The organism is Pseudomonas sediminis (assembly GCF_002741105.1).
Taxonomy (GTDB): Bacteria; Pseudomonadota; Gammaproteobacteria; order Pseudomonadales; family Pseudomonadaceae; genus Aquipseudomonas; species Aquipseudomonas sediminis.
The window spans coordinates 1-57,671 of record NZ_NIQU01000007.1; the positions used below are offsets into that span (position 1 = coordinate 1).

Genomic DNA, 57,671 nt, shown 5'->3' on the forward strand with positions numbered 1-57,671 from the left:
ACCCTGTCGACCGGCGCGCATTCTACACGCCAGATCCAGTTTTGCAAGCCCTTCATTCAACTTAACTTATTGATTAACAAGAAGTTTTTGAAGCGCTTCATCGCTGAAGTGGCGCGCATTCTACATCCAGCAGAATGCGCGTCAAGCTTATTTTGCAGTTTTATTACTCAGCCTTGAGGGTGATACGAGCAAAGGCCTTCTTGCCGGCCTGACAGACATGAGCAGAACCCAGCTTGAACAGGAAGGTGCGATCAACCACTTCACCATCGACGCGGACGCCCCCCGAGCCCAACAGGTCGCGGGCAACCGCAGCATTTTTCACCAGGCCTGCCTTATTAAGGACGGACGAGATCGGCATATCTTCAGCCGATACCAGTTCGACCTCGGGCAGATCTTCCGGCAGCTCGCCATCCTTCATACGGTTGCCAGCGGAACGGTGAGCATTGGCCGCAGCCTCTTCACCATGAAAGCGCGCCACAAGTTCTTCGGCCAGCTTGATCTTGATATCACGCGGGTTCGCGCCCTGCTCGACATCACGCTTGAACTGCTCGATCTCCTCCATGGAGCGGAAGCTGAGCAGCTCGAAGTATCGCCACATCAGCGCATCAGGCATGGACACGAGTTTGTTGTACATCACACCCGGCGCTTCCTGGATGCCCACGTAGTTGCCCAGAGACTTGGACATCTTCTTCACGCCATCGAGACCTTCCAGCAACGGCATGGTGACGATGCACTGCGACGCTTGCCCATAGGCTCTCTGCAACTCGCGCCCCATCAGCAGATTGAACTTCTGATCGGTGCCGCCCAGTTCGACATCGGCCTTCAGCGCTACGGAGTCATAGCCCTGCACCAGCGGATAGAGAAACTCGTGAATAGCGATCGGCTGGTTGCTGCTATAGCGCTTGTCGAAGTCATCACGCTCCAGCATGCGCGCCACGGTGTACTGCGACGTCAGACGAATGAAATCAGCAGGCCCCATCTGATCCATCCAAGTGGAGTTGAAGGCCACCTCGGTCTTGGCCGGGTCGAGAATCTTGAAGACCTGCTGCTTATAGGTCTCGGCATTATCCAGAACCTGCTCACGGGTCAACGGCGGACGAGTAGTGCTCTTACCGCTAGGGTCGCCGATCATTCCGGTGAAATCCCCAATCAGGAAGATCACCTGGTGGCCGAACTCCTGGAACTGACGCAGCTTATTAATAAGGACGGTATGGCCGAGATGCAGATCTGGAGCAGTAGGGTCGAAACCCGCCTTGATCCGCAGCGGCTGACCACGCTTGAGCTTTTCGACCAGCTCAGCCTCAACCAGAACCTCTTCCGCACCGCGCTTGATCAGCGCCAGCTGCTCTTCAACCGACTTCATAAAATGACTCACAATGACCTTGTTCAAAAGGGAACCAACCATACAAGAACGCCGACAAATCACAAGTTTTGCTCAGCGTAAGGCAGACCATGCGCCGATCATCATCTGCAGGGTTGCCTCCCGGCGGTTTTGGTTATATTTTATACAGTTAGTGCATATTCATCATGCTCTTCTTTTAATCTTCATCTTTTCACTTCAAAAGCAGCCCTATGACCTCTACATCTAAAGCGCCGCCACTCTATCCAAAGACCCATATTCTTGCAGCGAGCGGCGTGGCCGCGCTGCTCAGCCTTGCCCTCCTGGTTTTTCCTTCGCGTGAAGTCGAGGCACAGAAAACCTTCATAGACCTGGATCTGGGCAACGATGCCGAGATGGTGCTGCAGGAAAAGGATGACCTCCGAGCGGGACTACCAGTACCAGGCGCCGCCTCGCCATTCGCCGAGATCGAGCAAGGCACCGACACCGCCGAAAACAGCGCACAAGATGCTGACGAAGACCTCCTAGAAACAGCTGACTCCTCTCCTCCCTCCGATCCCAACCACCACAACATCACGGTCAGTAATGGCGATACGCTTTCTACCGTGTTCGCCAAGGTCGGTCTGAGCGCCAACGATCTGCATGAGGCCCTGAACAGTAATAAAGAGGCCAAACAATTCAGCCGCCTTAAAGTGGGCCAGGTGCTGGACTTCGAACTTAACGAAGACGGCAAGCTGAAAAGCCTGCAGAGCAAACTCAGCGACCTGGAAACCATTCGCCTGAGCCGCACCGATAAAGGCTTCGATTTCCAGCGCGATCAGGTCAAGCCTGAGGTGGTCACCGCTTACAGCCGTGGCGTGATCAACAGTTCGCTGTTCCTCTCCGCCAAACGTGCAGGCCTGTCGCATAGCCTGACCATGGACCTGGCCAACGTATTTGGTTACGACATCGACTTCGCCATGGATATTCGCGAAGGGGACGAGTTCGAAGTGATCTACGAAGAGAAGGTGGTCAACGGCAAACGTGTTGGCACCGGCAATATTCTCTCGGCGCGCTTCACCAACCGCGGCAAGACTTACACCGCCGTGCGCTATACCAGCAAGCAAGGCATCACCAGCTACTACAACGCCGATGGCGAGAGCATGCGCAAGGCGTTCATCCGTACGCCGGTGGACTTCGCTCGCATCAGCTCGCGCTTCTCCACTGGGCGAAAGCACCCGATCCTGAACAAGATTCGCGCGCACAAGGGTGTCGACTATGCCGCGCCACGTGGCACGCCGATCAAGGCTGCCGGTGACGGTCGCGTAACACTGGCAGGTCGCAACGGCGGCTACGGCAACACCGTGATCATCCAGCACGGCCAGCGCTACCGCACTCTTTACGCACACATGCAGGGTTTTGCCAAAGGTGTTCGCAACGGTTCGAACGTCAAGCAAGGCCAGATCATCGGTTACATCGGCACCACCGGGCTCTCCACCGGCCCTCACCTGCACTATGAATTCCAGGTCAACGGCGTACACGTAGATCCACTCAGCCAGAAGCTGCCGATGGCCGACCCGATTGCAGCGAGCGAGAAGCAACGCTTCATGCAACTGAGCAAGCCGCTGATGGCGCGCATGGACCAGGAAAAGACCACCATGCTAGCCGCTAACCAGCAGTAAGCCGTGCCCCTCTATATTGGTGTGATGTCCGGCACCAGCCTGGACGGGCTGGACATCGCGCTGATCGATCAGGATCAGCGCCCCAAACTCCTCGCAACGCTCTACCGCCCCATGCCAGAACAACTGCGTAGCGACCTGCTGGCGCTGTGCACCTCGGGCGATGATGAGCTGGCGCGCGCAGCTATCGCAGAACAGCGCTGGGTCGAATTGGCCGCTGCCGCCATCAACGAACTCCTGCAGCAACAGAACCTGACCGCGCAACAGATTCGCGCCATCGGCAGCCATGGCCAGACCGTGCGCCATGAGCCTGCCCGCGGCTTCACCATACAGATCGGCAACCCGGCACTGCTGGCCGAGCTCACCGGGATTTGCGTGGTCGGCGATTTTCGTCGCCGCGATGTGGCAGCAGGCGGACAAGGGGCTCCCTTGGTCCCTGCTTTTCACCACGACCTGTTCGGCAACAGTCAACGTCATGTCGCCGTGCTCAATGTCGGCGGCTTCAGCAACCTCAGCCTGCTTTCACCCGGCCAGGAGGTTCTGGGATTCGACAGCGGCCCTGGTAACGTTCTACTCGATGCCTGGATTCAGTATTGCCAGGGCCTGACCTATGACCGTGACGGCGCCTGGGCATCCAGCGGCAAGGCAGACGCCGAGCTACTGTCGCGCCTATTGAGCGATCCCTTCTTCGCCACCCAGGGGCCGAAGAGTACCGGCCGCGAGCTATTCAACCTCGACTGGCTGCTTGCCCATTTGCATGGATCACCGCGCCTGGCCAACGAAGATGTACAGGCGACCCTGGTAGAACTCACCGCACACAGCATCGTCAGCGCCTTGCGCAACGCGCAAGCTCACACCGATGTCCTGCTGGTGTGTGGCGGCGGCGCTCACAACGCTTGTCTGATGAAGCGCCTGAGCGAGATGCTGCCTGGAACCGAAGTCAGCAGCACCGCAGCTGCAGGTGTTGACCCGGACTGGGTCGAAGCCATGGCCTTCGCCTGGCTGGCGCATTGCGCCCTTGAAGGCATTGCTGGCAATCGCCCGAGCGTGACCGGAGCCAGAGGCCTGCGCGTGCTCGGCGCCATCTACCCCGCCTGAAAACGAAAACGCCGCGCATAGAGCGCGGCGTCTGTCATCAGGCGAAGCATTCAGATCGAGAAGGACGACCCGCAACCACAGGTGGTGGTGGCGTTGGGGTTCTTGATCACGAAGCGCGAACCTTCCAGCCCCTCCTGATAGTCCACCTCGGAGCCCGCCAGATACTGGAAGCTCATGGCATCGACCACCAGGCTTACACCTTCACGCTCGACGATGGTGTCATCCTCGGCTACTTCCTCATCGAAAGTGAAACCGTACTGAAAGCCTGAGCAGCCGCCGCCCGTGACGAACACGCGCAACTTCAGGCGCGGATTGCCCTCTTCATCGACCAGGTTCTTCACCTTGCCGGCCGCGCCCTGGGTGAAGTGCAAGGGGGCAGGGGTGAAGGTTTCGACGCTCATTCTGGACTCCCGGCGCTATGCGCCATACTGCTTTGGGCGTGCATTATCCGCTTGCCCGACGAAATTGGTCAACTATTGCTCGATTTCCAGCGTCGCCGGAAGCTCGAGTGGCCGCTCACCATCCTTGAGGTGACAGAGGCGCCCTTCGATCTGCGCCCCCATGGCCATCTCCATCAGGCCGTAATGCAGGTTACCGCGAACCCGGGAGCGCGAGCCTAGTTCCAGATGGCCGCTGGCGAACACATCACCATTCACCTCGCCATCGATCACTATATGGGGTGCACGTATCTCACCTTCAACCAGGCCGCCCGCGCTCACGCGCACCAGACCTTCGGTAGCCAGCAGATTACCTGTGACCCGACCATCCACTTGCACCGCGCCCTGAAAGCGCATGTCGCCCACCAGCTCAGCGCCAGCGGCAATCAGGCTGGTCTTACCGCTGAAACGCTGCAAGTCGGGTTTGGTCTTGTCTTTACTCCACATGAGTGGCTATCGCTCCTGATTTTATCCATTCGAATGTACGGCTCAGCGGTTTGTCACCCTCGACCTCCGCCTGAACCTTGACCTGACGCGGCTCGAAGCCCTCAGGTAGTTGTAGTTCGCCAAAACGACCCGCCTCGGGAAAGGACTGGAAGTGCTTGAAAGAGAACGCAATGCTGCTCTCGCTGACCTCATCAGACAGCGCCGACAGCTCCAGTGCAGCCGGCTTACCGTTCTGCTGCCCTTCGATCGTAATGCGCAAACGCCCCTGCAATGCCTCATCACTGGCGCCGACTCGGCTCATCAGCAATTTGTAGCGGAATCGTAGCGGCACGTCCGTGGCTTGCAACTCAAAGGCCCGAATGCGAATGCCTTCACGACGGCTGGCAGGTGCCAGCACACCTTTGTAGAAGGCCAGGTCCTGCTGTTGCTTGAAGATCTGCTCCTCCAGCAACTTGATGGTGCGACGATTCTGCTCCATGGCTTGCTGAGTGACTTTGTCGCTACTGCCGACCACAGCCAGGCGCTGGCGCAACAGTTCCAGCTCCTGCTCCTGTTCGGCAACGCGAGTCAACAACGCATGAGGCTCCTCGGCCGTCTGCGGAGGCTGCACTTGCGACCAGTACCAACCCAGGGCAAAGGCCGCTGGCACAGCGAGCACCAGCAGCAGTTGCAGCCAGCGACGCCTGCGCTCACGGCGCGGATCGCTGAGGCGGACCTCCCAGCCCGGTATCACGGCAATAGGGCCGCGTGCGACAGGCCGAGGCGCTCGTCGAGACCGAAAAGAATGTTCATGTTCTGCACCGCCTGACCGGATGCGCCCTTGACCAGGTTGTCGATCACCGAAAGCACCACCACCAGATCGCCGCCTTGCGGACGGTGCACGGCGATGCGGCAAACATTGCCTCCGCGCACGCTACGGGTTTCCGGGTGGCTGCCCGCCGGCATGACATCGACGAACGGCTCGCCGGCGTAACGCTTCTCGAACAGCGCCTGAAGATCGACCGAGGTATCGGCCACGCGTGCATAAAGGGTCGAGTGAATGCCGCGAATCATCGGCGTCAGGTGTGGAACGAAGGTCAGACCAACGTCGCTGCCTGCTGCCTGGCGCAGTCCCTGACGAATTTCCGGGAGGTGACGATGGCCCTTCACCGAGTAGGCCTTCATGCTTTCGCCAGCCTCACAGAACAACGAACCAACGCTGGCTCCGCGGCCCGCACCGCTGACGCCGCTCTTGCAGTCGGCGATCAGGCTGCCGACATCGGCCAAGCCGGCTTCCAGCAGCGGAATCAGGCCGAGCTGAGTAGCAGTCGGGTAGCAGCCGGGTACGGCGATCAGGCGCGCGGTCTTGATCGCCTCGCGGTTGACCTCGGGCAGACCGTATACCGCCTCACTCAGCAGCTCGGGCGCGCCATGAGGCTGGCCATACCACTTGGCCCACTCCTCGGCGTCCTGCAAACGAAAATCGGCGGACAGATCGATCACTCGCGTGCCTGCGGCCAGCAGTTCACCCGCCAGCGCGTGAGCCACGCCGTGGGGGGTGGCGAAGAACACCACGTCACAGGCGCCCAACGTGGCAACGTCCGGCACGCTGAAAGCCAGATTCGGGTAGTGACCGCGCAGGTTGGGGTACATCTCATCAACGCGCAGGCCGGCCTCGGAACGGGAAGTGATCACGGCCACCTCTGCCTGCGGGTGTTGCGCCAGCAGACGCAGCAGTTCGACACCGGTGTAGCCCGTGCCGCCGACGATACCGACCTTGATCATCACATGCCCCTTTGCAAAAGCCATTGGAAAGCTGCCGATGATAAAGCCGCATCGGCCAAGCTCCAACCACGGAGGTGACGCAGGGCGTCAGCTGCCTCTACTATCGAGGCTATTTTTCAGCGCGGGAAGCGAAAATGCTCTATCTCTGGCTCAAGGCTCTGCACATCATCGCCATGGTCTGCTGGTTCGCCGGCCTGTTCTATCTACCGCGTCTGTTCGTCTATCACGCCATGAGCAGCGACGCCGCCAGCCACGAACGATTCTGCATCATGGAGCGCAAGCTGTATCGCGGCATCATGATTCCCTCGATGATCGCCACGCTGGGACTGGGCATCTGGTTACTCAGCCTCAACTCGGCGTACTACTTCACGCAAGGCTGGATGCACGCCAAGCTTACGCTGGTAGTGGCGTTGGTGATCTATCACCACCTGTGCGGAGCTCAGCTCAAGCGCTTTGCTCGCGGCGAGAACAGCCGCAGTCACGTGTTCTATCGTTGGTTCAATGAAGCCCCGGTACTGGCACTGCTGGGCATCGTCATCCTGGTCGTTGTCCGCCCCTTCTAAGGAACTCGCCATGTCTCTGCCTGCCCTGCTCGAAGAACGCCTGCGCCTGCCTTTGGTAGCTGCACCGATGTTTCTGGTGTCCAACCCGGCGCTGGTCAGCGCCTGCTGCAACAGCGGTATTGTCGGCAGCTTTCCGGCGCTGAACCAGCGCGAGAGCGCCGGTTTCGCCGCCTGGCTCGACGAGATCGAAGCCAGCCTGGCGAGCAATGCTGCACCCTACGCCGTCAACTTGATCGTGCATGACAGCAACCCACGCCTACAGGCGGATCTGGCCATCTGCGTCGAACGCCGCGTGCCGATCGTCATCACCAGCCTGGGCGCGGTGAAGGAAGTGGTCGATGCCGTGCACAGCTACGGCGGCCTGGTGTTCCATGACGTGACCACCCGCCGCCATGCCGAAAAAGCTGCAGAGGCTGGCGTGGACGGCCTGATCGCCGTGGCAGCTGGCGCGGGCGGCCACGCCGGCACCTGGAGCCCCTTCGCCCTGCTGGCCGAGATTCGTCAGTTCTTCGACAAGACCGTGCTGCTGTCAGGCTGCCTCAACCACGGCCACGAGATCCTCGCTGCACAACTGCTCGGCGCCGACCTGGCCTATATGGGCACCCGCTTTATCGCCACCCAGCAAAACAATGCCTCCGAAGACTACAAGCACATGATTCTCGGCGCCCGGGCCGCCGATATCATCCATACGCCGGCTGTGTCCGGTGTACCGGCAAGCTTCATGCGCCAGAGCCTGGAACAGGCCGGCTACGACTTGAAGCAGCTGCAGAACAAGGCCGATATCAACTACGGCGAGAAGCTCAAGCCGATGGATGAAGAAGCCAAGGCCTGGAAGACCGTCTGGTCGGCCGGCCAGGGGGTCGGTGGCATTGACGACCTGCCATCGGTGGAGGAGCTGATAGCGCGTCTCGACCGCGAATATCGCGCCGCACTCTCGCTCAGTCAGCAGTTGGGGCAATACTGGCCGCGATGAAACGCCGCCACCTGCTCGGTCTGAGCGCGCTAGGCCTACTCGGCGGTTGGGCGCTGCGTCCAACTGATCACGGTCGTGAGCATGACGCCTACTTCGCCGAGCTCAACCGGCAGTTGCAGCGCGATAGCGAGGGAATCCCGACCCTGCTGCTCGACCTTGATCGCCTAGACGCCAACGCCGACCTGCTGGCCGCAAGACTGGGCGACCGCCTCCAGCTGCGCCTGGTCGCCAAGTCGCTGTCCAGCACCGGCCTGCTGGAATACCTGGCCAAGCGCCTGCAGACCCAGCGCTTCATGGTCTTTCATCAGCCGCAACTGAATCGCCTGGCCAGGAGCTTTCCCCAGGCCGACCTGCTGCTTGGCAAACCCATGCCGGTTGCCGCTGCGCTGAATTTCTATCGCCAGCTTGCGCACCATCTGGATTTCGATCCCGACCGCCAGGTGACCTGGCTGATCGACAGCCAGCAGCGCCTGATGCAATACGGTGAATTGGCCAAGGCGCTGGGGCGACCGCTGCGCATTGCGCTGGAAATCGACGTCGGCCTGGAGCGCGGCGGTTTCGCCACCCCGCAGGCGCTGGCTCAGGCGCTGCTGCAACTTCGTCAACTGCCGGCACTGCGTCTGCAGGGGCTGATGGGATATGACGCGCATGTCGCACACAGCCCGCCCTGGCAGAATCAGTTACGCGCATTCAGCGAGACCGATGAGCGCTATCGACTATTGATCAGCAGCGCTCAGGGGTTCAGCGATCTTTGGCCAACAAAGCCACTGCTCAACGGTGCCGGCAGCCTGACCTACCTGCTGCACAGCCAGCAGGAGACTTCGCTCAATGAAGTCGCTGTCGGCTCAGCCCTGCTCAAGCCCGCGGAGTTCGACACGCCACTGCTCAAGGAGCATCAGCCCGCCCTGTGGATCGCCAGCCCCGTGCTCAAGGCGGTCGACGGCGCCCTGCCCTATCTGCAACCGCTGCAACCTTTGATCAGTGCCTGGAACCCCAACCGAGAGCATGCGTACTACCTCTATGGCGGTCGCTGGCCGGCGCAGCCTGTTTCACCTGCGGGGCTCGACTACGACGACCTGTATGGCCGTAGCGCCAATCAAGAGCGCCTGATCGGTGGTAACGGTACACAACTGACGAGCAACGACTGGGTATTTCTGCGCCCAGCGATCAGCGAAGGCGTGTTGGGTGATTTCAGCGAAATACGTCTACTACGCCGCGGCCAACTGGTCGGCCGCTGGAGCACAATAGGCAATGCCTGAAAAATGCCTGCCCATGGCGCTTCAGGCCGCTTGTATATTGGCCTCGCGGCACTCTAGGCTTATGCCTCGCCCGCATTGACCGGGCACTTTGCTCCCCCCACCCTTCCCGCCGACAAGGAAGCTCGCATGAACCCACCGCGTTACAAGATCGTGTTCGACGGCCAACTGATGCCCGAGGCGTCGTTGGAACTGGTCAAGACAAACCTGGCCCGCCTGTTCAAGAGCGACCTTGCTCGTATCGACAGTCTGTTCAGCGGAACGCCGGTGGCGCTCAAGCGTGATCTGAGCGAAAGCGAAGCAGAGCAGTACCTCAGCGCCCTGCAGAAGGCGGGGGCCAAGGTGCGCAGGGAGCTGGATCAGGCTGCGAGCCTGAGCTTGGTGCCGACCGAGGCTGAAACCGAGCAGGCTGCGGACGCGGCCACACCGCACATGACCTGTCCCAAATGTGGTCATCAGCAGGCCAAGGCGAGCGAGTGCTCCGCCTGCGGCATCATCATCGAGAAATACCTCGCGCGTCAGGCTCAACTGGCCGAAGCTGCTCCAGCCACAGCCACAGCGCCTGCCACAGCGACTGCATCGCCCTATGCGCCGCCACAGGCGAATGTCGCCGAACAATTGCCGCAGTACTCCGAGCTCAAGGTCCTCGGCGTCAGCGGCCGGATCGGCCGCGTGCGTTACCTCGGCTGGCTGATGGCGATGACATTGTGCTTCATCCCGATCATGTTGATCGGTACCGGCATTGCAGCGATGTCCTCGACCCTGGCCATGCTGGCGCTGGGCATCGTCAGTATTGCCGCGGTGGTGATCGGTATCTTCATCGGCGTGCAGCGTCTGCATGATATCGGTTGGTCCGGCTGGTTGCTGCTGGTGCACCTGATCCCGGTAGTCGGCAGCGTGTTCGCCCTGCTGATGCTGATCATCCCGGGCACTCAAGGCGTCAACCGCTACGGCCCGCCACCGCCCCCCAACAGCACCGCAGTCAAGGTACTGGCCTGGTTGTTCCTGCTCATCCCCATCAGCGGCATCGTCGCTGCCATCGCCATTCCCCAGTATCAGGGCTATGTCGAGCGCGCCGCCGAGTATCAGGAGCAGTAATTCCCGACCATGCGCAGCTATGCATTGATCACCGGCGCGTCCAGCGGCATTGGCCTGGCCTTGGCCGAAGCCCTGGCACGCCGGGGGCGCAACCTCATCCTGGTGGCGCGCCGGCGTGATGCGCTGGAAAGCATCGCCTGCGAGCTGGCCCAGCGCTTCGGGGTAGAGGTGCTGTTTCGACTCTGCGACCTGAGCGAGCCGCTGCAACTGTCCGGTCTGTTGCTGGAGCTGGAAGAGGGCCAATGGCACGTCGACCTGCTGGTGAACAACGCCGGCCTTGGCTGCGCTGGCTCGTTCCTGGAGCAGGACTGGAGTCGCGAGCTGGAGCAACTGGAAGTCAACGTGCTGGCATTGACCCGCCTGTGTCACGCACTCGGTCAGCGCATGGCCGAGCACGGCAGCGGGCAGATTCTCAACGTCGCCTCGGTCGCTGCCTTTCAGCCCGGCCCCTGGATGAGCAGCTACTACGCCAGCAAGGCCTATGTACTGAACTTTTCCGAGGGTTTGCGCGAGGAGCTGAGAGCCCGCGGCGTGCGTGTATCAGTACTCTGCCCTGGCCCGACCCACAGCGCCTTCTTCCGCGCGGCGCAGATGGACGTCGCGCGGATCGCCGGCAGCAAGCTGACGATGAGCGCCGAGGAGGTCGCGCTGATCACGGTTCGCGCACTGGAAAAGAACCGCGCCATCATCATCCCTGGCTGGCGCAACCGCCTGCTGGCCCTGAGTCCACGTCTCGGACCGCGCTGGCTGGTGCGCAAGCTCAGTGGTCGTCTGACCCGCCCCTTCACCAGCGCCTGATCGGCTGTTCAGCCGGCATTGACCGTCCGCCCATCGGCCCACTCCCGCAGCGCCATCAATCGCTCGGCCATTACCACCGACAGCGGCGCCGTGCTTTGTAGTGCGCGTAGCAGCAACCCCTGATCGACCGCCTGCTGCTGCGCCTGACCTGCGTAGAGCGCGCTGACCACCGCCTGCTCGATCTCGGCGCCGGAGTAGCCCTCGCTGGCAGCAGCCAGTTGTGCGAGATCGAAACTGCCTGGCTCCAGTTCACGGCGCTGCAGGTGGATACGGAAGATGTCAGCCCGCACCTCGGCACTGGGAAGGTCGACGAAGAACAGTTCGTCGAAGCGCCCCTTGCGTACCAGCTCGGGCGGCAGACGGTCAATGGCATTGGCCGTGGCCACCACGAACACTGGCGCCTTACGCTCGGCCATCCAGGTCAGCAGGGTGCCGAGTACCCGCTGGCTCACACCGCCATCGTGGTCGCCACTGGCAAGCCCTTTTTCCACCTCGTCCATCCACAGCACGCAGGGTGCCATCTGTTCGGCCAGACGCAGCGCCTCGCGCAGGTTGCGCTCGGTCTCGCCGAAGAACTTGTTGTACAGGCAGGCGAAATCCAGACGCAGTAGCGGCAAGCCCCAGAGTCCGGCCACTGCCTTGGCCGCCAGGCTCTTGCCGCCGCCCTGTACCCCGACCAGCATCACGCCTTTCGGCGCATCGAGGAGCTTGCCTTCGAGAAAGCCAGCCTGGCGCTCAGCCAGCCAGCGCTTGAGATTGACCAACCCGCCGACTTCGGCGAAGCGTGCGGTGTCGTATTCGAAGCTGAGCACGCCCTCCAGATCCAGCAACTGGAACTTGGTCTTGTTCAGTTCGGGGATGTCTTCCTGAGTGATCGCGCCGTCGTCGCAGATCACGTTGCGCGCCAGCGCGCGTGCCTCGGCATGGCTGAGGCCACGCAGGTTCTTCACTACCTGCTGCAATGTACGGTTGTCGGTGCGCACGCGGGCGCCGCGATTGCCTTCGCTCCAACGCGTCGCTTCATCACGCACGATGCCCAGCAGTTCGTCTTCCGACGGCAGCGCGAGACTAAAACGGGCGGCGAAACGCTGCACTTCAGCAGGCAGCTTGAGCGCATGCGACACCAGCACCAGCGTCGGCTTGTGCGCTGCCTCGCTCATGGCGATTTCCTTGAGCAAGCGCACCAACCTGGGGTTGTCATCAAGGAAGGGATGCAGATCACACATCACGTAGAGATTCGGCTGCAGATCGGCCTTGATCATGCGCAGCGCCGCTTCCGGCTCAAGGGTCGGAGACTCGTCCACCGACGCGCCACCGAAGCCCAGGCGCTGCAGGCCCTCGGTCACTGACCAGGTATGCAGACCGAGACCGCGCTTGATCGCCAAACCGGTCAGGGTTTCCAGCACGCGCAGCTCGTCCCAGGACTCGATCACCACCAGCTTGACCTTGGAGTCCAGCACCAGCCCAAGATCATGAATATCGTTCTTCAACACCGACTCCTTGTGAGATTTGGCCAGCCAGGCACGCAGGGTTACCATCCGCGGTTTCACAGAATCGAGAACTTACAGCATGGGCCGCCTGAACACGCAGATCGTCGCCGGAGGCATCACGCCGTGCAAGTGCTGAACGCGCGTCACGTCACAGTATCCATGGCCATCGCAGCCGGCCTGCTGGTCAACCTGCCGGCCGTCGCCATCGAAACCATCAGCGACCCGTTGCCCGGCGGTGCCCTAGGCCCCGAGATGGTGGTGATTCCGGCTGGAGAGTTTCGTATGGGCGATGCCAGCGGTCGCGGCAATGACAACGAGCGCCCGCCACGGGCGATTGCGTTCGATCAACCGTTCGCCATCGGCCGCTACGAGGTCACCTTCGCCGACTGGCAGAAGTACGCCGACGCCAACGAATTGCCCATGCCTGACAACGAGGGCTGGGGCCTTTCGGCGCAGCGCCCGGTGATTCATGTGTCCTGGCGCGACGCTCACGCCTACACCCAGTGGTTGTCACGCGAGACAGGCGCGCGCTATCGCCTGCCGACCGAAGCCGAGTGGGAGTATGCGGCACGTGGCGGCAGCCAGAGCTACTACTGGTGGGGCGACCAGCTCGACAGTAGCGAGCAGGCGCCACGCGCTCACTGCCGCGGCTGCGCCAGCTCGCGCCTGTTACGCAACAAGACGGCAGCTGTCGGCCAGTTCCCGGCCAACGGCTTCGGCTTGCATGACACCGCGGGCAATGTCTGGGAATGGACGGCCTCGAACTTCACCCAGCGCTTCGATGGTAGCGAAACGCAGAGTGCCAGCTTGCTCGACAACAGCCCGCGCGTGGTGCGAGGCGGCGCCTGGAACAGCGGTCCGGTCTATCTGCGCAGCAGCATGCGCGACCTCAAGCAACCGCATCACCGCGACTATGCGCTGGGGTTTCGCGTGCTGCGCGAGCTGCCCTGAGCGCGGACGATCTGGCGACTTTGCAGTAAACTAGTCAGGTTGTTTCTTCTGGAGGTGCCTCATGGCTAGCGAACGCCAGTATTCCCCCGTCGACCGCCTGCTGCTGCAAGCCGATGCTGCGCTGCGCACGCTGCTGCCATTCAGCGGTGCCTCGGGCCGCCCCTCGCCCGCCATCGTGCAGAACGATAGCGAGCTGAGCAGCGAGGAGTCGCGCCACGTAGCCGGCCTGATGCGCATCAACCACACCGGCGAGGTCTGCGCCCAGGCGCTCTATCAGGGTCAGGCGCTGACCGCCAAGCTGCCGGAAGTACGCAGTGCCATGGAGCATGCGGCCGACGAGGAAATCGACCACCTGGCCTGGTGCGAGCAGCGCATCCGCGAACTGGGTAGCCACCCGAGCGTGCTGAACCCGCTGTTCTATGGCCTGTCCTTCGGTGTGGGCGCCGTCGCCGGCCTGGTCAGTGATCGCGTCAGCCTGGGCTTCGTCGCCGCCACTGAAGATCAGGTGTGCAAACACCTGGATGAGCATCTGGAACAACTACCCGAGCACGACACCAAGTCGCGCGCGATTCTCGAGCAGATGCGCGTCGACGAACAGCAACATGCCAACAGTGCCATGGCAGCCGGCGGCGTGCGTTTCCCGGCACCAGTCAAGTTCGGCATGACCTTGCTGTCGAAGGTCATGACCAAGAGCACCTACCGCATCTGAAACGAACGAGGGCGCCAATCGGCGCCCTCGTCATTTCCAGCGGACCTCAGCCCAGCTCAACGATTTCGTAGTCGTGACTGATGTCCACACCGGCACGGCCCAGCATGATCGAGGCCGAGCAGTACTTCTCCGCCGACAGTTCCACCGCCCGCTTCACCTGAGCCTCTTTCAACCCACGGCCCTTGACCACGAAGTGCAGGTGGATCTTGGTGAATACCTTGGGCTCCTCGCCTGCACGCTCGGCATCGAGGAACACTTCGCAGCTTTCGACCGGCTGGCGGCCCTTGCGCAGAATGCTGACCACATCGAAGTTGCTGCAGCCACCGAGGCCAATCAACAGCATCTCCATTGGCCGAACACCAAGGTTACGCCCACCGGCATCGGGCGGGCCGTCCATCACCACGGCATGGCCACTACCGGACTCGCCGAGGAACAGAGCTTCACCGGCCCATTGCACACGCGCTTTCATCGTTCTTGGCTCCCAGAGTGGAAAAGTCCGGCAGATTAGCACAGCCGGGCGGCAGTCCGATGTGCGTCAATTACGCTAAAGTTCCGCCGGGTTATGTTACCCAGGTCGCAAAAAAGACCCCACTCATAGCGTGTCTGTTAAGCTGACGTCGGATTGCTGGCACACTTGCTGGATAACAAATAAGAAATTGCCGTTGGACAAAGGCCTTCATTTTTCATATTCGGGACTCGGGCATGGTTGCTATTACCCTTACACCTAAAATCAAGAACCTCGACAAGCTTCTTGCACATTGTCATCGCCGTCGTTACACAGCCAAAAGCACCATCATCTATGCAGGTGATCGCTGCGAAACCCTGTTTTTCATCGTCAAGGGCTCGGTCACCATCCTCATCGAGGATGACGACGGGCGTGAAATGATCATCGCCTATCTCAACTCTGGCGATTTTTTCGGCGAGATGGGGCTGTTCGAGAAGGATGGTTCAGAGAAAGAACGCAGCGCCTGGGTGCGCGCCAAGACCGAATGCGAAGTAGCGGAAATCAGCTACGCCAAGTTCCGCGAACTGACTCAGCAAGACCCTGAAATCCTGTTCGCCCTCGGTAGCCAGATGGCCGAGCGCCTGCGCAATACCACGCGCAAGGTCGGCGACCTGGCCTTCCTCGATGTAACCGGTCGCGTCGCGCGCACTCTGCTCGACCTGTGCAAGCAGCCAGACGCCATGACCCATCCGGATGGCATGCAGATCAAGATCACCCGCCAGGAAATCGGTCGCATCGTCGGCTGCTCACGCGAGATGGTCGGCCGTGTACTCAAGTCGCTTGAGGAACAGGGACTGGTGCACGTCAAAGGCAAGACCATGGTGGTCTTCGGCACCCGCTGAAACCAGCCCAATAAAAAGCCGGCTTGATCGCCGGCTTTTTCATGCGTGCTATTCGGGATCGGTGCCGATCACGGCTGGCCGTCCGCGCTCGGGAAAGAACAGGCGCTGCAATTCACTGCCGGGACTTTCCGCGCGCATGAAGGCTTCGCCGACGAGGAAGGCGTAGACCTCGTTGATCTCCATCAGCTCAACATCGGCGCGATTGAGAATGCCACTCTCGGTGACCACCAGGCGGTCACGCGGAATGCGTGGCAGCAGGTCGAGGGTGGTTTCCAGGCTGACATCGAAGGTATGCAGGTTGCGGTTGTTGATCCCCACCAGTGGTGTGTCCAACGTATTCAGCACCCGCTCCAGTTCGGCGCCGTCATGCACCTCGACCAGCACGTCGAGGCCGACATCCTTGGCAACAGAGGCCAGCTCGGCCATGCGCACGTCATCCAGGCAGGACACGATCAGCAGCACGCAGTCGGCGCCCAGTGCGCGAGCTTCGACGATCTGGTACGGATCGACCATGAAATCCTTGCGGATCACCGGCAGCGCACAGGCCGCGCGGGCCTGTTGCAGGTACTGGTCGGCGCCCTGAAAGAAATCGATATCGGTCAGCACCGACAGGCAGGTGGCGCCACCTGCCTCGTAGCTGCGGGCGATATCTGCCGGGACGAAGTCGGCGCGCAGCACACCCTTGCTCGGCGAAGCCTTCTTGATCTCGGCGATCACCGCCGGCTGCTTGCGCGCCGCCTGCTCCAGCAGCGCGCGGGCGAAGCCTCGCGGAGCGTCGGCACCGCGTGCAGCAGCCTCGACCTCGGCCAGGCTGACCTGGGCACGGCGCGCGGCCACTTCCTCGAACTTACGGGCGACGATCTTCTCCAGTACGGTTGGTACGCTCACCCTTCGTTCTCCTGTTTGAATACCGCGGTAAAGGACACCAGCTCCTCCAGTTTCTCGCGCGCCAAGCCGGTGTGCAGGGCGTCGTGCGCCAGTTGCATGCCTTCACGCAGGCTGCTGGCATGGTCAGCCGCGTAGAGTGCAGCGCCAGCATTGAGCACGATCATGTCGGCAGCCTTCTGGCCATTATCTGTCTTGCGCCGGCCGAGGGCGTCGCGAATCAGTTCCAGCGACTGTTCGGCATTGTCGACGGTCAGCCCGATCAGGCTCTGGCTCTTGATGCCGAAATCTTCGGGCTGGATACGGTACTCGCTGACCACGCCATTCTTCAGCTCGGCGACGAAGGTCGGCGCGGCCAGGCTGATTTCGTCCAGACCGTCCTGCGCGTGCACCACCAGCACGTGCTCGCTGCCCAGACGCTGCAGCACTTCGGCCATCGGCCGGCACAGCGCCTGGCTGAACACACCGATGACCTGATGCTTGGCGCCCGCCGGGTTGGTCATCGGGCCGAGCATGTTGAAAATGGTGCGCAGGCCCAGCTCGCGACGCGGGCCAATGGCATGCTTCATCGCGCCGTGATGCGACGGGGCGAACATGAAGCCGACCCCGACACTTTCGACGCAGCGCGCCACCTGCTCGGGCTTCAACCCCAGGTAGACGCCAGCCGCCTCCAGCAGATCGGCGCTGCCGCTCTTGCCGGACACCGCACGGTTGCCGTGCTTGGCCACCTTGCCGCCCGCCGCCGCGACGACGAAGGCCGCCGCGGTGGAGACGTTGAAGATGTTCATGCCGTCGCCACCGGTGCCGCAGGTGTCGACCAGGCGCTCGGCGTCGATTTCCACTGGCGAGGCCAGCTCACGCATGACGCTGGCGGCACCGACGATCTCGTCGATGGTCTCGCTCTTCATGCGCATGCCCATGAGAAAGGCGCCGATCTGCGCATCGGTGCACTGACCGGTCATGATCTCGCGCATCACCGCCTGCATTTCCTCGGTGGTCAGATCCAGCTGGGCGACGATGCGGTTGAGGGCTTCCTTGATATTCATGCGCGCACGCCTCCGGTCTGCTTGAGGAAGTTGGCGAACAGTTCGTGGCCCTGCTCGGTGAGAATGGATTCGGGGTGGAACTGCACGCCTTCGATATTCAAAGTCTTGTGGCGCAGGCCCATGATCTCGTCGACCGAGCCGTCTTCATGCTGGGTCCAGGCAGTGATTTCCAGGCAATCCGGCAGGGTTTCGCGCTTGACCACCAGAGAATGATAGCGGGTCACGGTGAGCGGGTTGTTGAGGCCGGCGAATACGCCCTTGTCTTCGTGGAACACCGGGCTGGTCTTGCCATGCATCACCTGGCGCGCGCGCACCACATCGCCGCCGTAGGCCTGGCCGATGCTCTGGTGACCGAGGCAGACGCCGAGGATCGGCAGCTTGCCAGCGAAATGCAGGATGGACTCGATGGATACCCCCGCTTCGGTCGGCGTGCACGGGCCGGGCGAGACGACGATGCGCTCGGGCTTGAGCGCTTCGATTTCGCCGATGGTCAGTTCGTCGTTGCGAATCACGTGAACATCGGCGCCCAGCTCACCCAGATATTGCACGACGTTGTAGGTGAAGGAGTCGTAGTTGTCGATCATCAAAAGCATGGTACGGCTCCTCTTATTCCTGGGCCTGGACGGCAGTCTGTTCGGCGAGCGCGACGGCGCGGAACATGGCGCGGCGCTTGTTCAGGGTTTCTTCCCACTCCAGCGCGGGCACCGAGTCGGCGACGATGCCGGCGCCGGCCTGCACGTGCAGTTCGCCGTCCTTGATCACCGCGGTGCGGATGGCGATGGCGGTGTCCATGTTGCCGTTCCAGGCGTAGTAACCGACCGCGCCGCCATAGACGCCGCGCTTGACCGGCTCCAGCTCGTCGATGATTTCCATCGCGCGGATCTTCGGCGCACCAGACAAAGTGCCGGCCGGCAGAATAGCGCGCAGGGCATCCATTGAAGTCAGGCCTTTTTTCAGCTCGCCGGTGACGTTGGAAACGATGTGCATGACGTTGGAGTAGCGCTCGATGACCATCTTCTCGGTCAGTTTCACCGAGCCGATTTCCGAGACGCGGCCAGTGTCGTTGCGGCCCAGATCAATGAGCATCAGGTGCTCGGCGATTTCCTTGGCATCGGCCAGCAGGTCTTCTTCCAGCGCCAGATCCTGTTCCTCGGTGGCGCCGCGCGGGCGGGTGCCGGCGATTGGCCGCACGGTGACCAGGTTGTCTTCGACGCGCACCAGCACTTCCGGCGACGAGCCGACGACGTGGAAGTCGCCGAAGTTGAAGAAGTACATGTACGGCGTCGGGTTGATGCAGCGCAGCGCACGGTACAGGTCGATGGGCGCGGCCTTGAACGGAATCGACATGCGCTGGGAAATCACCACCTGCATACAGTCGCCAGCGAGGATGTAATCCTTGATGGCGCTGACCGAGCGTTCGTAATCCTCGCGGCTGAAGCTGGAGCGGAACGCCGGCTCCGCGCCTGCCGGCTTGTTCAGATCCACACCCAGACGCGGTGTGAACGGCTGACGCAGCTTGTGCAGGATGTCCTGCAGCTGCTGCTGACCACGCTCGAAGGCATCGCTCTCAGCCGGATTGGCCAGCACGATGGCGTGCATCTTGCCGGCCAGGTTATCGAACACCACCACGGCATCGGAGACGTTGAGCAGGATGTCCGGCGTGCCCAGCGCGTCGGGGTTCACCCCGGCGGCCAGTTTGGGCTCGACGTAACGCACGCTGTCGTAGGCGAAGTAGCCGACCAGGCCGCCATTGAAGCGCGGCAAACCAGCAATGGTCGGCACCTTGTAACGCGCCTTGAACTGCTCGACGAAGGCCAGCGGGTCGGCACATTCGTGGCGCTCGATTTCGACACCGTCGGTGGTGATCACCACGTCATGACCGTGCACGCGCAGCACGGTGCGCGCCGGCAGGCCGATGATCGAGTAACGACCCCATTTCTCGCCGCCCTGCACGGACTCCAGCAGGTAGGAGTTGGGCGCATCGGCCAGTTTCAGGTAGATCGACAGCGGCGTATCGAAGTCGGCGATGGTTTCGCAGGCAAGCGGAATGCGGTTGTAGCCTTCAGCGGCTAAACGCAGGAATTCTTCATGGGTCATGATCAGCCTCATGGCTCGGGGTAAACGGTCGGGTGCAAACGGGCCGCGCAGCGGCGGCAGGACGAAATCAGGCGCGCCAGCGCCAACGGGCCAGGGCCTTGATCACTTTCATCCAGCGTTTGCAGCTAACCACCACGGTGCGATCTCGACAGGCGGGGGAATAAGGAGAGCGGCCACGGTAGCGCAGCCGCTCGGGCTAAGCAACTATCAGAGCAGTTCGGCGAGACTATCGACTACCAGCCCCGGTTTTTCTTCGGCAATCGGCCGGCCATGGTTATAGCCGTAGCTCACTGCGATGCACGGTACGCCCGCAGCGCGTGCGGCCAGCACGTCGTTGCGCGAGTCACCGATGAACAGCGACTGCGCCGCCTCGGCCCCAGCCAGATGCATCACCTGCAGCAGCGCCGCAGGGTCCGGCTTCTGCTGTGGCAGGGTATCGCCGCCGATGATCCAGCGGAAATAACCGCCGAGACCCACCTGCTCCAGCAACGGCGCGACGAAACGCTCCGGCTTGTTGGTCACCACCGCCAGCTCCACAGCTGCAGTGCTGAGCGCCTCGAGCAGCTCGTGCACACCGGGATAGAGCGCGGTCAGGTTGTGGCAGTCGGCGTAGATATCGAGAAAGCGCGCCAGCGCCTCTTCCGTCTCGGCTTCACCCACGGCGGCGTGATCCAGACCACCGGCCAGGGCACGGCGCACCAACACCCGTGCGCCATTGCCGACCCAGTCACGGACCTTTTCAACGCCAGCAGGTGCACGCCCCATTTCGACCAGCATGCGGTCGACGGCTTCGGCCAGGTCAGGCACCGAGTCGATCAACGTGCCATCCAGGTCGAACATCACCAGGCGCGGCAGCTCGCCGCCGCACAGCGCGCGCAGCGGTTTCATCCACGCACCTGGGCCAGTTCGGCGCGCATGGCGTCAATTACCGCCTTGTAGTCCGGCTGGTTGAAGATCGCCGAGCCGGCAACGAAGGTGTCCGCGCCCGCCTCGGCGATTTCGCGGATGTTCTGCACGTTGACGCCACCGTCGATTTCCAGGCGGATCTCACGACCGCTGGCGTCGATCAGCGCACGGGCTTCACGCAGCTTGTCGAGGGTACCGGGGATGAACTTCTGCCCGCCGAAGCCGGGGTTGACGCTCATCAGCAGGATCATGTCGACCTTGTCCATCACGTACTTGAGCACGTCCAGCGGGGTGGCCGGGTTGAACACCAGGCCGGCCTTGGCGCCGCCCGCCTTGATCAGCTGCAGCGAACGGTCGATGTGCTCGGAGGCTTCCGGGTGAAAGGTAATGTACGAGGCGCCGGCCTCGATGAAGTCGCCAATGATGCGATCCACCGGCTTGACCATAAGGTGTGCATCGATGGGCGCGGTGATACCGTACTTGCGCAGCGCCGCGCAGACCATCGGGCCGATGGTCAGGTTGGGCACGTAGTGGTTGTCCATGACATCGAAGTGGACGATGTCCGCCCCGGCGGCGAGTACGTTGTCCACTTCCTCACCCAGGCGGGCGAAGTCGGCGGAAAGGATCGACGGGGCGATGGCGAAGGGTTGCATGGCGCACCTCTAAGGGCTTGGGTCACGGTGGCGCGCATTGTAGCGGCTGTAGAGCCTTCAATCGACCGGAGCCAGCTTCGCGTAGGGTGCGACATGCCGAAAGTTTGTCCACCATGGGCCGGCAGCGGCGCAGTAAGAAAGGTGGACAAGCTTCGCGTTGTCCACCCTACGCACTCGCGCAATAGCGACCTGATTCAGATACCGCCGAGGCAGAGGTACTTGATTTCCAGGTACTCATCCAGGCCGTACTTGGAGCCTTCGCGGCCCAGTCCTGAAGCCTTCATACCGCCAAACGGCGCCACTTCGTTGGAGATCAGCCCGGTATTGATACCCACCATCCCGTACTCCAGCGCTTCGGCGACACGGAAGGTGCGCCCCAAATCGCGGGTGTAGAAATAACCGGCCAGGCCAAACTCTGTGTCATTGGCCTGACGTACCACTTCGGCCTCATCACTGAAGCGGAACAACGGCGCCAGCGGGCCGAAGGTCTCTTCACGGGCCACGCGCATATCCACGGTGACGCCAGTGATGACCGTGGGCTCGAAGAAATGCCCGCCCAACGCGTGCGCCATGCCGCCCTGCAACACCTTGGCGCCCTTCTCCAGCGCATCGGCCAGATGCGCCTGTACCTTGGCCACGGCATTGCCGTCGATCAACGGGCCAATGACCACGCCGGCTTCGTCTCCAGGGCCGACCCGCAGCTTGGCCACGGCCGCGGCCAGTTTCTCGGCAAAGGAGTCGTAGACGGCGTCGTGCACATAGATACGGTTGGCGCAGACGCAGGTCTGCCCGGCGTTGCGGTACTTGGCTACCAGTGCACCCTCGACCGCAGCATCGAGATCGGCATCCTCGAAGACAATGAATGGCGCATTGCCACCCAGTTCCAGCGAGAGCTTCTTCAGGGTCGGCGCACATTGCTCCATCAATTTGATGCCAACACCGGTGGAGCCGGTGAACGACAGCTTGCGCACGATGGGGTTGGCACACAGCTCGGCACCCACTTCACGGGAACGCTCGGTATCAGCCGGCAGTACGCTGAACAGCCCGGCAGGAATCCCCGCGCGCTCGGCCAGCACCGCCAGCGCCAGAGCACTGAACGGTGTCTGCGGCGCCGGCTTGAGCACCATGGCGCAGCCAGCGGCCAGTGCCGGACCGGCCTTGCGGGTGATCATCGCCGCCGGGAAGTTCCACGGTGTGATGGCCGCCGCCACGCCAATGGGCTCCTTGGTCACGATCAGGCGCTTGTCCGGCTGATGACCGGGAATGGTGTCGCCGTAGACGCGCTTGGCCTCTTCGGCGAACCACTCGATAAAGGATGCGGCATAGAGCACCTCACCGCGCGCCTCGGTCAGCGGCTTGCCCTGCTCAGCCGTCATGAGCCGCGCCAGATCTTCCTGATTGGCCAGCATCAGCTCGTACCATTTTCGCAGCCGCGCCGCGCGCTCCTTGGCCGTCAGCGCACGCCAGGCGGGTTGGGCAGCCTGCGCCGCCTCGATGGCCTGACGGGTCTGCGCGCCACCGATGTTCGGCACGACGCCCAGCGACTCGCCGTTGGCAGGGTTGAAGATTTCAGTCACATCGCCATTGCTGGCGTCACACCACTGGCCGTCGATATAGGCCTGATGGCGCAGCAGATCGGGATCGTTCAGTTGCATGATTTTTCTCCTGCTGCCGAGGGAAGAGATCACCCCTCGGCTGAATTAGGGATTGAAGGCCTCACTCGGCTGGCGGCAGATCCTTGGTGAAGGTCTGGTCGTTCTCGCCGCGGAACATCCGCGCGCCATAGATCAGCGCACACAGGCCAACGCCGATGGCGAAGGCCCAGCCGGCGCCTTTGATCGCCAACACTGCGCCGATCACCCCGGCGATACCCAGATCACGCTGGCTGCGTGCCTCCATGATGCCCAGGCGCACGCTGACGTAGCCCTGGATCAGCAGGGTCAGCGCCAGCGCCACACCGAGAATCGGCTGCACCAGCGTCACCACCGGCAGCAGCAACAGGCCAGTATTGGTGCCCCAACGGAACGAGCCGACGCCGCCGTAGATCGACTTCATCGCCTTGGCGCCACCCTTGAAGCGTTCGGTGATCACCACCTGCATGGCCGACCACTGCGGGCCACACATGGCCACGTCCGGCCCGAATAGGCTCATGAAGGCATTGCGTCCACCAAAGATCAGGTGCGAGCGGTTGGGGTTGAAGTCGACCTTCTCGTCACGCCGTACGTGGTCGGCTTCACCGAGGATCGCCTTGGCGCCGAGCACATCGCCAAACACCACCAGATAGGCGGCGAACACGGTGGGTATGGCAGTGACGAACATCATCAGCGGCGGCATACCGAGGCCGAACACGGTGTATTCGTTCCACAGGGTGACGAAGTCCGGCTGGCTGATGCCCCACTCGATGTTCGGCCAGGGCGCCTCGCCGAAAATCGGCGCGACGATCACCGCCAGCAGGATGATCGGGAAGATGCCTAGCTTGGCGAAGTTCCACCAGAAGCGATTGCGCTTCTTCAGTTCCTGGAAATGGATGGAGAACACCAGGTAGAAGGCGATACCAATGGCGATGGAAATGGTCCAGGGGAAGCTGTCGAAGCGACCGCCCTCCTTGAATACCGTCACCACCGCGCTAAGGCCGGCGCCCATGATGATGCCGGCCTTGAGCGCCGAGGGCACCAGGGACACCACCTTGCGCGCCATGCCCGTCATACCCAGGCCTATAGAGAACACCCCGAGCATCAACTGGAAGGCAATCAGCGCATGCACCCGCTCCGGGCCCTCCGGAAACTGGCTGCAGTAGGCCATCAGCAGTGGGATCGCCGGGGTGATCCAGCCCGGAACGACCGGGTCGCCCAGCAAATGGTGGGTCAGGTATAGCAGGCCATTGAGCATGACCACTGCCAGCGCCACCTCGAACGGCATGCCGAGGAATTCTGTCATCAGCGGAATCGCCGCCAGATCCACCGCGCACATGAGTAGGCCCTGCATGTAGTCAGAGAGCTCGAAGCGGTAATGAATGAAAGGCAGACGCACCTTGAATGGCCCCACCGGCCAGTAGGGGGCTTCCACACCAAGGTCTTGTTGATGCAGTTCGGACATTTGAGTCACCCAGCTTTATTAGAGTTGTATTTCAGCCGGCCCCAGCACACTGGGGCCTTTCATCTTCGTTGCGGTAATCAGTAGGCAGCGCGGTAGATCTGTTCGATGTCGCCAGCCGTCAGGCGTCGCGGATTGTTGCGCATCAGTCGATCGATCTTGCTCGCCTCCTCGGCCATGGCCGGGATGGCGTCTTCCGGCACACCGAAGCTGCGCATGCCCTTGGGGATGTCGACGTCGGCACACAGCTCGGCCATGGCCTCGACGGCCAGGTCGGCGGCGGCCTTGTCGCTCAGGCCATGCGTTTGCACACCGAGAGCAGCGGCGATATCAGCCATGCGCTCGACGCAGGCCAGCTTGTTCCAGGCCATCACGTAGGGCAGCAGCAAGGCATTGCTGACGCCATGAGCGATGTTGAAACGTCCGCCAAGGGGATACGCCAGCGCATGCACCGCGCCTACGCCGGCATTGCCGAAGGCCATGCCGGCCATCAGGCTGGCGGTCGCCATGTCTTCGCGAGCGAGCAGGTCAGCCGGATTGGCATAGGCCTTGGGCAGCGCCTTTGCGATCAGCTTGATGGCGCCGATGGCCAGGGCGTCGGTGATCGGCGAAGCATTGACCGACAGGTAGGACTCCACCGCGTGCACCAATGCATCGACGCCACTGGCGGCGGTCACGCCACGGGGGCAGGTCAGGGTCATCAGCGGACTGACCAGGGCGACGTCCGGCAGCAGGTAATCGCTGACGATGCCCTTTTTCAGCTGCGCCTTCTTGTCAGAAAGGATCGACACGTTGGTCACTTCCGAGCCGGTGCCAGCAGTGGTCGGAATGGCAATCAGCGGCGGGCCTTTACGCTTGATCTGATCGACGCCGAACAACTCTTCCAATGCACCGTCATGCCCGACATAGCCAGCCACTGCCTTGGCGATGTCGATGGCGCTGCCGCCACCGACACCGATCAGGCCATCGTGACCGCCGTCGCGGTATACCTTGGCGCAGGCTTCGACGATGGCGATCTCCGGCTCCGGCTCGACACCGTCATAGATGCCGTAGCGGCGCTCACCGAGTTGCTTGAGGACATGCTCGACCGTACCGGACTTGATCAGGATGGCGTCGGTAACGATCAGCGGATTGGTGATATTCAATCGAGGCAGTTCGAGCGCCAGTTGCTCCACGGCCCCTTGGCCGGTCAGCAGCTTGTTGGCGATCTTGAATGCGGCAGTGTTCATCAGCAGGCCCCTTATGCGTTGTTATGCTGAACGGGTTCGGGGCTTGCTATAGCCAATCCTGTGCCAGCTCGCCGAAAGCGGCGTGGTAGAAGGCTTGCGTCGATTTGTCACAGCGCGCTGCGGGCTGCACTTGATCAGAAAATCAATCAGAAGAGCCTATTACGATCCATTTTCCAATCAACCCTGCTCCCAGCGCTTCATTTTCTGCACCAGCGTTGCCTGGCTCAGACCGAGCACCTTGGCCGCTTCACGGGTGGTCTTGTGCTGCATCAGGGCACGGCGGATGAGGCGCCGCTCGAGGTTCTCCACCTGCTTGCGCAATGGCAGCAGGTCGTCGACATCGCTGCGAGCAACGCGCATTTCCTCCGGCAGATCGCACAGTTCGATGCGTTCACCACTGCAGGTCACCACCAGGCGCTCGACCAGATTGATCAGCTCACGGATGTTGCCGGGCCAGGCGTAGTCGGTCAGCGCGTCGAGCGCCTCGAGCTCCCAGCTCAGCACTCGACCATAACGCTGATTGAATTCGGCCAGGTAGAAATCCAGCAACGGCTGAATTTCCTCGGAACGCTCGCGCAGCGCCGGAATGTGGATCGGCACGACGTTGAGGCGGTAGTAGAGGTCGGCGCGAAAGCGGCCCTCGGCGACCATCGTGCGCAAGTCGTGGTGAGTGGCGGTGATGATGCGTACATCCACCTCCTTCAACTCCAGACCACCGACCGGGATGAAGCGGCTCTCCTCGATAACCTTGAGCAGCTTGACCTGCAGCGGCAATGGCAGATCACCGATCTCATCGAGAAAAACCGTGCCCTGGTGCGCCAGCTCCAGCAGACCGCGCTTGCCCTTGCTGCCGGCGCCGGTGAACGCACCCGGCACATAGCCGAACAACTCGGCCTCGATCAGGTTCTCCGGCAGCGCACCGCAGTTCAGCGCCAGAAAGGGCTGCGCCGCGCGCGGGCTGCTCTTGTGGATGTACTGGGCGATCAGAGTCTTGCCGACGCCGGTTTCCCCTTGCAGCAGCACCTTCACGTCGCTGGCCGCGACCCGCCGCGCCTGCATGAAGACGCGTCCTGAAGCGGGCTTGTCCGCGACCGGCGAGGCATCGAGCAGGTCGTCACGCTGGCCGGCATGCAGCTTGGCCGTGCTGTTGCGCAGCTGCTTCAGTTGCTGCAGCTCGTCGCGCTCGTGCTTCATGCGCAGCAGCTCGGTCATGTCGCGCACGGTACTGACCACATAGCGCACGCGTCCATCGGCGGCGAAGATCGGCGTGCCACTGACCAGCAGGCGTTTGCCCTGGCTGACGCTCTGCATCAGCGACAGCGCTTTGCCTTCCTTGAGCACGCGCAAGGACACCGACTGCGAGATCACACCCTGCTCTACCAGCGCCTGCATGTGCTGGCCGACGACATCCTCGGCACGCAGTCCGGTCAGGCGCTCATAGGCACTGTTGACCTTGAGGGTGATGCCATCGGCGTCGGTGATGTAGACGCCATCGTGCAACGCGTCGATCAGCTCGCGAAACCCGGGATCATCGAAGTCCATCTGGCTGCCTTGTTGGGTCAGGAGAAACTACACATTCTACGCCCGGAAACGAACAAGGCCCCGCCAGTTTCGCGGCGAGGCCCTGAACATACAGCTGCGACGATTTATTCCGGCGTCGAAGTACGCAGCTTCTCGCTGCGCCCACGCAGCCATTCCAGGGTCAGCAGCAGCAGGACGGAGAAGCCGATCAGCAGCGTGGCGGCGGCGGCGATGGTCGGCGACAGGTTCTCGCGGATGCCGCTGAACATCTGCCGCGGCAGGGTGGCCTGCTCGGGGCCGGCGAGGAAAAGGGTCACCACCACTTCGTCGAAGGAGGTGGCGAAGGCGAACAACGCACCCGAAATCACGCCCGGCGCGATCAGCGGCAGGGTCACCCGGCGAAACGCCGTCAGCGGCGAGGCCCCTAGGCTGGCGGCGGCGCGCACCAGGTTGTGGTTGAAGCCCTGCAGCGTGGCCGACACGGTGATGATCACGAACGGCACGCCGAGCACCGCGTGTACCAGGATCAGCGACAGGTAGCTGTTGCCCATGCCCAGCGGGGCGAAGAACAGGTAGCTGGCGACACCGATGATCACCACCGGGACGATCATCGGCGAGATCAGCAGGCTCATCACCAGCGCCTTGCCACGGAATTCGCCCCGGGTCAGACCGATGGCCGCCAGGGTGCCGAAGACCATGGCCAGCATGGTCGCGGCCGGGGCGATGATCAGGCTGTTCTTCAGCGAACGCATCCAGTCAGCGGACATAAAGAAGTCCTCGTACCAGCGCAGTGAGAAGCCCTGCAGCGGGTAAACAAGGAAGGTGCCGGAGTTGAACGACAGCGGCACGATCACCAGCACCGGCAGGATCAGAAACAGCAGCACCAGGCCGCAGAGAATGCGCAGGCCGTAGTACCAGAGGCGCTCGACGGGTGACATGTAGGGGCTGAGCATGGCTGTGACTCCATTTAGCGTTTAGCTCCCCTCTCCCATTTATGGGAGAGGGGCTGGGGGAGAGGGCGCTCTTCTTGTGCCCTCCTCCCGAGTCCGGTTACCGAGAGACGGGGGTGCCGAAACAAGCACCCTCTCCCGCCCTTCGGGCACCCTCTCCCATAAATGGGCGAGGGTCATCAGATGGTCTGCTGCGCAGACCGCTTTTTAACCCAAGCGCAGTTTGCTGGCGCCGACCAGCCAGCTGTACACCACGTAGAGCACCAGCGTCGCGGCCAGCAGCAGGCCGCCGAGGGCCGTGGCCATGCCCCAGTTGATGGTGGTGTTGGTGTAGAAGGCGACGAAGTAGCTGATCATCTGGTCGTTCGGGCTGCCCAGCAGCGCCGGGGTGATGTAGTAGCCGATGGACAGGATGAACACCAACAGGCAACCCGCACCGACTCCGGCCAGCGTTTGCGGGAAGTACACCCGCCAGAAACTGGCGAACGGGTGGCAGCCGAGCGACACCGCCGCACGCATGTAGCTGGGCGAGATGCCCTTCATCACGCTGTAGATCGGCAGGATCATGAACGGCAGCATGATGTGGACCATGGCCACGTAAACGCCGCTGCGGTTGAACACCAGTTGCAACGGCTGCTCGATGATCCCCAGCGATATCAGCGCGCTGTTGATCAACCCGCCCGACTGCAACAGCACGATCCAGGCCGCGACCCGCACCAGAATCGATGTCCAGAACGGCAGCAACACCAGAATCATCAGCAGGTTGCCCTGCCGCGTCGGCAGGTTGGCCAGCAGGTAGGCCAGCGGGTAAGCCAGCACCAGGCAGATGGCGGTGATCACCAGGCTCATCCAGAAGGTACGGGCGAAGATATCCAGGTAGATGGCCTGATCCGGGGTGGCCTTGGCCAGTTCGCCGAGGTCGTCGATGCGGTGATCGAGCGCGGCCAGCAGATAGTACGGCGTGACCGACGACGCATTACGGCGGATCACCTGCCAATAGGCGGGGTCGCCCCAGCGCTCGTCCATATCGAGGAAAGCTTCCTGGTATGACGCTGGCTCCTCACGGAGCGGCAGCTTGCGTGCGGTCGCGCTGACCAGGCTACGGAAGCCCGCCAGCTCCATGTTCAGGCGCTTGGACAGATCGCCGAGGCTCTGATTGCGCCGCGCCTCGAGCATATCGCTGGCAATCGCCCGGTATACCGCCTCATCCGGCAGGCCACGACCATCCCAGGCAGCAATCGCCTCAACGGTGCGCGGCAGGCTGCCGACCACTTCCGGGTTGTCCACACTGCGCATGAGCAGTGCGCCGATAGGCAGCAGGAAGGTCAGCAGAAGGAACAGCAACAGCGGCAGGATCAGCGCCTTGGATTTCAGGCGATTGAAACGCTCGGCACGGGCCAGTCGCTGCTTCAGGCTCGGCCCAGGCAAATCATTGGCAGGCAGTACGGCGGCCATGGACAACTCCGCAAGCAAGAAAGGAATTCAGACGGCCCCGCCATGAGGCGGGGCCGGATAGGCGACTTAACGCGCCGCCCAAGCGTTGAAACGTTGCTCCAGCTGCTCGCCGTAGTCAGCCCAGAAGGTCACATCGATGGCCACCTGGTTGGCGATGTTTTCCGGGGTGGTCGGCATCAGGTTCAGACGCTCCGGCGCCAGCAGCTCGATGGCCTGCTTGTTGGCCGGGCCGTAGGCGATATTCTCCGAGTAGGTCTTCTGCGCTTCGGGCTTGACCGAGTAGGCGATGAACTCCTTGGCCAGTTCGGCATTCTTGGCGCCACGCGGGATGGCCCAGGAATCGAAGTCGTAGATACCACCGTTCCACACCACCTGCAGGTTGCTTTCGCCCTGCACCGCCGCGATACGACCGTTGTAGGCCGAGCTCATCACCACGTCACCGGAAGCGAGATACTGCGGCGGCTGGGCGCCAGCTTCCCACCACTGGATGTTCGGCTTCAGCTCATCGAGTTTCTTGAATGCGCGATCCTGGCCTTCCTTGGTGGCCAGTACCTTGTACACGTCCTTGACCGGCACGCCATCGGCCATCAGGGCGAATTCCAGGGTGTACTTGGCGCCCTTGCGCAGGCCGCGTTTGCCCGGGAATTTCGCTACGTCCCAGAAATCGGACCAACTGGTCGGTGCGGCGCTCAGTTTGTCGGCGTTGTAGGCCAATACCGTGGACCAGACGAAGAAGCCCACGCCGCACGGCTGGATGGCGCCGTCGATGAAGTTGGACTCATCGCCGAACTGGGCCGGATCGAGCTCCTCGAACAGGCCTTCGTCACAACCGCGGGCCAGTTCCGGCGACTCCACCTCCACCAGATCCCAGCTCACGCTGCGGGTATCGACCATGGCTTTGACCTTGGCCATTTCACCGTTGTATTCGCCGCCCAGCACCTTGTTGCCGGTTTCCTTCTCGAAGGGTTCGTAGAACGCCTTGACCTGCGCCGCCTTGTTCGCGCCGCCGAAGGATACCGCTGTCAGATCCACCGCCAGTGCCGGCATGGCACAGCTAACGCCCAGGGCCAACGCCGCGAGCTTCAGGGATTTCTTCATTCTTATCAGCTCCTCTGTGTTACGGGGTAAAGGTGAAGCACTGCGCGAAAGGCTCACTCGATGTGGAGTGGATCCAGCGCGCGGACATGCTCGACAGACCAGCCGAGCGGAACCAGGTCACCAACCGTCAGCGCCGGATCGAGCTCGGCCACGGGTTGCTTGACGTAGAAATCGGACTTGCCGCAGACCTCCATGCGGATGCGCACGTGGTCGCCCAGGTAAATGAACTCGGCGATACGCCCGGAGAAGCGGTTCGGGCAGGCCTCGCTGTGGCCGTTGAGGCGAATGCGCTCGGGACGAATCGACAGGCTCACCGCCTCGCCGACGGCACCGACGTTGACCGCCGTGGCGCGCACTTCCTCTCCGCGCGCCAGGCGCACCACGCACTGCTCGCCATCGCGACTGACCAGCTCGCCAGCCAGACGATTGTTCTCGCCGATGAACTGGGCGACGAAAGTGTTGTGCGGCGCTTCGTAGAGTTCGCGCGGCGGCGCGATCTGCTGGATCTCACCCTGATGGAATACGGCCACGCGGTCGGACATGGTCAGCGCCTCGCCCTGGTCGTGGGTCACGTAGACCACGGTCACGCCCAGGCGCTGGTGCAGGTGCTTGATCTCCATCTGCATGTGCTCGCGCAGTTGCTTGTCCAGCGCGCCGAGGGGTTCATCCATCAGTACCAGCTGCGGCTCGAACACCAGCGCACGGGCCAGGGCCACACGCTGCTGTTGACCACCGGAAAGCTGGCTGGGGTAACGGTTGCGGAAGCTGTCGAGCTGCACCATCGACAGGGCGCGTTTGACCCGCTCGCTGATATCGGTGCGCGACATGCCACGCACGCTCAGCGGGAAGGCCAGGTTCTCGGCCACGGTCATGTGCGGGAACAGCGCGTAGTTCTGGAACACCATGCCGATGTCGCGCTTGTGCGGCGGCAGTTTGTTCAGCGAGCGGCCATCGAGGAGGATCTCGCCAGCGGTCGGCGTCTCGAAACCGGCCAGCATCATCAGGCTGGTGGTCTTGCCGGAACCGGACGGGCCGAGCAGGGTCAGAAACTCACCCTTGCGGATATCCAGGTTGAGGTCTTTGACGATCAGCGTTTCGCCGTCATAGCTTTTCTGTACGCCACGGAAGCTCACCAGTACATCGTTTGCCATCACACCACACCCTTGTTCTTGTCTCAGGCCGATGAGCCAAGATTAGGTCGGCGAGACAGGGTGAAAAATCGGGCGGGATGACAAGCTGATATCAGGCGCGAGGAGAATCTCGCGTAGGGATCGCCCTACAAATTCCGAGTGATCGCATCGGTTATACAGTGCATGAAAACCGTGGGAGCGGCTTCAGCCGCGAAGCTCCGGCGGGCGATTCATCGTGGCTGAAGCGGAGTGCCGCCCAGCCGCTCCTACGAAAGCGGCCGATCAGACCAGGCGGTGCTCCATGGCGTAACGCACCAGGTCGGCCATCGAATGCGCGCCGAGCTTCTGCATCAGGCGCGCCTTGTGCGTGCTCACGGTCTTGTTGCTGATTGCCAGGTGCAGGGCAATGTCGTTGACCCCCTCCCCTCGCACCAGGCGCTCGAACACCGAGAACTCGCGCTCGGACAACTGCGCATGGGGCGGCCGAGAATCGGTCAGACCGACCTCGAAGACCATGCGGTCGGCCAACGCCGGGTCGATATAACGACCACCGCTGGCCACCTTGCGAATCGCCGTGATCAGCAGCGCCGGATCGCTGTCCTTGGTGGCATAACCGGCGGCACCGGCCTTGAGCGCACGCGCCGCCATCTGCGCCTCGTCGTGCATCGACAGCACCAGGATAGCCGGCGCCTCGGTCAGAGCACGGATACGCGGAATGGCCTCCAGACCGTTGACGCCGGGCATGGAGATATCCAGCAGCACCACGTCGCAAGGCGTGCGCCGCAGCACCTCTATCAGTTGCTCGCCATTGCAGGCCTCGCCGGCAACCTCGAGATCACGCGCCATGCCGATCAGCTGCTTGATGCCTTCCCGCACGATGGTGTGGTCTTCGGCCACCAGTACCCGAATCACGCTGCGATCTCCTCTTCCAGATTGATGCGCGCACACAGGGTAGTGCCCTCGCCCGGCAGGCTGTCAATCTGCAACTGGCCACCGAGCATGAGCATGCGCTCCTGCATACCGACCAGGCCGAAGGATTGTCCCGGCTTGCGCAGCGCCGGATCGAAGCCCTTGCCATCGTCGACCACCGACAGACACAGGCTGCCGCCCTCCTGCCACAAACGCACCTCGACGCTGTGCGCGCCAGCGTGGCGCATGATGTTGGTCAGCGCCTCCTGAAGGATGCGGAACATGCCGATGGCCTGGGCGTCCGGCAAGCGCGGCAGGTGCTCGGGCACTTCGACCAGGCAGGGAATCTGCGTGCGCTCCTCGAAGCGCCGCACCTGCCACTCGATGGCCGAGGCAATGCCGGCATCGAGAATCGGCGGGCGCAGCGCCGTAGCCACATCACGCACCAGCTGGAACAACTGGGCGATCAGGCGCTTCATGCTGTTGAGGCGTTCATCCAGTTCGGGAATCTGCCCGGCGCAAACCAGCTCGCACATCGCCGTCTCCAGCTTGAGTACGGTCAGCACCTGGCCCAGCTCGTCATGCACTTCACGGGCAATGCGCGCCTTCTCTTCCTCGCGCACGCTTTCCAGGTGCGCCGACAATTCGCGCAGACGCGCCCGCGAATCGGCCAGCGCCAGCTCGGCCAGCTTGTTCTCGGTGATGTCCCAGAGGATGCCGTCCCACACCACCCGACCATTGCCCAACGGCCGCGCGGTGGTACGGATGTCAGCCCATAGCACCTCCTGATCGGCAGTGAGGATGCGCCCCTGCCAGTACCAGTCGCTCTCGCCCTCCAGCGCCAGGGTCTGGCTATTGAGGTAGCTGCTCAGATCCTGCGGGTGCACCAGGCTGCGAATGCCACGCTCCTCACGCTGCAGATCCTGCGCTGGCCAGCCGACCATCTCCTGACTGGCCTCGCTGATGTAGGCGAAGTTGACCACCGCTCCCGGCCCAGCCCGCTCCAGACGAAACACCAGGCCAGGCACGTTACCGGCGATGCCCTTGAAGCGCGCCTCGCTCTCCTCCAGCGCTGCACGCGCACGGCGGCGCTCGGTCACGTCGCTGAGAAACACCACCAGGTACTCAGCCTGGCGATAACGCAGAAAACTCAGCGACACGTCAGCCGGCATACGGCTGCCATCGGCACGCAGACAGTCCACCTCGAAGCTGGGTGAGCCGTCGTCCTGCTCGCGCACGCGTTTCCACAGGTTAAGCCAGCGGTCCATATGCAGGCCGGGCTCCAACTGACTCAATGGCTTGTCCACCAACTCGCCGGGGGCGTAGCCGAGCATGCGTTCGGCGGCGCGGTTGGCGTAGCGCAGGTGGCTATCCCAGTTGACCCAAAGAATACCTACCGTGCTGTGATCGATGGAGAACTGGCTCAGGCGCAATGCCTCGGCGGCCTGCTGATGGCGATCCAGTTCGCCGCGTGCAGCCAACAGCCCACGCTCCAGCGAACGTGTCTGCTGCCGCTGCCGATAAAGCGCTGTCGCACCGAGCATCAGAATCAGGGCGAAAAATAACGCCAGGGTCTTCCAGAAGCCGACGAAGTCGGTGGATTGCGGATAGCGCAGCGGCATCCAGGTATCGCGCAACTCTTCCAGTTCACGGGCAGGCAGCGCTTGCAAAGTCCGGTCGACAATACCGGACAGAAGCGGCTGGTCACGCCGCGTAGCCAGGCGCAGCAGCTGCGGCAGGCCGATATCACCGACGATGCTCAAGCTGGAGAAACGCGATTCGCGGAGCAGCAGGCTGAGGCTCGCTTCATCCAGCACGGCGTAGCTGACTTCCTGGTTGAGCACCAGCAGCAAGGCGGCGCGCTCCGACGGAGTCGCACGCAGACGCAGGTTGGTGTGGGTGCGTTCCAGGTATTCGGCAGCCTGGCTCGGCGTGCGCAACGCGACCGTCTGCTCCAGCGGCAATTGATCGAGATCCACCGCACCGCTGCCACTGCGCTCGCCAACTACCAGATGCGGCACACGCAGGTAGGGCATGGAGTAATGCCAGATACGCAGACCAGCCGGCGTCTGCTGCAGCCCCGGCGCCAGGTCCACTTCACCGGCGTTGGCGGCCTGATCCAGCGCCTCCTGGCTCGTATACAGGCGCCATTCGGGCGCGACACCCATGCCTTCGAGCAAGCGCTGCATCAGCTCGACATTGGCGCCCGTCAGCTGCCGGTTCTGTCCGCGCTGCACCCAGGGCGCCTGCTGGATCAGACCCACGCGCAGCACTGGATGCTCCTTGAGCCAGGCACGCTGCTCTGCGTCGAAAGCCGGGCGCAATGGCATGCGCGCGCTCTCAGCCCAGACGCCGGATGTCGCCACTATCAACAGGTAAATAAGGGAACGGAGAAGGGACTTCATGCACGGTGAATCCGCTGACGCGATTGCTTACCTTACTCCAGTCTTTCGCTAATGGCCTGACAAAAGCGAAGCTCGGCATTAGGCTCTGTAGCAGACCCCAAGGAGCTTCATCGATGCGCCTGAACTCACTCGCACTGCTCGGTTTCTGTCTGCTCTGCGCCACCACGAGCTGGGCCCAGGAACCGACCGGGGATGCCCAGAGCGCCACGCCTGGCGAAGCCGATACGCCGGCCTCGAACGAGCGGCCGTCTCTACCCGAGCGTAGCGTCAGCGATGCGCTGACGCTGGAGCAGCGCCTGGACAAACGTGAGCAGCAGATGCTGCAGGCCGGCGCCGAAAGTTTCCTAGCACTATGGCTGCCGGCCAACGTCGGCGAACCCAGCGGTGCGGTGATTCTGCTACCCGGTGACGTGGAAAACGCCGACGGCGCCGCCGCAGTGGGCCCGCTACGACGCAAGCTGCCTGACGCCGGCTGGCACAGTCTGAGCCTGACACTACCGGACCCGGACGGAGACCCGCTGCCGCTACGTGATGCAAGCGCCGAAACCGCAGCGGCGCCCGCTGATTCTGCAAGTACCGAGACAGCTCCCGCTGCCGATAGCCCGCCACAGCCACCGGAAACACAAGCCACACAGGCCACGGACAGCGGCACAATCAGCCCGGATCAACGGCGCCAGGCCCATGTCGAACGCGTGATGGCGCGCATCGATGCCGCCATCGCCTTCGCCAGCCAACAGCAGGCCAAGGAAATCGTCCTGCTTGGCCACGGCAGCGGCTCCTACTGGGCCGCACGCTACCTGAGCGAACGCAAACCCGCGAATGTCCAGAACCTGCTGATGGTGGCGGCGGATGTACCGGCAGGGTTCGCCCCGCCGCTGGACGAACTGGTCGTCCAACTGCCGGTGGCCACTGGCGACTTCTTCTACAAGGATCAGGCCACCGACCGCACGGCTGCCCTGAAACGTCTGCAAGCCAGCAAGCGGGCCAAGCTGCCCACCTATGTACAGGTAGCGATGAAGGCGCTGCCGGGCAACCTGGATGTCCAGGAGGAGCAGCTGTACCGCCGTCTACGCGGCTGGTTGAAGCTGCATATTCGCGCTGCGGGCAGCTAACGTATTCCGCGACGCTGGCGGATCAACGCATAGGCCTGATGCAGCTGACGCGTGGTGTCGGTGGCTTCGCGAATGCGTTCAGGCGAGGCTCCCGAACCAGCCAGTTTGTCCGGGTGGTGCCGGCTGAGCAGGCGCCGGTAAGCGCGCTTGATCTGCTCAGGCTCGCTGCCTTCATTGACACCTAGCAACCGCAACGCCTCCTGATAACTGCCGCCCGCTGGCGCAGGTTGCTGGCTGCGACGTGGTGCGTACTCCTCGCCCAGGCTATCGAGTCGGGCGCTGTCCCAGCCGAGCCACTTGCCCCAGAGCAGGATCAACTCATGCTCGCTGGCAGACACCCGCCCATCGACCCAGGCCATGCGCCAGCAAGCTCGCAGCATGGCATCGGCACGCTCGCGTTGACGCTGCAGCGGGGCACGTAGGTTGTCCCGTCCGGTCTTGCCACGGGCGAAGGCTTCGATGGCACGACGCTGAGCCATCGCGTCCAACCCCAGCCGCTGCATTTCCGAACGCGCCTGCTGTATATGGCTCTGTACAACCCGGCCGTCACTCTTGGCCAGACGTCCCAGCATCAGAAACAACAAGTCGTCATCCGTCGGCGCAGCACGACCGCCCAGACGCTCACGCAGATTGTCCCAGCCATGCAGGCGCAGGCGACGGTCCAGCACCTGCCCAAGTAGACCGCCTAGCAGTGCACCCGGAATGCTGGCCAGAGCGAGCCCGGCCGCCGCTCCGAGCATGGTGGCCGGCCACAACACTTAACGTGCCTCCTGCAGCAAACGTTCGACTTCAGCCAGGCGCTCGTGCGTACCAACGTCGACCCAACAGCCACCATAGTGCTCGCCAGTGACCTGCCCGGCCGCCATGGCCTCACGCAGCAGCGGCGCCAGCTTAAAGGCGCCCGGCGCAGAGCCGGCGAACAGACGCGGATGCAGCACGGCGAGACCGCTGTAGGTCAGCCGTTCACCTGTCGCCTCGCCGTCATGGACCTGACCTGCCGCGAGAATGAAATCGCCCTGCGCGTGATGGGCCGGGTTATCCACCAGCACCAGATGCGCCAGACCGACAAGCGGCTGGCGCAGCGCGGCGAAAGCGTAATCGGTGAAAACATCGCTATTGACCACCAGAAACGGCTCAGCGCCCAGCAGCGGCAGGGCCTTGAAGATGCCGCCGCCCGTTTCCAGGGGCTCGCCTTCGGAGGAATAGACGATACGCACGCCAAAGCGCGCGCCATCGCCCAGGTAATCCTCGATCTGCTGGCCTAGCCAGGCATGGTTGATCACCAGCTCGGTGAAGCCCGCAGCAGCTAGGGCGCGGATGTGGTACTCGATCAACGGCACACCCGCCGCCTTTACCAGCGGCTTGGGCGTATGCAGGGTCAATGGCCGCATGCGCTCGCCCTTGCCCGCCGCGAGGATCATCGCCTTCATGCACGTGCCCCTTCATCTTTCGCCAGGCTGGCGAACAGCTCACCCAGCTCGGCGAGCTCCGGCCGACGTGCCAAAACGGCCTCTATATAAGAGAAGAAACGCGGTACGTCGCCCAGGTACTTGGGCTTGCCATCGCGGTGACAGATGCGCGCGAAGATGCCGATGACCTTGAGGTGGCGCTGCACGCCCATCAGGTCGCTGGCCCGTAGAAAGTCGTCGAGCGATGCCTGCACCGGAATACCCGCCGCCTTGGCGCGCTCCCAATACCCCTGCAGCCAGTCCTGCACGCGCGCCTCGGGCCAGCTGAGGAATGCATCCTTGAACAGACAGGTGATGTCGTAGGTGACCGGGCCGTTGACGGCATCCTGAAAATCCAGCACGCCGGGGTTGGGCGCGCTCTGCATCAGGTTGCGCGGCATGAAGTCGCGATGCACCACCACCTTGGGCTGTTCCAGGGCGCTGTCGATAAGCAACCGACTGATGCGCTGCCAGGCGGCGTCCTGCTCGGCGGTAAAGCTGCGCCCCAGGTGACGCTGCACGTACCACTCGGGAAACAACTGCAACTCACGACGCAGCAACGCCTCATCGTAATGCGGCAGATGGCTGTCGAGCGGCAAGCGCTGCTGCCGCAGCAAGGCCTCGATGGCATCGTCGAACAGTTGGTCGGCGTTGTGCTCGTTGATCACATCCAGATAGGTCTGGCGGCCCAGGTCATCGAGAATCAGGAAGCCCTGCTCAAGATCGGCAGCCAATACCTGTGGCACATGCACACCTGCACTAGCCAGCAAGGCCGCAATACGGACGAACGGCTCGCAGTTCTCCTGGGGCGGTGGCGCATCCATCAGAATCAGGCTGCGCTCACCGGCCTGCCAACGAAAATAGCGGCGAAAGCTGGCGTCGCTGCTGGCGGGAGTGAGCTCGGCCTCCGGGACCGCTCCCCAGTCGCGTGCTGCGAACAGGAGGGGCAGTTGCTCGGCAAGCCATGTTTGCAGCTGTTGCAGACGTACATCGTGTTCAGACATCAAGGGGTCTCCGACGGCGCTAGCCGTTGCGCGGGTCATGCTTTATTATCCAGCATCTTTTTCAGCCCATCGAGAGGCGTGCGGCCCCTGGGCCGATAGCGCGCAGGAAGCCCGGACTAACAAGATGGCAGTAAAATACCCCGCGTTCCGCAAGAAATTCCCGCTGCTGGTCACCGGCAGCCTCCTGGCCTTACAGCCCGCGTTCAGCCTACAGTCCTTTGCCGCCGAGCAATACGATTGCCAGGCATCGCCCACGGGCGGCTGGGCCTGCGCGCCGAAATCGGCGGCCAGCGCCCTGCCTCCGCGTCCAGTGCACAGCCGCGATGCTGTCAGCTCGGGTGGCACCACCAGCGAGGCGGTAGCCAAGCAGGATGCTGCCCCGGTGCTGGTCACCGAGAGCAAGGGCCGTGCCCTCACCTCGCGCAGCCCCGATTACAGTCACTTGGACTGGGTCCCGCGCGATAAGTTGACTGCCGCGCAGTTGGCCGAGGCTGGCCCTTACTGTGCAGGCGCCTATGTCGAGCCGCTGCGTCCGGGCATGGATGACACCACGCCGCTGGACGAGTCGCCGATGTTCGTTTCCGCCAAAGCCTCGCGCTTCGAGCAGGAAAAGCAGGTCGCTACCCTCGCCGGTGATGTCGTCCTGCGTCAGTCCGGCATGCAGGTCGAGGCCGACGAGGCCAGCCTGCACCAGACGGAAAACCGTGGCGAACTGGTCGGCAACGTACGCCTGCGCGACAAGGGCATGCTGGTGGTCGGCGACCGTGCCGAACTGCAGCTGGATAATGGTGAAGCCCGTATCGACAATGCCGAATACGTGATGCACCAGGCAAAGGTGCGCGGTAGCGCGCTCTACGCCAAGCGCGAAGAGACCGCAATCATCCGCCTCAAGGATGGCACCTACACCCGTTGCGAGCCGGGCGACAACGCTTGGCACCTGAAGGGCAACAACGTCACCTTGAACCCGGCGACCGGCTTCGGCACCGCCACCAACGTGACGCTGCGGGTCAAGGACATTCCGGTGTTCTACACCCCGTACATCTACTTCCCGATCGACGACCGTCGCCAGTCCGGCTTCCTGCCGCCGAGCATCGGCACGTCGAGCAGCAACGGTTTCTCGCTGCAAACGCCGTACTACTTCAACCTGGCGCCGAACTACGACGCCACGCTGTATCCGACCTACATGGCCAAACGCGGCCTGCTGATGGAAGGTGAGTTCCGCTACCTGACCGAGAGTAGCGAAGGCCAGGTCGGCGGCGCATGGCTGAACGACAGCGAAGACGAGCGCAAACTGCAGTCCGAGTACGAAGATCAGCGCTGGATGTACAGCTGGCAGCATAAGCAGGGCCTGAACTCGCGCCTGCTTGCCGAAGTCGACTACACCGATATCAGCGACCCGTACTACTTCCAGGATCTCGATACCGATCTGGGCATCGACAAGCAAACCTACGTAGACCAGCGCGGCACGCTGACCTATCGCGGTGACAGCTATACCGCACGCCTGAACGTGCATGCATACGAACTGGCTAACATCACCGATGTAACGCCATATGATCGCCTGCCGCAGATCACCCTGGATGGCAAACTGCCGTTCAATCCGGGTGGCCTGGACTTCACCTATGGCACCGAATACGTGCGCTTTGATCGCAACCTGCGCTCGGGCTTCTTCACTGACAAAGACGGGGTAACCGGCCGGCCGCAAGACCTCTGGTACGACGAACGTCTGACCGGACTGGACCGTGCAGATGGTGAACGTCTGCACCTGGAGCCAGGCGTTGCTCTGCCACTGAACTGGAACTGGGGTTTCATCAAGCCTCAAGTCAAGTACCTGCAGACGCAGTACCAGGTAAACCTCGACGGTCAAGGCAAGGCAGATCTGGCAACCAATGACCCCGAAAGCCAGTGGTTCGGTGTCGACTACAAGCGCTCGCCCAACCGTGGCGTGGGCCTGCTCAGCGTTGACAGCGGCCTGTATTTCGACCGCAACACCCAGCTGTTCGGCAAAGATTTCCGCCAGACCCTGGAACCGCGTGCTTTCTACCTCTATGTGCCGGAAGAAGACCAGACCGACATCCCGGTGTTCGATACGGGCGAGCCGACCTTCAGCTACGCCTCGCTGTGGCGTGAAAACCGCTTCAGTGGCAAGGATCGCATCGGTGACGAGAACAAGCTGTCGCTGGGCGTGACCAGCCGCTGGATCGAGCCGAACGGCTTCGAGCGCCAGCGCTTCAGCATCGGCCAGGCGTTCTACTTCGAAGACCGCAAGGTTCAACTGCCGGGTATCGACTACCGTACCCGCCAGGAAGCTACCGCCGATGTGTCGCCTTATGCGCTGGAGTACCTGTATCGCTTCAATCGCGACTGGCGTTTCTCGTCCACCTTCAACTGGGATCCGGACCAACACGCCACCCGCTCGGGCAGCGCGATGTTCCACTACCAGCCGGAAGCCAATCCGGGCAAGATCGTCAACTTCGGCTATCGCTATCGTAACGACACCGTGCGTTATGACCGTGACAGCGGTACCTGGACAACCAACCCGGACTACGGCACCCCAACAATTTCCGATGGCGCTGGCGGTACGATCGCGAACCCCAACTACATCAAGAACTACTACAAGATCGACCAGCATGACTTCTCCGTCATCTGGCCGCTGGCTCCGCAGTGGAGCCTGATCTCGCGCTGGCAGTACGACTATGGCCGCAACCGTACTCTCGAAGCCTTCGGTGGTTTCGAATACGACAGCTGCTGCTGGAAGCTGCGCCTGATCAACCGCTACTGGATCGATTACGACGAAGTCAGCCTCGACCCATCGCGCAACGACGAGCCGGACCGCGGCATCTTCCTGCAGATCGTCCTCAAGGGCCTCGGCGGCGTTGTTGGCAACAAGGTGGAAACTTTCCTCGACCAAGGCATTCAAGGTTACCGTGAACGTGAAGACCAAGCTTTCTGATCGCCTGCGCCCCCTGCTGTTGGGCGCAGCACTGCTGGCGGCAACGGCTCAGGCCCAGGTTCGCCCACTGGATCGCGTCGTGGCCATCGTCGACAACGACGTGGTCATGCAGAGCCAACTCGACGCTCGCCTGCGTGAAGTGCAGCAAACCATCGACAAGCGCGGCGGCGCCCTGCCTCCTGGCAACGTACTCAGCCAGCAGGTGCTTGAGCGCCTGATCATCGAGAACATCCAGCTGCAGATCGGCGACCGCTCCGGCATTCGCATCACCGACGAAGAACTGAACCAGGCCATGGGCACCATCGCTCAGCGCAATGGCATGAGCCTGGAGCAGTTCCGTGAAGCACTGGCACGCGACGGTCTGTCCTATGCCGATGCACGTGACCAGGTGCGTCGCGAGATGGTCATCAGCCGTGTGCGCCAGCGCCGCGTGGCCGAACGCATTCAGGTTACCGATCAGGAAGTGCAGAACTTCCTCGCTTCCGACCTGGGCAAGATGCAGCTGTCGGAAGAATTCCGCCTGGCCAACATCCTGATTCCGGTTTCCGAAGGTGCGTCCTCCAGCGAAATCCAGACGGCCGACCGTCTGGCGCAGGAGGTTTATCAGCAACTGCAGCAAGGCGCGGACTTCGCCCAACTGGCTGTTTCTCGCTCTGCCAGCGAGAACGCCCTGGAAGGCGGTGAAATGGGCTGGCGTAAAGCGGGTCAGCTGCCTCCGCCGTTCGACAACATGATCAGCCAACTGAACCCGGGCGAGGTTACCGAGCCGGTGCGTACGCCAGGCGGTTTCATCATCCTCAAGCTGATCGAGAAGCGCGGCGGCGACACCCAGGTGCGCGACGAAGTGCACGTGCGCCATATCCTGATCAAGCCCAGCGAGATTCGCAGCGAAGAAGAAACTCGTCGTCTGGTCGAGCGCCTGTATCAGCGTATCGTCGATGGTGAGGATTTCGCCGAGCTGGCGAAGAGCTTCTCCGAGGACCCGGGCTCCGCGCTCAACGGCGGCGATCTGAACTGGATCGACCCGAACGCCCTGGTGCCCGAATTCCGCGAGGTGATGAACAACACCCCCAGCGGCGAGCTGTCCAAGCCGTTCAAGAGCCCTTACGGCTGGCATGTGCTGGAAGTCATGGGCCGTCGCGCCACTGACAGCAGCGCGCAGTTCCGCGAGCAACAAGCCGTTAACGTGCTGCGCAACCGCAAGTACGATGAGGAACTGCAGGCCTGGCTGCGCCAGATCCGCGACGAAGCCTACGTCGAGACCAAGCTGTAACAGCATCATCGCGTACGAAAGCCCGGCCCTGTGCCGGGCTTTTTCGTTATTGGCCCGGCAGCGTAAACTGACGCCCCCGCGCCCACACAGAGAGCGACCATGACTGCGCAGCAATGCTTTGCCCTCACCCCAGGCGAGCCCGCCGGCATCGGCCCCGACCTCTGCCTGCTGCTGGCCCAACAGGCCCAGCCTGCGCCACTGGTCGCCATCGCCAGTCGCGAGCTACTGGCAGAGCGCGCGGAGCGATTAGGGCTGAGTATCGAATTGCTGATCGTTGACCCACAACGATTGCCAGGCAAACCGGCAGCAGCAGGCGCTCTTTATGTCTGGGACACGCCGCTGGCAGCTCCCGCAACCCCAGGCAAACTGACGCCCGCGAACTCCGCCTACGTGCTGGAAACCCTCACTCGCGCAGGCCAAGGCTGCCTGGACGGAACCTTCGCCGGCATGATCACCGCCCCCGTGCACAAAGGTGTGATCAACGAAGCTGGTATCGCTTTCTCCGGCCACACCGAGTTTCTCGCCGAGCTGACCCACACCGAGCAGGTGGTGATGATGCTGGCAACCCGCGGCTTACGTGTGGCGCTGGTCACCACCCATTTGCCCCTGAAGGACGTTGCAGCCGCTATCACAGCCGAGCGCCTGGAACGCGTCACGCGCATCCTGCATACAGATCTGCAAGGTAAATTCGGTATCGCCCAACCGCGCATTCTGGTCTGCGGGCTCAACCCCCACGCCGGCGAAGGCGGCCATCTGGGTCGCGAGGAAATCGAGATCATCGAGCCGACGCTGGAACGTCTGCGCACGGAAGGCATGAACCTGATCGGTCCGCTGCCGGCCGACACCCTGTTCACCCCCAAGTATCTCGAACAGGCCGATGCGGTATTGGCCATGTACCACGACCAGGGCCTGCCGGTGCTCAAGTTCAAGGGCTTCGGCGCCGCGCTGAACGTCACACTGGGCCTGCCGATCATCCGCACCTCGGTAGATCATGGCACCGCGCTGGACCTGGCCGGCACTGGCAAGGTCGACATCGGCAGCCTGCAGGTGGCGCTGGAGACCGCCTACCAGATGGCCGCCAGCGGCACGACATGAGCCGCTGAGGCCACGGCCCGCGCCCCCGACGCCATTCGCTGGTAGACTGTGCGACTTTCTTTTTTGCATCCAGCCTCGAGCAACACGACTCGGGGCGTTGCGCGGAGCCGTACATGTCCGAATATCAACACCGCGCGCGCAAGCGCTTCGGCCAGAACTTCCTGCATGATGCCGGGGTAATCGACCGTATCCTGCGCGCCATTCGCGCCAAGGAAGATGAACGCCTGCTGGAGATCGGCCCAGGCCAGGGCGCCATTACCGAGGGTTTGCTCGGTAGCGGCGCGCAGCTCGACGTGATCGAGCTCGACCTCGACCTGATCCCCATCCTGCAAAACAGGTTCGGCGACAATCCGCGCTTTCGCCTGAATCAGGGCGACGCACTGAAATTCGACTTCGCCCGCCTCGAGGCGCCACCGCGCAGCCTGCGCGTGGTCGGCAACCTGCCCTACAACATCTCCACGCCGCTGATTTTTCACCTGCTGGACAACGCACCGCTGATTCGCGACATGCACTTCATGCTGCAGAAGGAAGTGGTCGAGCGCATGGCCGCAGGCCCGGGCGGCGGCGACTGGGGCCGCCTGTCGATCATGGTGCAATACCAGTGCCGCGTGGAACATCTGTTCAACGTCGGCCCCGGCGCCTTCAACCCACCACCCAAGGTCGACTCGGCCATCGTGCGCCTGGTGCCGCACGAGACCTTGCCGCACCCTGCCAAGGACCACCGCCTGCTCGAGCGCGTCGTGCGCGAAGCCTTCAATCAGCGCCGCAAGACCCTGCGCAACACGCTCAAGCAGTTGATGCCAGCCGATGCCATCGAGGCCGCGGGGGTCGACGGCAGCCTGCGCCCCGAGCAACTGGATCTGGCCGCCTTCGTCCGCCTGGCCGACCAACTGGCTCTACAGCCCTCTGCTGCGCAGGACTAAACTGCAATCACGCCCAACGGATCATTCGCATGTCCGACCCTCGTTATCAGATCGACGTCAGCGTCACCACCCGCTACCTGGCAGCGCAGTCGCAGCCGGAGCAGAGCCGCTACGCGTTCTCCTACACCGTGACCATCGTCAATAACGGCGAGCTGCCCGCTCAGCTGTTGTCGCGCCACTGGATTATCACCGACGGCGACGGTCGCGTGCAGGAAGTGCGCGGCGCCGGTGTGATCGGCCAGCAACCGCATATCGAGCCCGGCGCCAGCCACACCTACAGCAGCGGAACGGTCATGACCACCCAGGTCGGCACCATGCAGGGCAGCTACCAGATGCTCGCCGAAGACGGCAAACGCTTCGATGCGACCATCACGCCGTTCCGTCTGGCTGTGCCAGGGGCCCTTCACTGATGGCGGTGTATGCCGTCGGCGACCTGCAGGGTTGCCTCAAACCGCTCCAGTGCCTGCTCGAGCAAGTGTCTTTCGATCCCGCGCATGACCAACTGTGGCTTGTGGGCGACCTGGTCAACCGCGGCCCGCAGTCGCTGGAAACCCTGCGTTTCCTCTACTCCATCCGCCAGGCGGTCACCTGCGTGCTGGGCAACCACGACCTGCACTTGCTGGCGGTGGCGCACAACATCGAGCGCCTGAAGAAGGGCGATACCCTGCGCGAGATTCTCGATGCGCCGGATCGCAACGACCTGCTCGACTGGCTGCGCATGCAGAAACTGGTGCACCACGACGCCGAGCGCAAGGTGACCCTGGTGCATGCCGGCATCCCGCCGCACTGGACACTGAGCAAGGCGCTGCGCCGTGCCGCTGAAGTCGAAGAGGCACTGCGTGACGATGCTCGTCTGCCGCTGTTTCTCGATGGCATGTACGGTAACGAGCCGGCCAAGTGGAACAAGGAACTGCACGGCGTGACCCGCCTGCGGGTGATCACCAACTATTTCACCCGCATGCGCTTCTGCAAGGCCGACGGCACCCTGGACCTCAAGAGCAAGGAAGGCGTCGGCAGCGCACCGTCCGGCTTCGCACCCTGGTTCAGCTACCCACAGCGCAAGATGCGCGGCGAGAAGATCATCTTCGGCCACTGGGCAGCACTGGAGGGCAACTGCCCGGAACCAGGCCTCTACGCGCTGGATACCGGCTGCGTCTGGGGCGGCGCGATGACCCTGCTCGATGTCGATAGCGGCGCACTTCACCGCTGCACCTGCCCCAAAGAATAAGCCCGCCACCCACCTGGTAAAGGTCCCCGAACATGAGCGAATTCAAGCGTATCTCCCCGCAACAGGCGCAAGAACTGCGCACCCAGGGCGCCGTCGTGGTCGACATTCGCGACCCACAGAGCTTCGCCAATGGTCATATCAGCGGCTCGCGCCACCTGGACAACCACTCGCTGCATGACTTCATCACTAAGGCCGACCTCGACGCGCCACTGATCGTTTCCTGCTACCACGGCAACTCCAGCCAGGGCGCCGCGGCCTACCTGGTCGGTCAGGGTTTTTCCGAGGTGTATAGCCTCGATGGTGGTTTCGAGTTGTGGCACGCCACTTACCCGAGCGAAACCACGCAAAGCAACGAAGAATAAATTTCTTCAGCCGGCAGGCCGCGCCCGCTCTGGCCTGCCGCCCTTTCCCGACGCACGGTAACATCCCGTTATCGTTGTCCCGCCCTTGACGCTCTGCAGAACGAACTATCCTGTTACTCAGGCCATCCCACTGAAGGTAGAGCCGGCAAACCGGCATCGGGCCATCGGTAACGACTTTTGGGTTTTGGGGGATTCTTCCCGACTTGTATCCGAGCCGGGGTTACCCAGCACCTGCACGCACGACCGATCCCGAGCCAGCTTTCAGCATCGAGCGAGGTGAAGTCATGAGCATTTTCAGTCACTTCCAACAACGTTTCGAGGCGACCCGCCAGGAGGAGTACTCGCTGCAGGAGTACCTCGAACTGTGCAAACAGGATCGCAGCGCCTACGCCACTGCGGCCGAACGCCTGCTGATGGCCATTGGTGAACCGGAGTTGCTGGACACCTCCAGCGACTCCCGGCTGTCACGCATCTTCTCCAACAAGGTCATCCGCCGCTATCCGGCCTTTGCCGACTTCCACGGTATGGAAGAGTGCATCGACCAGATCGTCTCCTACTTCCGCCATGCTGCTCAGGGCCTGGAAGAGAAGAAACAGATCCTTTATCTGCTCGGCCCGGTGGGTGGCGGCAAATCCTCGCTGGCCGAGAAACTCAAGCAACTGATGGAGAAGGTGCCCTTCTACGCCATCAAGGGCTCACCGGTGTTCGAATCGCCGCTGGGGCTGTTCAACGCCACCGAAGACGGTGCGATCCTCGAAGAGGACTACGGCATCCCGCGCCGGTATCTCAGCTCGATCATGTCGCCCTGGGCCACCAAACGCCTGCAGGAGTTCGGCGGCGACATCAGCCAGTTCCGCGTGGTCAAACTCTACCCCTCGATCCTCAATCAGATCGCCGTGGCCAAGACCGAGCCGGGCGACGAGAACAACCAGGACATCTCTGCCCTGGTCGGCAAGGTGGACATCCGCAAGCTGGAGGAATACCCGCAGAACGACGCCGATGCCTACAGCTACTCGGGCGCGCTGTGCCGGGCCAACCAGGGCCTGATGGAATTCGTCGAGATGTTCAAGGCGCCGATCAAGGTGCTGCACCCGCTGCTGACCGCCACCCAGGAAGGCAACTACAACAGCACCGAAGGCCTCGGCGCGATCCCCTACAGCGGCATCCTGCTGGCCCACTCCAACGAGTCCGAGTGGCACAGCTTCCGTAACAACAAGAACAACGAGGCCTTCATCGACCGTATCTACATCGTCAAGGTGCCCTACTGCCTGCGCGTGACTGACGAGATCAAGATCTACGACAAGCTGTTGATCAACAGCTCGCTGGCCAAGGCCCATTGCGCGCCGGACACCCTGAAGATGCTTGCCCAGTTCTCCACCCTGTCACGCCTGAAAGAGCCGGAGAACTCCAACATCTACTCGAAGATGCGCGTCTACGACGGCGAGAATCTCAAGGACACCGACCCGAAAGCTAAATCGATCCAGGAGTACCGTGACAGCGCCGGCGTCGACGAGGGCATGAACGGTCTGTCGACCCGCTTCGCCTTCAAGATTCTGTCCAAGGTGTTCAACTTCGACCCGCACGAAGTGGCCGCCAACCCGGTACACCTGCTCTACGTGCTGGAGCAGCAGATCGAGCAGGAACAGTTCCCTGCCGAAGTACGCGAGCGCTACCTGCGCTACATCAAGGAATACCTGGCACCGCGCTACATCGAGTTCATCGGCAAGGAAATCCAGACCGCTTACCTGGAGTCCTACAGCGAGTACGGGCAGAACATCTTCGACCGCTACGTGCTGTACGCCGACTTCTGGATTCAGGATCAGGAATACCGCGATCCGGAAACCGGCGAGATCCTCAACCGCGTCGCCCTCAACGAGGAGCTGGAGAAGATCGAGAAGCCGGCCGGCATCAGCAACCCGAAGGACTTCCGCAACGAGATCGTCAACTTCGTGCTGCGCGCCCGCGCCAACAACAATGGCAAGAACCCCACCTGGCTCAGCTACGAGAAACTGCGGGTGGTGATCGAGAAGAAGATGTTCTCCAACACCGAGGACCTGCTCCCGGTCATCAGCTTCAACGCCAAGGGCAGCAAGGAGGATCAGCAGAAGCACAACGACTTCGTCAAACGCATGGTCGAGCGCGGCTACACCGAGAAGCAGGTACGCCTGCTATCGGAGTGGTACCTGCGGGTTCGCAAGTCTCAGTAAGCCCTGTCCGGCGCGCGCCGCGTGCCGGGTCATTCGCTGCCCGCCTGTGGCTACGGGCGGGCTAGGGAGACGTCATGAGCTACGTGATCGACCGACGCCTCAACGGCAAAAACAAGAGCACGGTGAACCGCCAGCGCTTTTTGCGGCGTTACCGTGAACACATCAAGAAGGCGGTGGAGGAAGCCGTCAGCCGACGCTCCATCACTGACATGGAGCACGGCGAGCAGATCAGCATTCCCGGGCGCGATATCGATGAGCCGGTATTGCATCACGGGCGTGGCGGCAAACAGACCATCGTCCACCCCGGCAACAAGGAATTCACCACTGGCGAACGCATCCCGCGCCCTCAGGGTGGCGGCGGTGGCCGTGGCAGCGGCAAGGCGAGCAACTCCGGCGAAGGCATGGACGAGTTCGTGTTCCAGATCACCCAGGAGGAATTTCTCGACTTCATGTTCGAGGATCTGGAGCTGCCAAACCTGGTCAAGCGCCACCTCACCGGTGCGGAAACTTTCAAGACCGTACGCGCCGGCATCAGCAACGAAGGCAACCCCTCGCGTATCAACATCGTCCGCACCCTGCGCTCGGCTCATGCAAGACGTATCGCCCTGTCCGGCTCCAGTCGCGCCAAGCTGCGCGAAGCCAAGGCCGAACTGGAGCGACTGCGACGTGAAGAACCAGACAATTTCGGCGATATCCAGGCGATTCAGGAGGAGATCGAACGTCTCAGCGCGCGCATTCATCGCGTGCCTTTTCTCGACACCTTCGACCTCAAGTACAACCTGCTGACCAAACAGCCCAATCCCAGCTCCAAGGCAGTGATGTTCTGCCTGATGGACGTGTCCGGCTCGATGACGCAGGCCACCAAGGACGTGGCCAAGCGCTTCTTCATCCTCCTGTACCTGTTCCTCAAGCGGAACTACGACAAGATCGACGTGGTGTTCATCCGCCACCACACCAGTGCCAAGGAAGTGGACGAGGAGGAGTTCTTCTACTCCCGCGAGACCGGCGGCACCATCGTATCCAGCGCCCTGAAGCTGATGCAGGAAGTGATGGCCGAGCGCTACCCGATCAACGAGTGGAACATCTACGCCGCCCAAGCGTCGGACGGCGACAACTGGAACGACGATTCACCGGTGTGCAGGGATATATTGATCAACCAGATCATGCCGTTCGTGCAGTACTTCACCTACGTCGAGATCACCCCACGTGAGCACCAGGCGCTGTGGTTCGAGTACGAACAGGTGGCCGAGGCCTTCGCCGACAGCTTCGCCCAGCAGCAACTGGTGTCCGCCGCGGACATCTACCCGGTGTTCCGCGAACTGTTCCAGCGTCGCCTGGTGAGCTGAGGGCCAAGCCATGAATGCCAGCACGAGAAAGCGCGAACCAATCTCCACCGGCTCGGAATGGACCTTCGACCTGATCCGCCAGTACGACAAGGAGATCGCCCGCATCGCCGAACGCTATGCGCTGGATACCTACCCCAACCAGATCGAGGTGATCACCGCCGAGCAGATGATGGATGCCTATGCCTCGGTCGGCATGCCGCTGGGCTACCACCACTGGTCATACGGCAAGCATTTCCTTTCCACCGAGAAAGGCTACAAGCGCGGGCAGATGGGCCTGGCCTACGAGATCGTGATCAACTCCGACCCATGCATCGCCTACCTGATGGAGGAGAACACCATCTGCATGCAGGCGCTGGTGATCGCACACGCCTGCTACGGCCACAACAGCTTCTTCAAGGGCAATTATCTGTTCCGCACCTGGACCGACGCCAGCTCGATCATCGATTACCTGGTGTTCGCCAAGCAGTACATCATGCAGTGCGAAGAGCGTTACGGCATCGACGCGGTGGAAGAGCTGCTCGACTCCTGCCATGCCCTGATGAACTACGGCGTCGACCGCTACAAGCGCCCCTACCCTATCTCCGCCGAGGAGGAGCGCCGGCGCCAGAAGGAGCGCGAGGAACACCTGCAGAAGCAGATCAACGATCTGTGGCGCACCATCCCCAGAAGCGCCGACAAGGGCGGCGAGAAAGACAACAAGCGTTTCCCCGCCGAACCGCAGGAAAACATCCTCTACTTTCTGGAAAAGCACGCCCCTCTGCTGGAGCCCTGGCAGCGCGAAGTGATCCGCATCGTGCGCAAGATCGCCCAGTACTTCTACCCGCAACGCCAGACCCAGGTGATGAACGAAGGCTGGGCCACCTTCTGGCACTACACGCTAATGAACGACCTGTACGACGAGGGCCTGGTCACCGACGGCTTCATGATGGAGTTCCTGCAGTCGCACACCAGCGTGGTCTACCAGCCGCCGTTCGACAGCCCCTACTACAGCGGCATCAACCCCTACGCGCTGGGCTTCGCCATGTACCGCGACATCCGTCGTATCTGTGAGGAGCCCACCGAGGAGGACAAGCACTGGTTCCCCGACATCGCTGGCAGCGACTGGCTGACCACGCTCAAGTTCGCCATGAACAGCTTCAAGGATGAGAGTTTCATCCTGCAGTTTCTTTCGCCCAAGGTGATTCGCGACTTCAAGCTGTTCGGCATCCTCGACGACGACCAGAAGGACGAACTGCTGGTGCCAGCCATCCATGACGAACCGGGCTACCGCACCATCCGCGAGCTACTCGCTGCTCAGTACAACCTGGGCAACCGCGAGCCCAACGTACAGATCTGGAACATCGACCGCCGCGGCGACCGCTCGCTGACCCTGCGCCATCAGCAGCACGACCGCAAACCACTGGGCGACTCCACCGGCGAGGTGCTCAAGCACCTGCATCGGCTATGGGGCTTCGATATTCATCTGGAGGTCTGCCAGGGCGATCAGTTGATCACCACCCAGCATGTGCCACCACGCGGCAGCTCGGAGGGCGACAGCGAATACCCGCGGCTGGACCTGATCATTCCGCCGATTTGATCGGCAGCTGAAGCGCGCGCCCAGCTGCCGACCATGGACACACCTTGGCGCGATAAGCCTGTGCACACGACGCGCCCCATCTCGATCTTCGGTATCCTCTGCGCTCAGTGGAGGAACACACATGCAGATCTATACAGTCGGTGGCGCGGTACGTGATCGCCTGCTCGGCCGTCCCATCAGTGAAGTGGACTGGGTCGTGGTCGGCGCCAGCGCCGAACAGATGCTCGAACTCGGCTATCGCCCGGTGGGCGCCGATTTCCCGGTGTTCCTGCACCCGCAAACGGGCGAGGAATACGCCCTGGCCCGCACCGAGCGCAAGAGCGGGCGCGGCTATGGCGGCTTCACCTTCCACGCCAGCCCCGACGTCACCCTGGAACAGGACCTGATCCGCCGCGACCTGACCGTCAATGCCATGGCCGAAGACAATCACGGCAACCTGATCGACCCCTATGGCGGCCAGCAAGACCTCGAGGCCCGCGTCCTGCGCCACGTTTCCCCGGCATTCGCCGAAGATCCGCTGCGTGTCCTGCGCGTCGCCCGCTTCGCCGCGCGCTATGCGCCGCTTGGTTTCAGCGTGGCGCCGGAAACCATCGAGCTAATGCGCCAGCTAGCCGAGTCCGGCGAACTAAGCCACCTCACTGCCGAGCGCAGCTGGAAGGAAATATCCCGCGCATTGATGGAGCCGCGCCCGGATGTGTTCGTCCAGGTGCTGCGCGACTGCGGCGCACTGGCCGCCCTGCTGCCGGAAGTGGACGCCCTGTTCGGCGTACCGCAACCGCAAGCTCATCACCCGGAGATCGATACCGGCGCTCACGTGTTGAGCGTGTTACGTCGATGCGCGGAGCATGACCAGCCGCTGAATGTGCGCTGGGCCAGCCTGCTGCATGACGTGGGTAAAGGTCTGACGCCCGAGGACGAGTGGCCACGGCATATTGCCCATGAGCACAAGGGGCTGCCGCTGATCCAGGCGATCAATGAACGCTGCAAGGCACCCCGTGACTGCGCCGAGCTGGCACTGCTGGTCGGCGAGTACCACACCCACGGCCACCGCGCGTTGGAGCTGCGCCCGTCAACGTTGCTGGAGCTGCTACAACGCTTTGACGTGTTCCGCCGCCCACAACGTTTCGCTGAGTTCATCGCCGCCTGCGAGATGGATGCCCGCGGGCGCCTGGGTCTGGAGCAACGCGACTATCCACAGGCCGCTTACCTGCTGGGCGCCGCCGAGGCCGCACGGCAGGTACCTGTCAAACCGCTGCTGGAGAAGGGATTCAAGGGTGCAGAGCTCGGCGAGGCGCTCAATCGCGAGCGCCTGCAAGCGCTCAAGGCCTACAAAGAGCAGCACGCCTCGTAGGAGCGGCTGGGCGGCATTTCGTTTCAGCCGCGAAACTCCGCGGCCCGCCTTTTCGCGGATAAATCCGCTCCTACCGATCAACGCCAAACCGTAGCCCGGATGCAATCCGGGACATTCCCAGCGTCCGTTCTCCCGGATTGCATCCGGGCTACGAAGGGCGCGTCTGCAGCAACTCAGCCGGCGTCAGCTCGGCGCCACGCCACTGGAAAGCAGCAGGCCACAGCTGCTGATCGATCTGCGCCGAAGCCCACAACTGCGCGAACGAACGGCCGTCGACTGGGTGACACACGTCCGGCGCCAGCAAGGCCAAAGGCCAGAGCACGAAGGCGTTCTTGAGAATTTCCGCGCGCGGCAGGATCAGACCATTGAAATTGCCGACCTGCTCGCCATATAGCAGCACGTCGATGTCCAGCGGCAAACCCTTGCGGTCCGGTGCGTAGCGGCCATTGTCGGCTTCGATGAATTTCAGCCGGCGGTCCAGCTCCAGCAGCGGCAGTTCCGTCTCGCCGACCACCACCAGATTGAAGAAGTTACCGCTCTTGATGCCCACCGCATGGCTCTCGAATACCGGCGAGCAGCGCATGTCGCTGAGCAGCCCCGCCAACGCGTCGAGGCCCGCAACCAGGTGAGCCTCGCGCTCGATATTGCTGCCGAGGCCGAGAAAGACGCGTGTCAGATGCATCCGCGCTCGATCTCCACGCCTACGCCGCCGCGTGCGGCTGGCACCGCGCCGGGCTTGGTCAGCTTCAGACGCATCCAGGGAATGTTGAACTCGTCCATCAGGGTCTGCACCAGACGTTCAGCGAAAGTCTCGACCAAGATGAACTGCGACTCGGCCGCGAAGGCCTGAATGCGCGTGGAGACGCTGGCGTAGTCGAGCGCCAGGTTGAGGTCGTCGCCGGCCGCTGCTGGGCGGTTGTCCCAGCCCATCTGCAGGTCCAGACGCAGGCACTGGCGAATGTCGCGCTCCCAATCGTAGGCGCCGATCACCGTGTCGACCTCCAGCCCCTCGATAAATACTCTGTCCACCGCACTCTCCGCGCCACGACAAGGGCGCTGCACCTCGTTAGAATCGGCCCACCCCATGCCCTGGAATGGCCACCATGTTCTGGCTTCTGGCAATCCTTGCCTACCTGCTCGGTTCGTTGTCCTTCGCCATCCTGCTCAGCCGACTTGCAGGCGGGCCAGACCCGCGCGCCAGTGGTTCGGGCAACCCCGGCGCCACCAACATGCTGCGCGTCGCCGGCAAGAAGCTCGCCGTGATGACGCTGATCGGCGACCTGCTCAAGGGCCTGCTACCAATCCTGATCGCCAAGCTGCTTGGCCTGAGCCTGCATCAGCAAGCCTGGATCGGCCTAGCTGCCGTGGTCGGCCATCTGTACCCGCTGTACTTCCGCTTTCGCGGCGGCAAGGGCGTAGCCACTGCCGCCGGCATGCTGCTTGGCCTCTATCCACCGGCGGCGCTGCTCGCTCTGGCGGCCTGGGCGCTGGTATTTCTGCTGACCCGCACCAGCTCGCTGGCCTCGCTGATCGCCACGCCGCTGACGCTGCCGCTGCTGGCCTGGCAACAACCGGCTGCCTTGCTGCCAGCCTGTGTGCTGACCGGGCTGATCGTCTGGCGCCACCGTCACAATCTGCGCGACCTTTTCGCCGGACGCGAACGGCGTTTTTGACTGAAAAACAAAACCTGTAGGAGCGAGCTCTGCTCGCGAACCGAAAAGCTTCGCGAGCAGAGCTCGCTCCTACGCGTAAATACCAAATGGCGCTCAAATCGCCGGCAGCGACTCCATCGGCCAACGCGCCTGCACCTTGATCGCCAGATCCTCATGCTGCCCGGCCAGCAAACGCTGGCAACCGGCATAGGCGATCATCGCGCCGTTGTCGGTGCAGAAACGCGGCCGCGCATAGAACACCTTGCCCTTCATCTCGCCCAACATGCGCTCCAGATGCTCACGCAGCGCCTTGTTGGCACTCACGCCACCAGCGATCACCAGGCTGTTCAGCCCTGCCTGCTTGAGTGCGCGCTTGCACTTGATGGTCAGAGTCTCAACTACCGCCTGCTGGAAGGCCAGCGCGATGTCGCGACGGGCTTGGTCGAGGTCGTCGTCACTGTTACGGCATTGCTGCCAGGTATTGAGCGCAAAGGTCTTCAGACCACTGAAACTGAAATCCAGGCCCGGGCGATCGGTCATCGGCCGCGGGAAGACGAAGCGCCCCGGCGTGCCCTGCTCGGCCAGCTTGGCGATTTCCGGACCGCCCGGGTAATTCAGCCCCATCAGCTTGGCGGTTTTGTCGAAAGCTTCACCGGCAGCGTCGTCCAGCGACTCGCCGAGCAACTGGTACTGGCCGATGCCATCGACGCGCACCAACTGAGTGTGCCCACCGGAAACCAACAAAGCGACGAACGGAAAGGCCGGAGGCTGCTCTTCCAGCATCGGTGCCAGCAGGTGACCTTCCATATGGTGCACACCGACAGCCGGCACGCCCCAGGCAAAGGCCAGCGCCTGAGCGCAGGACGCGCCGACCAGCAGCGCGCCGACCAGGCCAGGGCCCGCCGTGTAGGCAAGCGCGTCGATGTCGCTGGCCTGTTTGCCAGCCTCATCCAGCACCTGGCGGATCAACGGCAGCATGCGTTTGACGTGATCGCGCGAGGCCAATTCCGGCACTACGCCGCCGTAGACGCGATGCAGGTCGATCTGGCTGAACAGGGCGTCAGCCAGCAGGCCACGCTCACTGTCATAGAGCGCGACGCCGGTTTCATCGCAGGAGGTTTCCAATCCCAGTACGAGCATGGAGCTTGAGCCTTGATTTGCCGCGTGGAACAAAGGCGCGCATGATAAGCGCCGCCCGGCGGAGCGGCCAGCGCTTTTCGATCAGAGGCCTTTGCATTCCTCGGCTCGAGGGGGTAACATCCGCAACCCTTAAAAACCGACGCAACCCGAGCCATTTGCCGGGAACGCGTTGAACACCGGTAATTAAACGAAGGTACGACCTGGATGCCAGCCGTCAAAGTTAAAGAGAACGAACCCTTCGACGTAGCCCTGCGTCGTTTCAAGCGCTCCTGCGAAAAAGCCGGCGTACTGGCTGAAGTCCGTAGCCGCGAATTCTACGAAAAGCCGACCGCTGAGCGTAAGCGCAAAGCCGCTGCCGCTGTTAAGCGTCACGCCAAGAAAGTGCAGCGCGAGCAGCGTCGCAGCGTTCGTCTGTACTAATCCGTACAGCAACGCCCGAATGCCCGGCCCTGGCCGGGCATTGCATTTGAAAGACTCCGCCTCGCGCTTCAGCGAGTAAGCGGAGTTTTTGCTTTTCTACCAATCGTTGTCCCGCGCTCGCGCCGGGCAGTATGCTGAGCGCCTATGGCCGGCCTGATCCCGCAATCCTTCATCGATGACTTGCTCAACCGCACCGACATCATCGATGTGGTGAGTTCGCGCATCCAGCTGAAGAAGACCGGCAAGAACTACAGCGCCTGCTGTCCTTTCCACAAGGAAAAGACCCCTTCCTTCACCGTCAGCCCCGACAAGCAGTTCTACTACTGCTTCGGCTGCGGCGCCGGCGGCAACGCGCTCGGCTTCGTCATGGACCACGATCAACTGGAGTTCCCCCAGGCGATCGAGGAGCTGGCCAAACGCGCCGGCATGGATGTGCCGCGCGAAGAAAGTGGCCGCGGGCACAAACCCAGGCAGCCCGTCGACTCACCGCTCTACCCGCTGCTCAATGCCGCTGCCGAGCACTATCGCCAGGCACTGAAAAGCCACCCGCAGCGCAAATACGCGGTGGACTACCTCAAGGGCCGCGGCCTGACCGGCGAAATAGCCCGCGACTTCGGCATCGGCTTCGCCCCGCCCGGCTGGGACAATCTGCTCAAACAACTGGGCGCCGACGCCCTGCAGCAGAAAGTCATGATCGACGCCGGCCTGCTGATCGAGAACGCCGAGAACGGCAGGCGCTACGATCGCTTCCGCGACCGCATCATGTTCCCCATCCGCGACAGCCGCGGCCGGGTGATCGCCTTCGGTGGCCGGGTACTGGGCGATGACAAGCCCAAGTACCTCAACTCACCGGAAACCCCGGTGTTCCACAAGGGCCAGGAACTCTACGGCCTGTACGAGGCACGCAAGCACAACCGCGATCTCGACGAGATCATGGTGGTCGAAGGCTACATGGACGTCATCGCCCTGGCTCAGCAGGGCCTGCGCAACGCCGTGGCAACCCTGGGCACGGCCACCAGTGAAGAACACCTCAAGCGCCTGTTCCGCATCGTGCCCAGCGTGCTGTTCTGCTTCGACGGCGACGCCGCTGGCCGCAACGCCGCCTGGCGCGCCCTGGAGTCCACGCTGTCGAGCCTGCAGGACGGCCGCCGCGCGCGTTTTCTGTTCCTGCCCGACGGCGAAGACCCGGATACCCTGGTACGCGCCGAAGGCACCGACGCCTTCCGCGCGCGCATCAACCAGCACGCACAACCGCTGGCCGACTACTTCTTCCAGCAAT

At 62.5% G+C, this 57,671-nt stretch carries 53 protein-coding genes and 1 pseudogene (1 of these 54 running past the window's edge); 25 read left to right on the forward strand and 29 right to left on the reverse strand.

What is annotated here, in order from left to right; translation table 11 throughout:
- Positions 1–163: 163 nt before the first annotated feature.
- Positions 164–1,363, reverse strand: a complete 1,200-nt coding sequence (gene tyrS / locus CDO35_RS16605) for a tyrosine--tRNA ligase (protein ID WP_099525799.1) — start codon at positions 1,361–1,363, stop codon at positions 164–166.
- Between the two features lie 209 nt (positions 1,364–1,572).
- On the opposite strand from tyrS, the gene CDO35_RS16610 reads away from it, so the two are divergent.
- Together CDO35_RS16610 and CDO35_RS16615 are read left to right on the forward strand one after the other, a co-directional pair.
- On the forward strand, positions 1,573–3,000 hold the full coding sequence (locus CDO35_RS16610; RefSeq protein ID WP_099525800.1) for a peptidoglycan DD-metalloendopeptidase family protein: 1,428 nt from the start codon (positions 1,573–1,575) through the stop codon (positions 2,998–3,000).
- Between the two features lie 3 nt (positions 3,001–3,003).
- On the forward strand, positions 3,004–4,095 hold the full coding sequence (locus CDO35_RS16615) for an anhydro-N-acetylmuramic acid kinase (protein ID WP_099525801.1): 1,092 nt from the start codon (positions 3,004–3,006) through the stop codon (positions 4,093–4,095).
- 50 nt (positions 4,096–4,145) lie between these two features.
- Here the strand turns inward: CDO35_RS16615 and erpA are convergent, their stop codons facing one another.
- From erpA to argC, 4 genes are all read right to left on the reverse strand, one after another.
- On the reverse strand, positions 4,146–4,496 hold the full coding sequence (gene erpA, locus CDO35_RS16620) for an iron-sulfur cluster insertion protein ErpA (RefSeq protein ID WP_099525802.1): 351 nt from the start codon (positions 4,494–4,496) through the stop codon (positions 4,146–4,148).
- Positions 4,497–4,568: 72 nt separating this feature from the next.
- Positions 4,569–4,979, reverse strand: coding sequence for a bactofilin family protein (locus tag CDO35_RS16625; RefSeq protein ID WP_099525803.1), 411 nt, complete (start codon positions 4,977–4,979; stop codon positions 4,569–4,571).
- The gene (locus CDO35_RS16630) at positions 4,969–5,712 is read right to left on the reverse strand and encodes a DUF6776 family protein (protein WP_243699102.1); all 744 of its coding nucleotides are present in this window, start codon (positions 5,710–5,712) and stop codon (positions 4,969–4,971) included. The genes CDO35_RS16625 and CDO35_RS16630 overlap by 11 nt, the downstream gene beginning before the upstream one ends.
- The gene (argC, locus tag CDO35_RS16635) at positions 5,709–6,743 is read right to left on the reverse strand and encodes an N-acetyl-gamma-glutamyl-phosphate reductase (RefSeq protein WP_099525804.1); all 1,035 of its coding nucleotides are present in this window, start codon (positions 6,741–6,743) and stop codon (positions 5,709–5,711) included. The genes CDO35_RS16630 and argC overlap by 4 nt, the downstream gene beginning before the upstream one ends.
- Positions 6,744–6,877: 134 nt before the next feature.
- On the opposite strand from argC, the gene hemJ reads away from it, so the two are divergent.
- The 5 genes from hemJ to CDO35_RS16660 all read left to right on the forward strand — a co-directional run bounded on the left by hemJ (position 6,878) and on the right by CDO35_RS16660 (position 11,431).
- Entirely contained in the window at positions 6,878–7,306 is a 429-nt protein-coding gene (gene hemJ, locus CDO35_RS16640; RefSeq protein WP_017675639.1) for a protoporphyrinogen oxidase HemJ, read from the forward strand.
- A 10-nt stretch (positions 7,307–7,316) separates the two neighbouring features.
- Positions 7,317–8,279, forward strand: a complete 963-nt coding sequence (locus CDO35_RS16645) for an NAD(P)H-dependent flavin oxidoreductase (RefSeq protein ID WP_099525805.1) — start codon at positions 7,317–7,319, stop codon at positions 8,277–8,279.
- The gene (locus CDO35_RS16650) at positions 8,276–9,538 is read left to right on the forward strand and encodes an alanine racemase (RefSeq protein WP_099525806.1); all 1,263 of its coding nucleotides are present in this window, start codon (positions 8,276–8,278) and stop codon (positions 9,536–9,538) included. The genes CDO35_RS16645 and CDO35_RS16650 overlap by 4 nt, the downstream gene beginning before the upstream one ends.
- A gap of 126 nt (positions 9,539–9,664) precedes the next feature.
- Positions 9,665–10,633, forward strand: coding sequence for a DUF805 domain-containing protein (locus CDO35_RS16655; RefSeq protein ID WP_099525807.1), 969 nt, complete (start codon positions 9,665–9,667; stop codon positions 10,631–10,633).
- Between the two features lie 9 nt (positions 10,634–10,642).
- Complete coding sequence (locus tag CDO35_RS16660) at positions 10,643–11,431, forward strand: SDR family NAD(P)-dependent oxidoreductase (RefSeq protein ID WP_099525808.1); 789 nt, start codon at positions 10,643–10,645, stop codon at positions 11,429–11,431.
- 8 nt (positions 11,432–11,439) lie between these two features.
- On the opposite strand, the gene CDO35_RS16665 is transcribed toward CDO35_RS16660, so the two are convergent.
- Entirely contained in the window at positions 11,440–12,921 is a 1,482-nt protein-coding gene (locus CDO35_RS16665) for an AAA family ATPase (protein ID WP_099526050.1), read from the reverse strand.
- A gap of 123 nt (positions 12,922–13,044) precedes the next feature.
- Here CDO35_RS16665 and CDO35_RS16670 point away from each other — a divergent pair, with 123 nt between their 5' ends.
- Positions 13,045–13,872, forward strand: coding sequence for a formylglycine-generating enzyme family protein (locus tag CDO35_RS16670; protein WP_099525809.1), 828 nt, complete (start codon positions 13,045–13,047; stop codon positions 13,870–13,872).
- 61 nt (positions 13,873–13,933) lie between these two features.
- On the forward strand, positions 13,934–14,581 hold the full coding sequence (coq7, locus tag CDO35_RS16675) for a 2-polyprenyl-3-methyl-6-methoxy-1,4-benzoquinone monooxygenase (protein WP_099525810.1): 648 nt from the start codon (positions 13,934–13,936) through the stop codon (positions 14,579–14,581).
- A 46-nt stretch (positions 14,582–14,627) separates the two neighbouring features.
- On the opposite strand, the gene CDO35_RS16680 is transcribed toward coq7, so the two are convergent.
- Positions 14,628–15,050, reverse strand: a complete 423-nt coding sequence (locus tag CDO35_RS16680) for an OsmC family protein (protein ID WP_017675647.1) — start codon at positions 15,048–15,050, stop codon at positions 14,628–14,630.
- Between the two features lie 233 nt (positions 15,051–15,283).
- On the opposite strand from CDO35_RS16680, the gene crp reads away from it, so the two are divergent.
- A complete protein-coding gene (gene crp / locus CDO35_RS16685; protein ID WP_017675648.1) occupies positions 15,284–15,928 on the forward strand; it encodes a cAMP-activated global transcriptional regulator CRP in 645 nt (214 codons plus the stop codon).
- A 48-nt stretch (positions 15,929–15,976) separates the two neighbouring features.
- On the opposite strand, the gene trpC is transcribed toward crp, so the two are convergent.
- From trpC to CDO35_RS16765, 16 genes and pseudogenes are all read right to left on the reverse strand, one after another.
- Entirely contained in the window at positions 15,977–16,816 is an 840-nt protein-coding gene (gene trpC, locus CDO35_RS16690; RefSeq protein WP_099525811.1) for an indole-3-glycerol phosphate synthase TrpC, read from the reverse strand.
- Entirely contained in the window at positions 16,813–17,859 is a 1,047-nt protein-coding gene (gene trpD, locus CDO35_RS16695; protein WP_099525812.1) for an anthranilate phosphoribosyltransferase, read from the reverse strand. Before trpD ends, trpC begins: the two co-directional genes overlap by 4 nt.
- Positions 17,856–18,452, reverse strand: coding sequence for an aminodeoxychorismate/anthranilate synthase component II (locus tag CDO35_RS16700; protein ID WP_099525813.1), 597 nt, complete (start codon positions 18,450–18,452; stop codon positions 17,856–17,858). Before CDO35_RS16700 ends, trpD begins: the two co-directional genes overlap by 4 nt.
- Positions 18,453–18,465: 13 nt before the next feature.
- Complete coding sequence (gene trpE / locus CDO35_RS16705; protein WP_099525814.1) at positions 18,466–19,956, reverse strand: anthranilate synthase component I; 1,491 nt, start codon at positions 19,954–19,956, stop codon at positions 18,466–18,468.
- Between the two features lie 67 nt (positions 19,957–20,023).
- Positions 20,024–20,844: pseudogene (locus CDO35_RS16710) on the reverse strand (phosphoglycolate phosphatase).
- A complete protein-coding gene (gene rpe, locus CDO35_RS16715) occupies positions 20,841–21,515 on the reverse strand; it encodes a ribulose-phosphate 3-epimerase (RefSeq protein WP_012019851.1) in 675 nt (224 codons plus the stop codon). Before rpe ends, CDO35_RS16710 begins: the two are co-directional and overlap by 4 nt.
- 194 nt (positions 21,516–21,709) lie before the next feature.
- On the reverse strand, positions 21,710–23,170 hold the full coding sequence (gene gabD, locus CDO35_RS16720) for an NADP-dependent succinate-semialdehyde dehydrogenase (protein WP_099525816.1): 1,461 nt from the start codon (positions 23,168–23,170) through the stop codon (positions 21,710–21,712).
- A gap of 61 nt (positions 23,171–23,231) precedes the next feature.
- Entirely contained in the window at positions 23,232–24,611 is a 1,380-nt protein-coding gene (locus tag CDO35_RS16725; RefSeq protein WP_099525817.1) for a hypothetical protein, read from the reverse strand.
- Positions 24,612–24,688: 77 nt separating this feature from the next.
- The gene (locus tag CDO35_RS16730) at positions 24,689–25,837 is read right to left on the reverse strand and encodes an iron-containing alcohol dehydrogenase (protein ID WP_099525818.1); all 1,149 of its coding nucleotides are present in this window, start codon (positions 25,835–25,837) and stop codon (positions 24,689–24,691) included.
- 177 nt (positions 25,838–26,014) lie between these two features.
- The gene (locus CDO35_RS16735) at positions 26,015–27,379 is read right to left on the reverse strand and encodes a sigma-54 interaction domain-containing protein (protein ID WP_099525819.1); all 1,365 of its coding nucleotides are present in this window, start codon (positions 27,377–27,379) and stop codon (positions 26,015–26,017) included.
- Positions 27,380–27,483: 104 nt separating this feature from the next.
- Positions 27,484–28,311 (reverse strand): ABC transporter permease, encoded by an 828-nt coding sequence (locus CDO35_RS16740; protein WP_099525820.1) that lies wholly within the window; start codon positions 28,309–28,311, stop codon positions 27,484–27,486.
- A gap of 204 nt (positions 28,312–28,515) precedes the next feature.
- Positions 28,516–29,763 carry an ABC transporter permease gene (locus tag CDO35_RS16745; RefSeq protein ID WP_099525821.1) on the reverse strand — a complete coding sequence of 416 codons (1,248 nt, stop codon included), beginning with the start codon at positions 29,761–29,763 and terminating at the stop codon, positions 28,516–28,518.
- A gap of 66 nt (positions 29,764–29,829) precedes the next feature.
- The gene (locus CDO35_RS16750) at positions 29,830–30,861 is read right to left on the reverse strand and encodes an ABC transporter substrate-binding protein (RefSeq protein WP_099525822.1); all 1,032 of its coding nucleotides are present in this window, start codon (positions 30,859–30,861) and stop codon (positions 29,830–29,832) included.
- 53 nt (positions 30,862–30,914) lie between these two features.
- A complete protein-coding gene (locus tag CDO35_RS16755; RefSeq protein ID WP_099525823.1) occupies positions 30,915–32,012 on the reverse strand; it encodes an ABC transporter ATP-binding protein in 1,098 nt (365 codons plus the stop codon).
- A 261-nt stretch (positions 32,013–32,273) separates the two neighbouring features.
- Positions 32,274–32,903 carry a response regulator gene (locus CDO35_RS16760; protein ID WP_072425039.1) on the reverse strand — a complete coding sequence of 210 codons (630 nt, stop codon included), beginning with the start codon at positions 32,901–32,903 and terminating at the stop codon, positions 32,274–32,276.
- Positions 32,900–35,305 (reverse strand): PAS domain-containing sensor histidine kinase, encoded by a 2,406-nt coding sequence (locus CDO35_RS16765; protein WP_099525824.1) that lies wholly within the window; start codon positions 35,303–35,305, stop codon positions 32,900–32,902. The genes CDO35_RS16760 and CDO35_RS16765 overlap by 4 nt, the downstream gene beginning before the upstream one ends.
- A 113-nt stretch (positions 35,306–35,418) precedes the next feature.
- Between CDO35_RS16765 and CDO35_RS16770 the strand changes: the two genes are divergently transcribed.
- Complete coding sequence (locus CDO35_RS16770; protein ID WP_099525825.1) at positions 35,419–36,417, forward strand: alpha/beta hydrolase family protein; 999 nt, start codon at positions 35,419–35,421, stop codon at positions 36,415–36,417.
- On the opposite strand, the gene CDO35_RS16775 is transcribed toward CDO35_RS16770, so the two are convergent.
- The 3 genes from CDO35_RS16775 to CDO35_RS16785 are packed head-to-tail and all read right to left on the reverse strand — an operon-like array spanning position 36,414 to position 38,869.
- Positions 36,414–37,175 carry a DnaJ domain-containing protein gene (locus tag CDO35_RS16775; RefSeq protein WP_099525826.1) on the reverse strand — a complete coding sequence of 254 codons (762 nt, stop codon included), beginning with the start codon at positions 37,173–37,175 and terminating at the stop codon, positions 36,414–36,416. The two genes, CDO35_RS16770 and CDO35_RS16775, sit on opposite strands and share 4 nt — an antisense overlap.
- Positions 37,176–37,847 (reverse strand): N-acetylmuramate alpha-1-phosphate uridylyltransferase MurU, encoded by a 672-nt coding sequence (gene murU, locus CDO35_RS16780; RefSeq protein ID WP_099525827.1) that lies wholly within the window; start codon positions 37,845–37,847, stop codon positions 37,176–37,178.
- Positions 37,844–38,869 (reverse strand): aminoglycoside phosphotransferase family protein, encoded by a 1,026-nt coding sequence (locus CDO35_RS16785; protein ID WP_099525828.1) that lies wholly within the window; start codon positions 38,867–38,869, stop codon positions 37,844–37,846. Before CDO35_RS16785 ends, murU begins: the two co-directional genes overlap by 4 nt.
- 124 nt (positions 38,870–38,993) lie before the next feature.
- Between CDO35_RS16785 and CDO35_RS16790 the strand changes: the two genes are divergently transcribed.
- From CDO35_RS16790 to CDO35_RS16840, 11 genes are all read left to right on the forward strand, one after another.
- The gene (locus CDO35_RS16790) at positions 38,994–41,819 is read left to right on the forward strand and encodes an LPS-assembly protein LptD (protein ID WP_099525829.1); all 2,826 of its coding nucleotides are present in this window, start codon (positions 38,994–38,996) and stop codon (positions 41,817–41,819) included.
- A complete protein-coding gene (locus tag CDO35_RS16795; RefSeq protein ID WP_099526051.1) occupies positions 41,800–43,092 on the forward strand; it encodes a peptidylprolyl isomerase in 1,293 nt (430 codons plus the stop codon). Before CDO35_RS16790 ends, CDO35_RS16795 begins: the two co-directional genes overlap by 20 nt.
- A gap of 99 nt (positions 43,093–43,191) precedes the next feature.
- Positions 43,192–44,187, forward strand: a complete 996-nt coding sequence (gene pdxA, locus CDO35_RS16800) for a 4-hydroxythreonine-4-phosphate dehydrogenase PdxA (protein ID WP_099525830.1) — start codon at positions 43,192–43,194, stop codon at positions 44,185–44,187.
- A gap of 113 nt (positions 44,188–44,300) precedes the next feature.
- Complete coding sequence (gene rsmA / locus CDO35_RS16805; RefSeq protein ID WP_099525831.1) at positions 44,301–45,110, forward strand: 16S rRNA (adenine(1518)-N(6)/adenine(1519)-N(6))-dimethyltransferase RsmA; 810 nt, start codon at positions 44,301–44,303, stop codon at positions 45,108–45,110.
- Positions 45,111–45,139: 29 nt separating this feature from the next.
- Complete coding sequence (gene apaG, locus CDO35_RS16810; protein WP_099525832.1) at positions 45,140–45,520, forward strand: Co2+/Mg2+ efflux protein ApaG; 381 nt, start codon at positions 45,140–45,142, stop codon at positions 45,518–45,520.
- On the forward strand, positions 45,520–46,338 hold the full coding sequence (locus tag CDO35_RS16815; protein WP_099525833.1) for a symmetrical bis(5'-nucleosyl)-tetraphosphatase: 819 nt from the start codon (positions 45,520–45,522) through the stop codon (positions 46,336–46,338). The genes apaG and CDO35_RS16815 overlap by 1 nt, the downstream gene beginning before the upstream one ends.
- A gap of 32 nt (positions 46,339–46,370) precedes the next feature.
- On the forward strand, positions 46,371–46,700 hold the full coding sequence (glpE, locus tag CDO35_RS16820) for a thiosulfate sulfurtransferase GlpE (RefSeq protein ID WP_099525834.1): 330 nt from the start codon (positions 46,371–46,373) through the stop codon (positions 46,698–46,700).
- A gap of 284 nt (positions 46,701–46,984) precedes the next feature.
- Positions 46,985–48,907 carry a PrkA family serine protein kinase gene (locus CDO35_RS16825; RefSeq protein WP_099525835.1) on the forward strand — a complete coding sequence of 641 codons (1,923 nt, stop codon included), beginning with the start codon at positions 46,985–46,987 and terminating at the stop codon, positions 48,905–48,907.
- Between the two features lie 74 nt (positions 48,908–48,981).
- On the forward strand, positions 48,982–50,253 hold the full coding sequence (locus CDO35_RS16830; protein ID WP_021488764.1) for a YeaH/YhbH family protein: 1,272 nt from the start codon (positions 48,982–48,984) through the stop codon (positions 50,251–50,253).
- 10 nt (positions 50,254–50,263) lie between these two features.
- A complete protein-coding gene (locus CDO35_RS16835) occupies positions 50,264–51,829 on the forward strand; it encodes a SpoVR family protein (RefSeq protein WP_099525836.1) in 1,566 nt (521 codons plus the stop codon).
- A gap of 121 nt (positions 51,830–51,950) precedes the next feature.
- Complete coding sequence (locus CDO35_RS16840; RefSeq protein WP_099525837.1) at positions 51,951–53,180, forward strand: multifunctional CCA addition/repair protein; 1,230 nt, start codon at positions 51,951–51,953, stop codon at positions 53,178–53,180.
- Between the two features lie 148 nt (positions 53,181–53,328).
- Here the strand turns inward: CDO35_RS16840 and folK are convergent, their stop codons facing one another.
- Together folK and folB are read right to left on the reverse strand one after the other, a co-directional pair.
- The gene (gene folK, locus CDO35_RS16845; RefSeq protein WP_099525838.1) at positions 53,329–53,862 is read right to left on the reverse strand and encodes a 2-amino-4-hydroxy-6-hydroxymethyldihydropteridine diphosphokinase; all 534 of its coding nucleotides are present in this window, start codon (positions 53,860–53,862) and stop codon (positions 53,329–53,331) included.
- Entirely contained in the window at positions 53,853–54,209 is a 357-nt protein-coding gene (gene folB, locus CDO35_RS16850) for a dihydroneopterin aldolase (RefSeq protein WP_099525839.1), read from the reverse strand. The genes folK and folB overlap by 10 nt, the downstream gene beginning before the upstream one ends.
- Before the next feature lie 74 nt (positions 54,210–54,283).
- Here folB and plsY point away from each other — a divergent pair, with 74 nt between their 5' ends.
- Positions 54,284–54,853, forward strand: a complete 570-nt coding sequence (plsY, locus tag CDO35_RS16855; RefSeq protein WP_099525840.1) for a glycerol-3-phosphate 1-O-acyltransferase PlsY — start codon at positions 54,284–54,286, stop codon at positions 54,851–54,853.
- Positions 54,854–54,946: 93 nt separating this feature from the next.
- On the opposite strand, the gene tsaD is transcribed toward plsY, so the two are convergent.
- Positions 54,947–55,972, reverse strand: coding sequence for a tRNA (adenosine(37)-N6)-threonylcarbamoyltransferase complex transferase subunit TsaD (gene tsaD / locus CDO35_RS16860; protein ID WP_099525841.1), 1,026 nt, complete (start codon positions 55,970–55,972; stop codon positions 54,947–54,949).
- Between the two features lie 204 nt (positions 55,973–56,176).
- Between tsaD and rpsU the strand changes: the two genes are divergently transcribed.
- A complete protein-coding gene (gene rpsU, locus CDO35_RS16865; RefSeq protein WP_003290642.1) occupies positions 56,177–56,392 on the forward strand; it encodes a 30S ribosomal protein S21 in 216 nt (71 codons plus the stop codon).
- Between the two features lie 144 nt (positions 56,393–56,536).
- A protein-coding gene (gene dnaG, locus CDO35_RS16870) for a DNA primase (protein ID WP_099525842.1) crosses the window boundary here: on the forward strand, positions 56,537–57,671 show its 5' portion. Its footprint extends 842 nt past the window's final position; only the first 1,135 of its 1,977 coding nucleotides appear in the window; its start codon is at positions 56,537–56,539; the stop codon falls past the right edge of the window.

Coding starts and splice junctions, on each gene's coding strand:
- tyrS (WP_099525799.1), bottom strand. CDS start 1,363: ATGAAGTCGGTTGAAGAGCAGCTGGCGCTGATCAAGCGCGGTGCGGAA.
- CDO35_RS16610 (WP_099525800.1), top strand. CDS start 1,573: ATGACCTCTACATCTAAAGCGCCGCCACTCTATCCAAAGACCCATATT.
- erpA (WP_099525802.1), bottom strand. CDS start 4,496: ATGAGCGTCGAAACCTTCACCCCTGCCCCCTTGCACTTCACCCAGGGC.
- CDO35_RS16625 (WP_099525803.1), bottom strand. CDS start 4,979: ATGTGGAGTAAAGACAAGACCAAACCCGACTTGCAGCGTTTCAGCGGT.
- argC (WP_099525804.1), bottom strand. CDS start 6,743: ATGATCAAGGTCGGTATCGTCGGCGGCACGGGCTACACCGGTGTCGAA.
- hemJ (WP_017675639.1), top strand. CDS start 6,878: ATGCTCTATCTCTGGCTCAAGGCTCTGCACATCATCGCCATGGTCTGC.
- CDO35_RS16645 (WP_099525805.1), top strand. CDS start 7,317: ATGTCTCTGCCTGCCCTGCTCGAAGAACGCCTGCGCCTGCCTTTGGTA.
- CDO35_RS16650 (WP_099525806.1), top strand. CDS start 8,276: ATGAAACGCCGCCACCTGCTCGGTCTGAGCGCGCTAGGCCTACTCGGC.
- CDO35_RS16655 (WP_099525807.1), top strand. CDS start 9,665: ATGAACCCACCGCGTTACAAGATCGTGTTCGACGGCCAACTGATGCCC.
- CDO35_RS16660 (WP_099525808.1), top strand. CDS start 10,643: ATGCGCAGCTATGCATTGATCACCGGCGCGTCCAGCGGCATTGGCCTG.
- coq7 (WP_099525810.1), top strand. CDS start 13,934: ATGGCTAGCGAACGCCAGTATTCCCCCGTCGACCGCCTGCTGCTGCAA.
- CDO35_RS16680 (WP_017675647.1), bottom strand. CDS start 15,050: ATGAAAGCGCGTGTGCAATGGGCCGGTGAAGCTCTGTTCCTCGGCGAG.
- crp (WP_017675648.1), top strand. CDS start 15,284: ATGGTTGCTATTACCCTTACACCTAAAATCAAGAACCTCGACAAGCTT.
- trpD (WP_099525812.1), bottom strand. CDS start 17,859: ATGAATATCAAGGAAGCCCTCAACCGCATCGTCGCCCAGCTGGATCTG.
- CDO35_RS16700 (WP_099525813.1), bottom strand. CDS start 18,452: ATGCTTTTGATGATCGACAACTACGACTCCTTCACCTACAACGTCGTG.
- trpE (WP_099525814.1), bottom strand. CDS start 19,956: ATGACCCATGAAGAATTCCTGCGTTTAGCCGCTGAAGGCTACAACCGC.
- rpe (WP_012019851.1), bottom strand. CDS start 21,515: ATGCAACCCTTCGCCATCGCCCCGTCGATCCTTTCCGCCGACTTCGCC.
- gabD (WP_099525816.1), bottom strand. CDS start 23,170: ATGCAACTGAACGATCCCGATCTGCTGCGCCATCAGGCCTATATCGAC.
- CDO35_RS16725 (WP_099525817.1), bottom strand. CDS start 24,611: ATGTCCGAACTGCATCAACAAGACCTTGGTGTGGAAGCCCCCTACTGG.
- CDO35_RS16730 (WP_099525818.1), bottom strand. CDS start 25,837: ATGAACACTGCCGCATTCAAGATCGCCAACAAGCTGCTGACCGGCCAA.
- CDO35_RS16735 (WP_099525819.1), bottom strand. CDS start 27,379: ATGGACTTCGATGATCCCGGGTTTCGCGAGCTGATCGACGCGTTGCAC.
- CDO35_RS16740 (WP_099525820.1), bottom strand. CDS start 28,311: ATGCTCAGCCCCTACATGTCACCCGTCGAGCGCCTCTGGTACTACGGC.
- CDO35_RS16745 (WP_099525821.1), bottom strand. CDS start 29,763: ATGGCCGCCGTACTGCCTGCCAATGATTTGCCTGGGCCGAGCCTGAAG.
- CDO35_RS16750 (WP_099525822.1), bottom strand. CDS start 30,861: ATGAAGAAATCCCTGAAGCTCGCGGCGTTGGCCCTGGGCGTTAGCTGT.
- CDO35_RS16755 (WP_099525823.1), bottom strand. CDS start 32,012: ATGGCAAACGATGTACTGGTGAGCTTCCGTGGCGTACAGAAAAGCTAT.
- CDO35_RS16765 (WP_099525824.1), bottom strand. CDS start 35,305: ATGAAGTCCCTTCTCCGTTCCCTTATTTACCTGTTGATAGTGGCGACA.
- CDO35_RS16770 (WP_099525825.1), top strand. CDS start 35,419: ATGCGCCTGAACTCACTCGCACTGCTCGGTTTCTGTCTGCTCTGCGCC.
- murU (WP_099525827.1), bottom strand. CDS start 37,847: ATGAAGGCGATGATCCTCGCGGCGGGCAAGGGCGAGCGCATGCGGCCA.
- CDO35_RS16785 (WP_099525828.1), bottom strand. CDS start 38,869: ATGTCTGAACACGATGTACGTCTGCAACAGCTGCAAACATGGCTTGCC.
- CDO35_RS16790 (WP_099525829.1), top strand. CDS start 38,994: ATGGCAGTAAAATACCCCGCGTTCCGCAAGAAATTCCCGCTGCTGGTC.
- pdxA (WP_099525830.1), top strand. CDS start 43,192: ATGACTGCGCAGCAATGCTTTGCCCTCACCCCAGGCGAGCCCGCCGGC.
- rsmA (WP_099525831.1), top strand. CDS start 44,301: ATGTCCGAATATCAACACCGCGCGCGCAAGCGCTTCGGCCAGAACTTC.
- apaG (WP_099525832.1), top strand. CDS start 45,140: ATGTCCGACCCTCGTTATCAGATCGACGTCAGCGTCACCACCCGCTAC.
- CDO35_RS16815 (WP_099525833.1), top strand. CDS start 45,520: ATGGCGGTGTATGCCGTCGGCGACCTGCAGGGTTGCCTCAAACCGCTC.
- glpE (WP_099525834.1), top strand. CDS start 46,371: ATGAGCGAATTCAAGCGTATCTCCCCGCAACAGGCGCAAGAACTGCGC.
- CDO35_RS16825 (WP_099525835.1), top strand. CDS start 46,985: ATGAGCATTTTCAGTCACTTCCAACAACGTTTCGAGGCGACCCGCCAG.
- CDO35_RS16830 (WP_021488764.1), top strand. CDS start 48,982: ATGAGCTACGTGATCGACCGACGCCTCAACGGCAAAAACAAGAGCACG.
- CDO35_RS16835 (WP_099525836.1), top strand. CDS start 50,264: ATGAATGCCAGCACGAGAAAGCGCGAACCAATCTCCACCGGCTCGGAA.
- CDO35_RS16840 (WP_099525837.1), top strand. CDS start 51,951: ATGCAGATCTATACAGTCGGTGGCGCGGTACGTGATCGCCTGCTCGGC.
- folK (WP_099525838.1), bottom strand. CDS start 53,862: ATGCATCTGACACGCGTCTTTCTCGGCCTCGGCAGCAATATCGAGCGC.
- plsY (WP_099525840.1), top strand. CDS start 54,284: ATGTTCTGGCTTCTGGCAATCCTTGCCTACCTGCTCGGTTCGTTGTCC.
- tsaD (WP_099525841.1), bottom strand. CDS start 55,972: ATGCTCGTACTGGGATTGGAAACCTCCTGCGATGAAACCGGCGTCGCG.
- rpsU (WP_003290642.1), top strand. CDS start 56,177: ATGCCAGCCGTCAAAGTTAAAGAGAACGAACCCTTCGACGTAGCCCTG.